This is a genomic window from Lutibacter sp. (assembly GCF_013139515.1).
Lineage (GTDB): Bacteria > Bacteroidota > Bacteroidia > Flavobacteriales > Flavobacteriaceae > Lutibacter.
On record NZ_WTAR01000040.1, the window covers coordinates 1 to 45,778 of the forward strand.

The following is a 45,778-nucleotide window of genomic DNA, read 5'->3' on the forward strand; positions in this document are numbered from 1 at the left end:
CCTTCTGAATTGGAAATAACATCAGTTGATGAGTTTGGAGATATTATGTCTTTACAACATAAAACGTACAACATAAGTGCAGTTCAGTATCATCCAGAGTCAATTTTAACACCTTTAGGTGAGCAAATTGTTCGTAATTTTATAGAAGTAAACTCCCAATCCAACCTTTCCGAAGTGAAGGAGTAATAAATTAATAAAATTTCCCCTTTGGGGAATTAAAAGGGGCTTATGAAAGCAATATTAAATAAATTATTTGAACAGCAACGATTAACAAAACAAGAGGCTAAAGAAGTATTGATTCAAATAGCAAATGAACAATACAATGCAGCTCATTTGGCTTCGTTTTTAACGGTTTTTATGATGCGTCCAATTTCAGTAGATGAGCTAGCCGGATTTAGAGAAGCATTATTAGAATTGGCAGTAAAAATTGATTTATCTGAATTTAACACTATTGATTTGTGTGGTACGGGCGGTGATGGAAAAAACACATTTAATATTTCAACATTAACATCATTTGTAGTTGCTGGTACTGGAAATAAAGTAGCTAAGCATGGTAATTATGGCGTTTCATCGGTAAGTGGTTCTTCAAATATGTTAGAGTATTTAGGGTACAAATTTACGAATGATGAAGCTGTTTTAAAGCAGCAAATAGATACCGCAAATATCTGTTTTTTACACGCGCCATTATTTCACCCAGCAATGAAATTCGTTGGGCCTGTTCGTAAAGAATTAGGCTTAAAAACATTTTTTAATATGTTGGGACCTTTGGTAAATCCTAGCAATCCACAAAATCAGTTAGTAGGAGTTTTTAATTTAGAAGTTGCCAGGATTTATAATTATTTATTGCAAGAAACTTCAAAAAGTTATGGAATTATTTATAGTTTAGATGGTTACGATGAAATTTCATTAACAAGCGCATTTAAATTATTTACCAAGGAAAATGAACAATTAATTACTCCTGAAGAATTAGGGTTGAAAAGTTTACAGCAATCTGAAATTTTCGGAGGAAATTCTGTGGCAGAATCAGCCAAAATATTTGTTTCTATATTAGATGGAAAAGGAACTGATGCACAAAATAATGCAGTATTGGCTAATGCAGCATTTGCATTAAAAATAATAGATGTAACCAAATCGTTTGAAACTGCTTTTGAAGAAGCAAAAGAATCTTTAATTAGTTTGAAGGCGAAAAAATGTTTAAGTAAATTAATAAATTTTTAATCGTCATGCTGAACTTGTTTCAGTATCACATTTAGTGAGAAAATGAAATTAAGTTATGTTTACATATTAGCGAATGAATATAGAACAACCTTTTATATTGGTATGACAGCAAACTTAAAAGAAAGAACGGATTAGTATAAAAATGGATTAGGTTCAAAGTTTACATTAAAATATAATGTGAAAGATTTAATATATTTCGAAGAATTTAGGAATATTAATTAAACAATTTTAAGAGAAAAACAATTGAAAAATTGGCATCACGATTGGAAAATAAATTTAATTAAGGAAATGAACCCTACTTTAAAAACATTACAATTTGGATGATACCCTGAAACAAGTTCAGGGTGACGAAAATTAATAAAATTTATGAATCACTGAATAAATAGAAAATGACCATTTTAGATAAAATAATAGCACATAAAAAAAAGGAAGTAGCTCAATTAAAAAGTGAGGTAGCAATTGAAAAATTGGTAAAAAGCCCTAATTTTAATCGTACACCAATTTCATTGAAAAATGCATTGACTGCTAAAGATTCAACCGGAATTATCGCAGAGTATAAAAGAAAATCTCCTTCAAAAGGAATTATCAATGATACATCTGATATTATTGAAGTTACTCAAGGATATTTAGAAGCAAATGTGGCTGCGCAATCTATTTTAACAGATACGGAATTTTTTGGTGGAAATATTGTTGATGTAATGAAGGCAAGAACAGTAAATGATACCACACCAATTTTAAGAAAAGATTTTATAGTTGATGGATTTCAAATTGTGGAAGCAAAAGCTATTGGAACTGACGCAATTTTACTAATTGCAGCTTGTTTAACCAAGCAAGAATTGAAAAATTATGGCAAATTAGCTGAAGATTTAGGCTTAGATGTTTTGTATGAAGTGCATAGTGAAGAAGAATTAGGTAAAATAGAACTTGACAATAAAATAATAGGAATAAATAATAGAAATTTAAAAACTTTTGAAGTCGATTTAGAGCATTCTATTCAGCTAGCAAGTCAAATTCCTGAGAGTTGTATTAAAGTTTCAGAGAGTGGTTTGAGCGACCCAAGAGTTATTACAGGTTTAAAAGAATATGGTTTTCAAGGGTTTTTAATTGGAGAAAATTTCATGAAAACTAATGACCCTGGATTTGCTTGTCAAGAATTTATATCTCAAATACGATAAAAAAATGAAAATTAAAGTTTGTGGAATGCGAAACTCTGAAAATGTTTCAAGCTTATTAGTCTTGAAACCAGATTTTGTAGGGTTTATATTTTACAATAAATCTAAACGTTTTGTCGCAGACTTTCCAGAAGTTGAGTTTCCTTCTGATGTTAAAAAAGTAGGTGTTTTTGTAAATGAAAGTGAAGGTGAAATTATAAAAAAAGTAAATCAATATCAATTAGATTTTGTACAACTACATGGAGATGAAACTCCACAATTTTGTGATAAATTAAAATCCAGTCAAGAAGTTAAAATTATAAAGGCTTTTTCAGTTGATGGGAAGTTTGATTTTGATGAAACCAAGGCTTTCGAAAATTATTGCAGTTATTTTTTATTCGATACAAAAGGAGTAAATTATGGAGGTAATGGGATAAAATTTAATTGGGAAATACTTCAAAATTATAAGGGGAATATTCCTTTTTTATTGAGTGGTGGTATTTCAAAAAACGATGTGCTTGAAGTTAATAAAATTAATCACTTAAATTTTATAGGTGTTGATGTTAATAGTGGTTTTGAAATAGAACCTGCTTTAAAAAATATAGAAAAACTAAAAGAATTTAAAAACAACTTAGTATGAGTTATTTTGTTGATAAAGATGGGTATTATGGGAAGTTTGGTGGTGCTTTTATACCCGAATTATTATACCCTAATGTAAAGGAATTAGAGGGTAATTATCTGAAAATTTTAGCATCGGAATCCTTTAAAAAAGAATTTAAAGATTTATTGGATAATTATGTGGGTAGGCCAACTCCATTATATTTAGCAAAACGATTATCTGAAAAATATGGAGCAACAATTTATTTAAAGCGTGAAGATTTATGCCATACAGGTGCGCATAAAGTGAATAATACGATTGGGCAAATTTTGGTTGCAAAGCACTTAGGTAAAAAGCGAATTATTGCTGAAACCGGTGCAGGGCAACATGGTGTTGCAACAGCTACAGTTTGTGCTTTAATGGATTTAGAATGCATTGTTTTTATGGGGGAAGTTGATATTAAACGTCAGGCTCCAAATGTAGCACGAATGAAAATGTTAGGTGCAAAAGTTGTTCCGGCAACAAGTGGAAGTAAAACCTTAAAAGACGCTACAAATGAAGCAATTCGTGATTGGATTGGAAACCCTGAAGATACTTATTATTTAATTGGTTCAGTGGTTGGACCGCATCCTTATCCTGATATGGTAGCGCGTTTGCAATCTATCATTAGCAAGGAAATTAAAGAACAATTATTGGTTCAAACTGGAAATGAAAATCCAGATATGATAATTGCTTGTGTTGGCGGTGGAAGTAATGCGGCAGGTGCTTTTTATCATTATTTAGATGAAGAAAGCGTTGATTTAATAGCAGTTGAAGCCGCAGGGTTAGGTGTTTATAGTGGTAAAAGTGCAGCAACATCTCAATTGGGTGAAGTTGGTGTTTTACACGGAAGTAAAACTATTTTAATGCAAGATGAATACGGACAAGTAATTGAACCTTATTCAATTTCGGCGGGGTTAGATTATCCTGGAATTGGACCGCTTCACGCTTACTTACATGAAAGCGACCGAGCAAAATTTATGAATGCCACAGATCAAGAAGCGTTAGATGCGGCTTATGAATTAACGAAAATAGAAGGAATTATTCCTGCATTGGAATCGGCACATGCATTGGCTGTTTTACCTAAAATGAAATTTGAGAAGAATCAAGTTGTTGTTATTAATTTATCGGGTAGAGGAGATAAGGATTTAGAAACTTATATAACAAATTTGAAAGATGAATAAGTTAATTAGTTTATTTAATACAAAACAGCAGAATTTATGTTCAGTTTTTTTTACTGCGGGTTTTCCTAAGTTAAATGATACTGAAATTATTATTAAAAGTTTGGAGAGCAGTGGAGTAGATTTTATTGAAGTTGGATTGCCATATTCTGATCCATTAGCTGATGGGCCAACGATACAAAATAGTAGTTCGCTAGCTTTAGCAAACGGAATAAATTTGGATATTATTTTTAATCAGTTGGATGCTATAAAAGATTCAATAAAAGTCCCACTAGTTTTAATGGGTTATTTAAATCAAGTACTAAAATATGGTGAAACTAAGTTTTGTCAAAAATGTAAAGATTGCGGAATTGAAACTGTAATTATTCCAGATTTACCAATGATTGAATATGAATCTCTTTATAAAGATTTGTTTGCTGGGTATAACATATCAAATGTGTTTTTAATTACACCTCAAACTTCAGATGAGCGTATTCGAAAAATTGATGAAATGAGTAATGCTTTTATTTATGTTGTTGCTTCATCATCAATTACAGGTGCAAAAGGGGGAATTTCAGAAAAACAAATTGCTTATTTTGAGCGAATTAAAAACATGAATTTAAAAAGCACGTTAATTGCAGGTTTTGGAATTTCAGATAAATCTACATTTAATACAGCTTGTAATTATGTAAATGGAACGATAATTGGCTCTGCATTTATTAATTATTTATCAGACAACGGAACTAATACAATTACTAAATTTGTTGGTGATATATTAGATTAAAGCTTTAAAAGTATTTCTTATACTGTAAAACTCTAAAATCAAAAGTATTGAATTTAGGGTTTTGTTGTTTTATATGTTTGTATTGTGGATTACTTCCAATAGCTCTATTCGCTGCGCCAGAAGGAGCCGTTAATGAAACTACTTTTATAATTCTTGTATTTTGAATTGAAAACTCGTGAATTCTTGGAGTTTCTAAAGAAATAGGAGTAAGGCTAATATTTTGTTCTTTCAATTGTCTTCTTAAATGATATTCTGGGCCGTTTTTACTATTTCCACCAGTTAATAAAAGTGTATGTACTGAGGGATGCTTTTTAATAAAGTACAGCATATCTCGTAAAGTAATAGCAAACATTCCTAAATCTGAAGCATCAATTTTTTCACGTTCACAAGATTCAACAATATCACAAATACCAATATTATTTTTTAGCAGAAAATTCTTTCTTTGCTTAATTGCGAAATCTGTAGTTTCAAATTTTAAGTTGAGGTTGAAAATTGTATCTAATATTTTCCATAATTGGCCATCAATGCTACCATAACAAAAATTCACATCGCCTTTTTTTAAGTTTCCTATTGAAAATCTAGGAGGAGGTAAAGTACCAACAATTAGTTTTGTTGCTTGATTAGGGATAAATGGTTGATATGGATGTTTGAAAAAAATCAAATGAAATTTAAAAATGCAGTTAATTTTTTAAATAATTTATAGACTTAGAATTGAACAGGACACTTAGCATGTGTAACATAATCTCTTAGGCTGTAAGAGATAGAAAATTCATATACACCACCAGTATTACCTATTTTACTTATGTTAAGATCATATGAATAACCAAATTTTAAATCCTTCCATTTTAAACCTACAAATGCATTTATTGAAGTTAAAAATTGTTTACTTGAATTATTTTTAAGCGGGTTAGTAACCGCTAGAACACCAAATGAAAATGTATCATCATAAACATATTGTGACCCAATATCAAGTCTACTAAAGTCACCTTGTTTCATGAAATTAGATAAAAAGTATACACTATTTTTATCAGAATATTTATAGTTAGAATAACGATACAGTGGAAACTCAATTACTGAATGAACTGAAATAAACATGTCTAATGGTGTATTTCCTTCAGAAGTTAAAGAAATATTGGGTTTGTTTAGGTGTCTTATTGTTAAACCAAACCAAGAATTTTCATTATTTAAAAGTATTGATGAACTAAAATCGACAAAGCGTTTTTTTTCTAATAAAAGTGTTGGATCAATACTTGAACTATTTATGGTTCCTGTTGAGATATTTACTTGGTCTTCTAATAAAAGATTTTGAAACGCATAATCTTTTATTCCTAAACCAACTGCAATACTAGGTCTTAGATACCATTCTCTAGATAATCTTATAGCTAAAGCGTAGTTAAGGTTTACTTGGGTAAATTTGTATTTGGTATTTGTTTCTGTATGGTTTAAAATACTTATTCCTATTCCGCTATTTATATTGTCAAACCAACCATCAACATAAGCAAATTGCGTATTTATACTAAAATCTAAGTCGGCCCATTGGGTTCTATGAACAACTCCAAATTTTGGAGTTTCTAAAGCTCCTGTAAACCCTGTATTAATTGTTTCAGGTATCATAAAATACTGAGAAAACACAGGGTCTTGAGAGTATCCATTCTTAAATGTTAATAGTATTATTAATAAAAATAATATTTTTTTTATTGGCATTTTATTTAATTAATGTTACAGCACTATTGGAAGTTATTTCTTTGCCATAGAATACTTTGGCTTTAACTTTTATTACATAGTTACCGTTTTCTGCTAATGTACCATTTATTCTTCCATCCCAACCTTTAAGTTCTGTTCCTTTTTCAAAATATATTAATGAACCCCAGGTATCATATATACTCATTTCTACATCATCCATACCTGTATAACTAGGTCTTATAGTGTCATTAATTTGATCATTATTGGGTGTAAATCCATTAGGTATAATTAAGTTGTAACCTTTAATAACTGTTATATCTTGAGTATATGTGTATGAACAACCATAATCATAATCAACTGTTTGTATAATTGTATAAGTTCCTTCTTCACTATAAGTGTGAGATGGATTTTCTTCAAAAACAATTGATGATCCATCACCAAAATCCCAACTTACAGATGTATAATCACCTGTAGAAGTATTTGTAAATTGAATTGGGTCATCTATTGATAAAATGTCATATTTATCAAGAGAGAATGAAGCATAATCAAACGAAAGTTCACCAAATTGAGAAATATTTATTTCAAATACTACTTGAGCTTCACAGCCTACAGCATCAGTTACAGTTGCCGTATAGTTTCCATTTTGACCAGATGTCATAATTTCATTATTTTTTCCTGAAACTAATCCGTCAGACCAAGTAAAAGTATATGGCGCTACACCTCCAGAAGCTATTACAGTGTTTACTTGATTTGCTTCCATAGTGGTACAATCTGAATATAAACTTGTTGTTAAAGCAATTTCTAAAACGGGTGGTCTGGTTATTGTAAATACATCACTTATTTGACAACCATTAGCATCAGTTACTTCAATATTGTAATCTCCCGGAGGAAGATTTGAAATATCTTCAGTACTAATTCCATTATCCCAAGCGTAACTATATGGTAATTTACCTCCTGTTATATGCACATTAATTGTTCCGCTGTTTGTATTATCACAATTTGTAGCATTATTAATTGTTGCACTTATTGCTAGAGGTGTTGGATCTGAAATTATAAAGGTTTGCGTAATTGGGCAAGATGTAGGTGAACTATCACTAACAATTACATTATATGTTCCTGGAGCAAGGTTTGTTACTGTTTCATTTTCTCCATCAATATCTTCATTACCATTTTCGTCAATCCAAGTAATATTTATTGGAGGCACACCACCTACAACATTTAAAGTAATTACTCCATTTCTTTCCCCAACACACGTTATGTTTGAGACTAAAGGATTGATATTGAAAATTGGTGCTTCGATAATTTCAACGGTTATAAATTTTGTACAATTATTTTCATCGGTTACTGATATTAGATAGGTTCCAGGATTCAAATTATCTTTACTTGTTACATTTTCTTTTGCTCCCCAATCAACAATATATGGAGAAACACCACCAGTAATATCTAGTTGAATAGTACCATCGTTAGCATTATAACAAGAAATATCAGTTTTTGTTGCATTGATTACTAAATCACCTGGCTGTTCAATTTCAAATGTAATAAATTGTTCACAGCCTAAATTATCATTTACTGTTAAATTATATTCACCAGCGAATAAGTTAGCTATGTTTTTTGTTGTATTACTATAACCATTTGGTCCAGTCCAGTTATATGTGTATTCAAAAACTCCTGAAGAAATTTCTTCTGGCGTACCACCAATTACATCAATATTTATTGATCCATTAGCTTCTCCATTACAAAATACATCAACTTTTGAAGTTAGATTTATTTGAACTAAATCTGGTTGTGTAATTACAAATGTTTCAGTGTTTTTACAACCGTTAGAATCTATAACAATTACTGTATAATTACCAGGTCCAATATTAATTAAATCTTCATCAATTGAGTATGGACTTCCATTTTTAGTCCAAATATACCTATATGTACCAGATCCTCCTGAAGGTGAAATTATTATATTAGCATCAAAATTTCCGTAACATAATACATCTTGTTCAACATCAATATTGATAAGAATTTCGTTAGGTTGTTCTATTAAATATTGGTATGTATTTACACATCCAATAGCATCTATAATAGTTACTTCGTATTGACCAGATTCTAAATTTGTAATAATTTCAGAAGAACTTGTAAACCCATTTGGTCCAGTCCAATTAATTTGATAGAAAGGGCTGCTAGGAAATGGGGTTCCTCCGGAAACACTTAATATAATAGTTGCATTATTAGCATTAAAGCAGCTTACATTAGAAACCCTTGCATTTGGATTTAAATCAGTTAGTGGTTGTGTAATTTCAATATCATCAATTGTTCTCAAACAACCATTAGCATCAGATGCTATAATATTGTAAGTACCAGCTAGTAAATTATCAAATATATATGTTGTGCCAGATTGAGTTTTGGTTGAACTATACAATGTACCATTATAATCTATTCCTGAAATTTCAAATGTATAATTTGCAACTGAAGGGTCTATAGTTACTTCAATTGATCCAGCAGCTTCACCAAAACAGTTAATATTAGTGTGTACTTCATTAATTGATAATGCTGCAGGTTCATTTACATTGAATGTTTCACTAATAATACACCCGTTTACATCAGTTACAGTTAAATCATATGTTCCAGCTGTTAAATCAGATTGATCTTCACTTGTAGTTAAAAGACCAGAACCATTAATAGTAGTCCAATTGTAGCTATATGGTGCTACACCACCTGTTACTGTAACGTTTATACTTGCATCATCTCCATTGTTACATTTTACATTAAATCCATTATAATTTGATAAAACACCGCTTAAAGCTAAAGAATCAATATCAATAATATTGTATGTTTCTGATATTGAACAAGTACCTGTTGCATCAATAATTGTAACGGTATAATCGCCAGGAGTTAAACTAGCAATATCTTTAGTATTTGCTGTAAAACCACTTGGGCCAGTCCAAGAATATGTATAAGTTGGTGTTCCTCCAGATACATTAATACTAATTGTACCGTCATTGTTTGAAGAACAAGTTGTATTCGTTATTGTTACTGTATCTATTTTAAATAAAGCGGCAGGCTGTGTAATATTTATGTTGTTTATAGTTTTAAAACATCCGTTAGCATCTGCAACTTCAAGAGTATAAATACCAGCTAAAAGATTATTAAATGTATATGAAATTGAGGATTGTGTACTACTTTGATTATAAGCATTTCCATTATAATCTGTACCAGTTATTGTAAATGTATAATTAGCTGTAGATTCTTGATTAATGTTTACTGAGATTGAACCAGAAGCATCACCAAAACAATTAATATTTGTTTGTGTATTTGCTATTTGTAATTCGTTAGGTTCATTTAGTGTATAAGTTTCACTTATTGAGCATCCTGCACTATCTGTAATTAATAAATCATACGTCCCAGCTGTTAAATTATTTTGATCTTCACTAGTTGCATTAAACCCAGAACCATTAACAGTTGTCCAGTTAAAAGTATAAGGAGCTAGACCACCATTTACAGTAATATCTATTGAACCATCATTTTCGTTAAAACAGCTAATTTCATAACCATTATAGTTTGATGTATTATTGGTTAAAGTTAGTAAATCAGCTTCAGTAATTGTATAGGTTTCTGTAAGTGAGCAGGTTCCTGTTGCGTCAAAAATTTCAACGGTAAAATCACCAGCTTCTAACGCTGTTATATCTTGTGTATTTGCAGTAAATCCGTTAGGACCAATCCAAGCATATGAATAACCAGGTGTTCCGCCAGAAACTTCAATATTAATATCTCCATTATTATCACCATTACAAGTAATGTTTAAAACAGTAGCAGCATCTATTTGGAATGAAGTAGCAGGTTGCGTAATAACAATTGTTGAAATTGTTTTAAAACAACCATTTGCATCAGTTACCGTAATTTCATAAGTCCCTGCATATAAACTATTAAATGTATATGATAATCCAGATTGTGTTTGCGTATTATTATAAGCATTGCCATTATAGTCTGTTCCAATAATTGAATAGGTATAATTAGCAATTGATATTTGATCAATATTTACAGTGATTGAACCAGAGGCGTTTCCAAAACAAATTATATTAAAATGAGTTTCACTTATTTGCAATTCTGTTGGTTCAGTAAGTGTATAAGTTTCATTTGTTGAACACCCATTAGTATCAGTAATAACTAAATTATATGTACCAGCAGTTAAATTTGGTTGGTCTTCATTTCCTGCAATAAGTCCAGAGCCATCAGCTGTAGCCCAATTGTAAGTATATGGAGCTGTACCACCTGTTACGGTTGTATCTATTGAGCCATCATTTTCACTATTACAGCTAATTTGATAACCATTAAAATTAGATATATTACTGTTTAAAGCTAATACATCTGGTTCTACAATTGTGTAAGTTTTAGTTAATGAACAAGTACCAGTAGTATCAAAAACTTCAACACTATAATCTCCAGCTTCTAATGTTGTGATATCTTGCGTATTTGCAGTAAATCCGTTTGGTCCAACCCAAGAATATGTATATCCAGGAGTTCCACCAGAAACTTCAATATTAATATCACCATTATTATTTCCATTACAAGTAATGTTTGAAACTAATGCTGAATCTATTAGGAATGAATCAGTAGGTTGTGCAATAATAATAGTTGAAATTGTTTTAAAACAACCATTAGCATCAGTTACAGTAACATCATAAGTTCCTGCAAATAAATTATTAAATGTATATGATGTTCCAGATTGTGTTTGACTGTCATTATATGCATTTGCATTATAATCTGTACCAGTAATTGAATACGTATAATCAGCAATTGATTCTTGATCAATATTTACTGTTATATAACCAGTATCATATCCATAACAAATAACGTTAAAATGAGTTTCACTTATTAATAATACTGAAGGTTGAGTTAGTATGTAAGTCTCATCTATTGAACATCCTGTACTGTCTGTAATTGTTACTTCGTAAGTACCAACAGTTAAATTATTTTGATCTTCGTCACTAGCGATTAAGCCTGCACCATTTAATGTAGTCCAATTATATGTATAAACACCTGAACCTCCAGTAACTGTAATGTCAATAGATCCATTGTTATCTCCGTAACAGCTAATTTCAAAACCATTATAATTAGATATATTACTATTTAAAACTAATAAGTCAGGCTCAGTAAGTGTGTAAGATTTAGTAATAGAACAGATACCTGTTGCGTCAAAAATTTCAATAGTGTAGTTACCAGGTTCTAATGAATTAATATCTTCAGTAGTAGCTGTAAAACTATTTGGTCCAGTCCAAGAGTATGTATATACAGGTGTTCCTCCTGAAACAACTATATCAATAGCTCCATCATTAAACCCATTACATGTAATATGCGTTAATGTTTCACTGTCAATTTGAAATAAAGCAGCTGGTTGTGTAATAATTATTGTTGAAATTATTTTAAAACAACCATTAGCATCAGTTACAGTAATATCATATGTTCCAGCCAATAAATCATCAAATGTATATGTTGTTGCAGATCTTGTTTTACTTTTAGTATATGTATTACCAATATAATCTACTCCTGAAATTTGATACTTGTAATTTGGAGTTGATGTTTGGTCAATACTTACTTCTATAGATCCTGTATTATCACCAAAACAACTAATATTTAAGTGAGTTTCACTTATAAGAAGTTCATTAGGTTGTGTAAGTGTGTAAGATTCAGTTATAAAACATCCCGTGCTATCAGTAATTGTTATTTCATAAGTACCTGCCGTTAAGCCAGATTGATCTTCATTTGTAGGGATTAATCCTGAACCATCTACAGTAGTCCAATTATAAGTATATATTCCTGAACCTCCACCTGCTGTAACGTCAATGGTTCCATCATTTGAACCATTACAACTAATTTCATAACCATTATAATTAGATAAGTTAGCACTTATTGTTAATGAAGGAAGTTCTGTAATCGTATATGTTTCAGTTAGTGTACAAATTCCTGTACTATCAACAATTACTACAGTATAATCTCCAGGCTCTAACCCTATAACATCTTCAGTATTCGCTGTAAAACCATTTGGTCCAGTCCAAGTAAATATATAACCTGGTGTTCCACCAGAAACTACAATATCAATAGCTCCATCATTATTTGAATTACAAGAAATATGAGTTAATGTTGAAGTATCTATTTGAAATAAAGCTGCTGGTTGTGTAATAATTATTGGGTTAATTGTTTTAAAGCAACCATTAGCATCGGTTACAGTAACATCATAATTACCAGCTAATAAGTTCTCAAATATTATAGAGGTCCCAGTTTGCATTTGGCTGTCATTAAATGGGTTTCCAATATAGTCAACACCATTTAATGTATAGGTATAATCAGCTATTGATTCTTGATCAATATTTACAGTTATAGAGCCAGAAGCATCACCAAAACATAGTATATTTACATGTGTTTCACTTATTAATAACTCATTAGGAGTTGTAAGTTCAAAATTCATTGCGAAAGTACAGCCATTATCATCAGTAATAAATACTGAATATAAGCCAACAGCTAGCCCATTAATTTCTGAAGATTCACCAGTATTAATTACTAAAGGACCGCTAAGTATTGATAAACCAGCTTCTGATGTGTCTGGGTTTGATGTATCAGAAAAATTACCTTCGTACCAAGTAACAGTATAAGGAGCAGTTGCACCAGTTGGACTTATTGATATAATACCAGTTGTGTCACCAAAACATAAAGGGTCTGTAACAATTTCATTAAACACTAATTCGTCAGGTTCAAGAAGAGCAATTGGACCAAAGCTTTTTGAACAAGAATATTCAATTGGAGTTGGACCATTTGTATTTGTTGCAAATATTTCTGAAACTATTAATTCATAACTACCTGCAGGTAAATTGTCGTAAAAAGCATTCCATCCATCTTGATTTCCGCCTAGGTCATAACTAGGTGTTATTATTGGAAAACCAGGAGGAGCAATATACTCAACACCATCAATAAATAATTGAAATGTATATGGAGGTCCCCATGAAGTATTAAAAATATTTCCAGGAAATGGTTCTGTCCATCCACCTGCAATTGTAAATGTTAATGATCCATCACTTCCACCTCTACAAGTAACACTTGTGTTTATTAGATCGTCATTTGTTATTGGTAATGGAACTAATACTTCTATATCTACAAAATTCCCACAACCATTGGCATCAATAAAATTAAATGTATAGGTGCCAGATGCCATATTTGGGATTGAAACTCCTAATCCAGCAGTTTCAAATTGGCCTATATCCTCACTATCAATAACTCCAATATTAGCAGAGTCTGTAATCCACCACTCAATAGGTGTTTTACCTCCATCAATTTGAATATCAATAATACCACTTGCAGAATCTGCACATTCAAAACCTGCAAAAGTTACAAGAGCTTGAGGGTAGTATGGTGGGAATACAGTAAAAGTACCACCTTTACTTTGTCCTAATGCATTGTAAATAATAAAAGTGTAATCAGGCCCGGGAGCTGTATCAAGTAAACCAGCGATGCTAATTTCATTAGTGTTAAATGTTTGTGGATATCCAGCTACCATTACACCACCTGCATAAACTTCAACAGTATATGGTCTTGAAATTATTACACCCCCATCAGTATGCTCATTCACCGTAATCTCATAATCCCCTGTACAAGAATTTGTATTTTGTGTTATAATTGTAAAATTTCCAATTATTTTATAATTTAAAGTAACAAATGATAAATTAGGTATATCAATATTTGTACTTGTATCAAAAATTCGAACATAAACAGCTAATGAGTAATTAGGTGTTATACTTGTATATTGAATTGTTGTACCATCAACAATACTATAGTTTGAGCCAAACAGAATTTCAAATCCCCAATTTGCAGGGATTGGACTTGTTTGTTCAAAACCATAATCTAGAGTTCCATCACTAAAATGTGCAATGTCTAAAGATATAGGTATTTGCAATCCAGCAGTATACTCATGTATATAATTTATACTTGGGTCTACACTATACACAGTATTTTGATCAGCTTTGTAGAAATTTTGCGAATAAGAATTCATCGCAGCGAAAAAAGAAACTATAACAAATACGCAATTTGCTATCTTTTTGGATAGGGGTTTCATCTTTTAGGGGTTTTAATGGAAGTAAAATGTTATGTATAAGGGGGCTATAACTTTTTACATCATGCTAATTTAAGAAAAAAAATGAATATTTAACTGCTAAACGTTAGTTATTTTTGAGCAAACTCAAAATTTAACAATTGTAGAATGATTTAAAAATTTTAAATAATCAATTATTTTAAGCGAAAACTAGTTTTAGTATACTCTTTCTCCGCCAATATACGTTTCCTCTACTTTTAAATATGGAATTTTTGACAACTCTATCTCCATAATATTCTTATCAAGAATTATAAAATCTGCAAATTTTCCAACTTCAATACTACCTTTTTCTTGTTCTTCAAAATTTGAATATGCAGCCCAAATTGTCATTCCTTTTAAAGTTTCTTCACGTGTTAATGCATTTTCCATTTGGAAGCCATTTTCAGGGTAATTATTTAAATCTTTTCTGGCAACAGCTGCATAAAAAGTTAAAAAAGGGCTTACTCTTTCTACAGGAAAATCTGTGCCTAAAGCAATTTTTCCATAGTTGGTTAATAAATCTTTGTAAGCATAGGAACTTTTAATTCGTTTTGACCCAACTCTGTCTTCTGCCCAATACATATCACTTGTTGCGTGAGTTGGTTGTACAGAAGGTAAAATATTATCGAAATATTTAAAATCTTCAGGATCTAAAATTTGTGCGTGCTCAATTCTCCACCTTCTATCTTTTTTCTCAATTAAAACTTCTTGATAAGTTTTAAGCAATAAATAATTGGCAGAATCACCAATTGCATGTGAATTCATTTGATAATCAGATGCCGCTATTTTTTTAGCAATATTCATAAATTCTTCTGGAGAAGCTAATAGTGCTCCAAAATGATTGTGTTTGTCTGAATATGATTCTTTCATTGCTGCACCACGAGAACCTAAAGCTCCATCTCCATAAACTTTTATTGAGCGAACATTTAGTCTATCTGTTTTAATAATTCCTTTATTTAGGTAATAATCTAAATTTTTAGGAGAATTAGAAACCATTGCGTAGATGCGAATTTTTAATTCGTTTGCTTGTTGTAAACTATCAATTAACTCAATCGTTTCTCTAGAAATTCCAGCGTCATTAACAGTTGTTAGACCATAGAAAAGACAAATTTTCTCAGCCTCTTTTAACGCTTTAATTTGTTCTTTTTCTGAAGGAAGTTGAATTTTAGCTTCAATTAATTCCATAGGATTATCAATGAATATTCCAGTCAGTTTTCCATTCTTTTTAAGTATTTCACCACCAGAAAAAGGTGTATCTATAGTTACACCAGCCAAGTTAATAGCGGCTTGATTTGCTAATAAAGCATGGCCGTCAATTCTTCTCACTGCAATTGGTGTATTTGGAAACAGTTGGTCTAACTTATCTTTAGAAGGAAATTCTTTTACTTCCCAATCATTTTGATCCCAACCACGACCAGTAATGTAACTTACTTTTTTTTCTTTCTGAAAATCAACAATGCGTTGTACTACTTCATCAAAACTTTTTGTACCTGTTAAATCTACTTTTTGTTGTTGCAATCCTAAACCATAAAAATGACAATGAGCATCTATAAAACCAGGTAAAATTGTTTTTCCTTTCGCATCGTTTATATATGTTGATGCATATTTTGATTGTATTTCTAAGCTAGTACCAACATCAATAATTTTACCATTTTTAATGGCAAATGCTTCAGCTTTATCAAAATTAGTATTTACAGTATAAACGTTCGCATTTATAATAAGTGTATCTGCTTTTTCTTTTATCGAACAAGAAATGGTTACCATAGTTAAGAGTAATAGCGCTATTTTTTTCATGATATGGTTTAATAAATTAGTCTAAATAAGTATCTAATAAATAAATTAAGGACGCCATTGATGCAGCTCCTAACTCAAGTTCGCGTTTGTTTACTTTATCAAAAGTATCAGTTGAAGCATGATGATAATCAAAATAACGTTGAGAATCTGGTCTATAACCAAATAATGAGATGGTTTCATTTTTTAATGGACCAATATCTGCACCGCTTCCACCAGTATTTATATCTAGCAATCCGTAAGGAGCTAGTAGCGGTTTCCAACTCATAAACAAATCGTAATTTTTTCCGCTTTCATCAAATGAAAACCCTCTAGGAGTAAACCCACCAGCATCAGATTCTAAGGCTGCAACATGAATTTCGTTATTTTTTTTAGCTTCCTCGGCGTATTTTTTTCCGCCTCGTAAACCATTTTCTTCATTCATAAATAAGACAACTCTAATAGTATGTCTTGGTTTAATATTGTTTAATTTTAATAAACGAGCTACTTCAATAGATTGAACAATTCCTGCACCATCATCATGAGCTCCATCTCCTAAATCCCAAGAGTCTAAATGCCCACCAACAGTTATGTATTTTTCAGGAGATTCACTTCCAGTAATTTCACCAATTACATTAAAAGAAGGAGCATCAGGTAAGGTTTTACAACTTTGTTTGAAATAAAATTTTAATGTTGGATTTTCTTTTAGTTTTTCACTTAATAAGTTCGCAGCTTTTGTACTTATTGCAGCAGTTGGTACTTTTTCTTCGTCTAATAAATCTCCATAACTCATAACGCCAGTATGCGGATAATCATCAATACTATTTGTCATTGAGCGAATAATTGCGCCTACTGCTCCAAATTTTCCGGTTACTTTTGCACCTGAGTATCTTTGATCAACGCAACCTCCATACGCGTGAAAAGTTCGTATTAAAGTATCATCAAACGGACGGTTAAAAAAAACTATTTTACCTCTTAATTCTTCACCTAACGCTTCAGCTTCTTCTAAACTTTTAACTTCAATTACTTCAGCAGAAATACCATTTTCTAAAGTTGCAATTGAACCACCTAAAGCACAAATAGGGACATTAATTTTAGTGTTATTTACAGTAAAATGTGCTTCTTCTTTTTCTCCACGAACCCAGTGAGGCACCATAATTGGCTGTAACCAAACCTTATCAAAATCTAATTCTTTCATTAATTTCTCTCCCCAATCAACAGCTTGTTGAGCTTCAGGAGAACCAGATAAACGACCGCCAATATTATTTGATAAAATAGCTAACCATTGATAACATTGCCCGTTTGTTAGCGCTGAGTTAAAAATATGTTTAATTGCTGTTGAGTCTTTTTTATTTACAATTGACTTAATTCTTTTAGTTGATTTAATTTCAGAACAAGAAATTAAGACACTAATTAAACTTAATGTTAAAAAGAAGTTTTTCATTTAGGGTAGTTTTTTTAAGATGGTTAAAACTACATAAAAAAGATGAAATAAATTTGATTTGTATTACAAGTCAAATTTGTAAGTAATACCTGCTAATATTTGTAATGTTTGAACTTGGTAATTTATAAAAGTGTGATATTTCTCGCCTAGAGCATTGTTGATTTTTGCAAATGCAGTTAACCTGTCAGAAAAAATATAGCCACCGTTAAGGTTTAAATCCATGTATGAATTATTTTCAACAATACTACCGTTTTCAGTAGTTAAACCAAACGGAATTACAAAATCGTTGATTTTACCATTATAAAATAATTTGGCGCCAGCAAACCAGTTTTTATTTTGATAGTCGGCTGAAATAGTTGCTTTTATTGTTGGTAAATTCCACGCTTCTAATTGATTTTCTGTTGTAAAATTTGAATAATTTAAAGTACCACTAAAATCAAATTCTTCAGAAGCATCTATTGTAATTTCGGCTAAAAAATCCAACGTTTTAATGTTATCATAAATTACTTCAAATGAGTTCCCAGCCTCATAAGCGTTATCAATCAAAATAGTTCCATCAGTTTTTGTTTGATTTTGAATAAATAATGGTTTGTTTATTTCGGATGTATGACTCACATTAAAATTGTAACCAATGTTTGAAGCCAATTTTCCTTTTGCGCCTACAAATGCTTTATATTGTTTATCAGTTTGTAATATGTTAAGTGTTGGCGAAACATATGGGTTTTTATTTGCGAAATTACTGTAGGTGTTTTGGTATAAATCACCCGTAACGCCTGCAACTAGTGTTAGAACTTCATCAATCATTTTTAGTGACGCGGTTACATTTGGGTAGGCATAGAAATTAGTTATTTTATTTTCTAAATCGTTAGTATAATAAAGTTTAGCACCTAAGTTAATTGTTAAATTTTCTCGAAGAACTTCAAAATTCGGGTTAAATCCTAAATTTAAATAACTGTATTTCAAGTCATCAGTTGTTGTATAATTTTGTTTGAATTTTCCTGAAATAACATCTATTAAAAAATCAGCATTTATAAGCTCTGTTGAAATTGGAAATTCGATTTTAGGTTTTACTAAAAGACGAATTTCGTTACTGTTATAATCATCTGAAAAATTCAAAATTTCGGCAGTTGCACCTTTAAAAAAAGAGTCTTCAAAATCAATTTTCCCACCTACATACATATTTTTATAAACTTGCTCTTCGTTTAAGGAGTTTATAAAAGCATCTTCAAAAATTAGGTCACTCGATAAACCATAATAATTAAATTGCTTGCGTTGTATACCAGCATTCACTTGCCAATTATAATCTCTATCAAATTGTTTGTAATAGCCATCAATTCTAGTGTCAGAAAAATTAGTATTTAACAATGCATCATTAATACCACCTTCAGAAGAATGGTGATTTATAAAAATGCCAAAATCGTTATATCTTGTGTCTCCAGAATGAATGTAGGCTTCAAATAGCGGACTTGTAAAGTTCCCAAACCCTGCTGAAATATAGTTTTCGAATAAACGATCTTTAGGCTCTCTAATAACACCTTTTGCTTTTCCTTTTGAAGGTGTAAATGTTGAAGCCACAGGAATTGAGAAAATACTATAAGTAACTTTTTCCTTTTCAATAGCGCTTGTGTCTTCAATAGTTGGATTTGATGTTACTTTAAAAGCATCAGAAATTTTTGGAGTGTATGGTTTTACAACACTAATTTCTTCTGTTTTTAACGTGTCTTTTTTTGTTTCTTGTGAAAAAGAAAACCCAGTTATTAATATTGTTAATGAAGTTATGATAAGCTTTCGCATATTTTTATGTTTATTCGTTTATTAGAGTAATTATTAATTCTTTACAGACTCATTTGTTTTGGCCTGTTCTGTTTTAATTCTTTTGAGCTCTTTTGTTGCTTCTTCAACAACATCATCAAATTCAGCAAAGTTTTTTAGTACACTCTCTAAAATATAAGTTGCTTGGTAAGCATCTTTTAATTCGTAATAATTGGTCGCCATTAAAATTAAACCTTTAGCTCCCCAATATTTATAGGCTGAATAATCTGCAGCAATTTTTTGAACTATTTCATTAGAAACTCTATAGCTTCCATCTTTATTTTCAAAGTAGGCATCATAGAATAAAGCTTCAGCTTTTAGTTCTCCAGAAGCAATTTTCTCGACTTCTTTATATGCTTTTCTTGCTTTATCTTTATTTTCAGTTTGTATAGCTGAACGTGCAATAATAACGTGTGCATCAGATTTTATACGTGCTTCAAGTTTTGTATTTTGTAACACCACTTCAGCATAATTTACAGCTTTACTATAATTTTTATTGGCGTAATAACCTTTCATTAAGTTAGATTGTGCAAACGTTATACTATGTGGTAAATTAGCTTCACTTTCCAAACGTTCTAATAACGGAATGGCACTGTTCCAATTATTGTTTTCTAAATGTATTTGACATAAACTTGAAAGTGCATTCTCGGTAAATTCATTTCTTTCTTGATTGATAACAAATGTGTAATTTGGAATTGCTTTTGAATGTTGGTTTTCAGAAAATAACGATTGTGCTAAATAAAAATTAGCATGTAATGTGTGCAATCCTTTAGGGAAACTTTGTAAGTATTTTGTGAAACTAACAATCGCTTTTTTATGATTGTTTTGTAAGTATTGTTTTTCAGCAGATTCATACGTGTCGTTATCTAATTCAGCATCTGTGACATTCACAAAATCAATATCTTTTACCCAAGCTGCATACTCGTCAACGCGACCTATATCTACATAAATTTGACGTGTGTTTTTAACTGCTTGTTTTGCTTCAGCAGTATTTGGAAAGCGTTTTACAATGTTTTTGTAAATTGTTAAAGCCTGTTCATTTTGGTCAGTATTGTAATAAATTAAGCCTTTTTTAAGCAACGATTTTGAAATTAACAGACTTCTTTTAAAGCTTGAAATTAGTTTGTTAAAGCTTTCTAGTGCCAACTCATTTTTATTTTTATTGAAGTAAGAATTTCCTAAAACATATAAAGCATCATCTCTATATGTAGATTTTAAATATGTGTTTAAAAATGAATTTAACTCAGCTATTTTATCATTTTCTTTGTTGATTAAACCGTAACTTATTGCTTTTTGAAATTGAGCATAATCTGCATCAATTCCATTTATTTTAATTGCTTTATCGTAATAATTTATTGCATTTGAATAACTACTGTTTGCAAAATAACTATCAGCAATTCTTAAATAACTATCGTTAATTCTTACAGCATCATTTGTATTTTTATTGGTATAATTTTTAAATTCTTGTATCGCCTTTTCGTATTCTTTTAGTTTAAAATAAGTGTACCCAACATTGTAATTTATATGTTCAAACTCATTAGTTTTTGAAGCTTCATTATTTGATGTGAAATCTTTAAAACTTGCTAAAGCATCATTAAAATTATTTAATCTGTAATTGCTTTCTCCTTTCCAAAAAGTTGCTTGAGCAGTAAAATTTGCATCTAAAGGAATTCTTAAAGAACTTTCAAAATTTTCTTTTGCACTGTCATAATTTCCTTCAGAAAATAGCTCTGCACCTCTATAAAAAGCAACCTTTTGAAACAATGTTCTTTCTTTAGCACTTTTCTTATTTTTTAAATAGCTTAAAGCACCTTCAAAATCTTTTGAAGTAATATAAGCACTGATAATCAATTCATTAATTTTACTTTTATGTTTTGAATTTGGATATAATTCAACATATTCTTGTAAAACATCAGGAACGCTTTTATAAGGGTTTCCAATTTCATAACTTAATTTGGCATAATTTAACCAAGCATCTTTTTGTATTTCAGGCTTAAACTTCATATGCGCAGCATTTCTAAATGCATTTAAAGCTTCATTTTTTTTCTCCAGGTTTAAATAACATTCAGCTAAATGATAGTAAGCGTTTTGTGCAACCGCGTTATTTCCACTAATAATTTTGTTGAAATTGTTTATAGCATTTTCAAAACCGTTTTGTTTGTAATAAGCGTAGCCCAAAAAGTAATAATCAGTATTATTCCATTTGCCTCGTTTTCCTTTGTAATTTTTTAAATGAAGAATTGCTTCCTCATATTTTTGAAGATTAAAATAACTTTCACCAACAATTTTAGAAATTTCAGAATGTTCTACACGTTTAGCTTTTTCAAGAAGAGGCAAGCCGTATTCGATAGCTTTTTCAAACTTTCCTAATTTAAAGTTCATATCAGCTAAATAGTAAGAAACATTTGTTTTAAAGTTTTTATCTTCAACCACTTCACCTAAATAGGTGTCTGCTGTTTCGTAATCATCATTTTTATAAGCAATATAACCGTAATAATATTTTGCTTGAGCACCATATTCTTGAGAGTCTAACAACAATAAAAAGTATTCTTTAGCTTTTGAATACGCTTTGTTTGCAAATAATGAATAGGCATATTTAAAGTTAAAATCTTCTTCTTTTCGTATGGTTAAATTGGTAGTATTTACTTTGGGATACCATTTTGCGGCGTATGAATATTTTCCAATTTTAAAATAATAATTAGCAACATCCATAAAAGCACTGTTTCTTTTTGTGCTTGTTGGGTATTTATCTACAAATTGTTGCATTAAATCATCAGAGTTTGGCTGTTCTAAACGTATGGCACAGTTGGCAGCATAATATTCACAATTGGCTTTTAATTCAGACGAATTGTCAAACTGAGATTTAATATTGTTAAATTTTTGTTGAGCAGCTACAAACGCTTTGTTTTGATACAATTCAATTGCGTGGTTGTATTCAGAAAGTGAATTGGTGTAAATTGCTGTTTTTTGTGCTAATAATGAAAAGGTTATAAAAAATACAATACATGGTAGAACAACTTTTTTATACTTCATTTTAATAAAAATTGAAAGATTTAATTATAAACTAATAACGCATTTTTTTACTGAAATTGCATTTGTTAGCTGTTATTTTTTTATGAATGAACTATTACAACAACTATTCCTCTTTTAATTTTTAAGAAACTATTTTATTATTAAATAGGTATAAGTTGAAACTTTAAGTTTAAATATTTAGATTTGTTAAAAATCTATTTTTCTATGTCTGAAGTAATCTTATCCTTAAATAATGCACAAATATTTCAAAGAGAAAATTTAGTGTTATCTGATGTTAATTTAACTATTAATAAAGGTGAGTTTGTGTATTTAATTGGTAAAACTGGTAGCGGAAAAAGTAGTTTAATGAAAACTTTATATGGAGATTTGCCGTTAGAACAAGGAAAAGGTAGCATTGTAGATTTCAATTTAAAAACCTTAAAAGAAAAGGAGATTCCATATTTAAGAAGAAAAATAGGAATTGTTTTTCAAGATTTTAAATTATTAAATGATAGAAGTGTTTTTGAAAATTTATTATTTGTTTTAAAAGCCACAGGTTGGAAAGATAAAGTAAAAATGAAAGCTAAAATTAACGAGGTGTTATCTAAAGTTGATATGGAAACTAAAGATTTTAAAATGCCCTTTCAATTATCAGGTGGTGAACAACAACGTATTGCAATTGCAAGAGCGTTGTTAAACGACCCTGATTTAATTTTAGCCGATGAGCCTTCTGGAAATCTTGATCCAGCAACTTCAGTAGATGTTATGAATGTTTTAAAGGAAATTCACGAAAGTGGAAAAACTATTTTAATGGCTACGCATGATTATGCCCTTATTTTAAAGTTCCCTTACCGAACTATTAAATGTGAAGGCGGTGAATTATTTGAAGTGGTGCAACAAAAAAGTATGGTCTAGTCATGATTTCGGTTTTAATTCCTGTTTATAATTATAAGATTCAATCTATAGTATTGAATTTACTTCATCAATTTAAAAATATAAATTGCAAATGGGAAATTTTACTATCAGACGACGCTTCAAATGTTGAATTCCTCATTGAAAATTTTAAATTTATCAATAAGTTAGATAACTTAAATGTAATGTTATTTCAACAAAAAATAAATTTAGGAAATGCTTCAAATAGAAATTATTTAATAGAAAAGGCTTCATATGATTGGTTGTTATTTTTAGATGCTGATGTATTGCCAGTACACAATAATTTTATCTCGGTTTTTAAAGATAAACTAGAATCAACGGATAAAGATATTATTGCAGGGAATGTAATTTATGATAATAAGAATCCATTGCCACATTTATTAAGATGGAAATATGGAAAGAAGAAAGAAGAAATAGCTTTTAATGAAAGAATAAAAAATACAATTCTAAATGTTAGAGGAGCCAATTTTGCAATACGAAAGTCGGTAGCATTAAAATTAAATTTTCCAGTATTAAAAGAAAAGTACGGTTTTGTAGATACTCGTTTTTTTCTTCAGTTTAAAACTGATCAAATTTGTATAACTGAAAATCCAGTTTATCATTTAGGAATTGAAGAAAACAAGGTCTTTTTACAAAAAACTAAAAAGGCAATTTCAAATGCATTATTTCTATTAAATACAAATGATAAATTAGCTATACAAATTTCACTTATAGCAAATTATAAAAAAATTAGACTTTTAAAACGGATTTTATCTAAAGTATATTCAATATTTCGTTTGAGCTTTGAAAAAAAAATGTGTTCAGGTAAACCATCTATTTTTACTTTTCAAGTTTATAAAATACTGTATATAAGTCATTTAGACGTTTCTAAAAATAGATATTAATTTTTCTTCTTGACTTTCCCAAACTAACTCTTTTGAAGCTTTTTCTAAATTAACATTATAAAATTTTTTCTCATTTTTTAGTACTTTATTAATGATTGTAGCAATATTTTCAGGAGTATGATTGTCTATTATTTCACCAACTCCATAAGTTTTAATTACTTTTTTAATTTCAGGTAAATATGTTGCTACAACAGGTGTTTTAGCCTGTATATAATCAAATAATTTATTAGGAAGAGAATATTTGTAACTTAAGCCTAAATCTTCCTCTAAGCTAATTCCTAAAGTTGCATTTTGAGTTATGGATAGTAACTTTTCTGGTTCAAGATTTCCTAATAAAACTACCTTATTTTCTACATTACATTGTTTAATTTGTTCTTGAATTTTAGATTTAATAGGGCCATCTCCTGCAATTTTCAACTTAACATTCTCAATTGTTTGCATAGCTTCTATTAAAGCTAATAATCCTCTCCCATTATTTAAAGCTCCCTGATAAAGAATATATTTATCTTTTGACTCTAAAGAAGAGGATTTATTAAAGTTTGGAAAATTTTTTATTACCAAAGGTTTCACATCATATTTTTTGTGAAACCAATTTGCAATTGAATCTGAAACTGTATAGAAATGTTTTTGTTTTGGGACTAGCCATTTTTCTAGAAATCGCCATATTTTTTGTGAATATCTTCCTTGTATTGAAGGTAATTCAGTAAACAATTCGTGGCTATCATAAACTAACTTCTTATCAAATAGTTTACTTATTAAATAATTTGGTAACAAAGTGTCTAAATCATTAGAAAGTAAAATGTCTTTTTTTAGAAATAAAAGTTTAAAAAATAAGCGTAAATTATATTCAGAATAAAATAAAAAACCAGAAGTAAACAAAAGTTTCATTCTGGTAGTTTTATAATTTCTGTTAATTTTTTTACTATTTTTTAGTTTTCTGCCAATTAGTAAAACATCAAAATTCATTTCAGTTAAAGTAGTACATACTTTATGAACTCGTTGATCAGTTACTAAGTCATTTGTTACAGAAACTATGATTCGTTTCAAAGCATAAATATTTTATGCAAAATAAGAAATTTATTTTTCTTTTTTAGTAAGATAATAAACGTTAAGCATTAAAATAAATCCATTAGTTATAATAATTGGCCACGAAATAGCTAATAGTATTCCATATATTACAAATAATAATGCACCAACTGAGTTAACAATTCTTAAAGTATTTACATTTTTCATCATAAATGAAATAATTAATACTACTGAGGCTAGATAACCTACCCACTCTGTATATGTAATTCCTAATATCATATGTTTAATTTTTTAAAGCCGACAAATATAGGAATAAAAGCTGCATAAACAGTAAGGTAAGTCTATAAAAAAAGAAACCTCACTCAAAGAATGAGTGAGGAAAATTGCTATGAAAAAGATGGTAAGCTATGAAACTTACCAAGGCAAAGATACAAACTTTTTTAATACGAAAACGTTTTATTTTGTTAATTTTTATTAAAAATAAGATTTATGTAACAAAAATAACATGTTTTTAAATTTTGTGAATTATTCGTAAATAATTGCTTCATAAATTAAATTATGTATAATGGTTCTAATATCTTTTTCTCCTAGTTTGTTATTACTCATAGTTGGATATACTCTATTTGATAAAAATACATATAAAATACCATTTTCAGGATCTACCCAAGTGTAGGTTCCTGTAAATCCGCTATGACCAAAACTACTATTTGAAGCTAAATCTCCAGCAGCTTTCTCTTCTGGGTTTATTTGTGGCTTGTCAAATCCAAGACCTCTTCTTACGCTATCTTTTGCATAATATCTATAGTTAAACTTATCAATAGTGTTACTTTCAAAATATCTTTTACCACCGTAATAACCTTTTTGTAAATATAGTTGCATCATTTTCGCAACATCATTTGAGTTTGCAAATAACCCTGCATTTCCATTTACACCATTCATCATTCCAGCACCCATATCATGAACTGAGCCTTGTAGGGTTTGATGTCTAAAATAACTATCAATTTCGGTTGGTACAATTTCAGTTTTTTTGAATTTCCCTAAAGGATTATATCCTAAAGTTGTAGCTCCTAATGGTTTGTAAAAATTTCGGCTATTTAAAACATCCATTTCTAAATGAAAAGTATCTTTTATATATTTTTTGAATAAGTAAAAAACCAAACCACTGTATTTATAACCATTTTCCTCTCTTTGTGGTGAGTCATAAATTTTCTTATAAATGGAATCAGTATAAACGTTTTTTAAATATAAATTTTCTGCAACTTTAATTGAAAAATCATCACTTTTAGTTGTTTTATAGAATTTTTTTAATGGTATTTTAGTAATACTATCTATAGTTTCTAAGTAATAAGGAATCCAAGGTTTTATTTTAGCAACGTGAGATAATGCTTCTTTAATAGTAATTGTATCTTTATTAGAACCTTTTAAATAAGGTAATAATTCACCAAGTGTAGAATCTAAATTAAGTAAACCCATTTCTTCACTTTTCATTATCATTGGTAAACCTCCTAATATTTTTGTGACAGATGCCAAATCATACAAATCGGTTAATTTTACTTTTTGTTTTTTGTCGTAAGTATGGTATCCAAAACTTTTATGATATATAACTTTTCCGTAACGAGCAATTAAAACTTGTCCGCCAGGAGCCATTAATGAGTCTGTTACAGAGGTTGTTACAGAATCTATTTTTTGAAGTAATTTACTACTCATATCAACTTCTTCAGGAATTGTATATGATAATCGCATTAAATTTGAAGTAGATAATCCTGTTCCTTCAGGAAATATATGTTTAATTGAAACAGGTAATTTTCCTTTTGTTTCAATCGCACCAAAAATTATTTGTGCTGAAATTTCTTGTGAAACTGTACTATTTTGATATGATACTAAAATAGCATCAATATTTTCAAATTTATTGATGTTTAACAGTGTGTATGGACTTGCAAATACATCTAATATTACACGGTTGTTTATAGATATTTTTTGAAGCTTGTTGAGCTCTTCAGCAGACATTTTAAAACTTTTCCAAGGATTGATATTTGATTTGTGGTAACCAATAATAACCGTGTTATAAGATTTTAAAGTTTGTAGTAAAACAGACAAGTTTTCTTCTTTAATAATATCAACTTGTGTATATTTTTTTAAAGTATTTGTAAAACTAAAATTATCAGAATCACCCAATTTCACATATGCTATTTTATTGTCCGTTAGTTCCTTAATAGGTAAAATATTTTTTTTATTTTGAACCAATGTTATTGCTTCTTTCATTAAAGATCTATACAGTAATTTATCTTTTATAGTAATAATATCTTCTTGAATGTTGCTTTCTATTATTGGTTTAAAATTGTTTAACCCAGCCCAATATTTTGCTTTTAATATTTTTTTAACTGAAGTGTTTAACCGCTCAAGTGTAATTTTTTTATTTTCTAACGATTTTTTAATTTTAGTTACTGCAGCTTGTACATTTTCAGGTATTAAAAGCATATCATTTCCAGCAATAAAGGCTGCTAAATCAATATCGCCAGGTTTTGCATAATTAGCAGCGCCTTTCATATTCAAAGCGTCCGTAAATATTAACCCGTTATAGCCCATTTTCTCCTTTAAAAGTTTGGTAATTACGTTGTATGAAATTGAAGTTGGAACTCCTTTTTTTGGTTCTAATGAAGGTACATTTAAATGTGCAACCATTACACTCGCTAAATTGGTTTTGAATAATTCTTTATAAGGAAATAATTCAATAGAATCTAAACGTTCTAAATTAAAATCTAAGAAAGGAAGTGTTTTGTGTGAATCGGTTGAGGTATCACCATGACCAGGAAAATGTTTAGCATTTGCAAGTACGCCAGTTCGTTGCATTCCGTTAGTAAAAGCAATCGCTTTTTCGGTTACATTGTATTTATTTTCACCAAATGATCTATTTCCAATTATTGGATTTGCCGGATTCGTATTAATATCTACAACTGGGGCAAAGTTAACGTGTATTCCAATTCTTTTGCAATGTTTACCTAATTGTTCCCCAAATTGTTCAATTAATTTATTGTTTTGAACAGCTCCTAAAGTCATATTCCAAGGATAACGGAATGAGTTTTTTAAACGCATATTTAATCCCCATTCACCATCAAAACCAATTAGTAAAGGTGTTTTTGATTTTTTTTGATAAATATTTGTTAATTCAGCTTGTTTCTCAGGTGTACCTTGCATGAAAATTAAACCACCAATGTGGTATTTTTCAATCATACTTTTAATGTAAGTTGTATGTTTTTCATCTTTATTAGAATACGCTTGAATCATAAAAAGCTGACCAATTTTTTCGTCTAAAGTTAATTGACTCATGATGTTTTCAACCCATTCTTCTTGATTCTCAACATCAGAAGTTAGTAGTGGATCAATTTGTTGTCCGTAACTTGTTGTAAGGAATAAGAATAGGCTTACAATAAATATGTTTTTCATTTTAATTATTTTTTTATTTAACTTCAAGCTATAAAAGCGCTTCTCTTAATATGGTGACAGGATGTTTAGAATTCCTATTTGTACCGTCTTTTATTTGATGTCTGCAACTTGTTCCTGAAGCTGAAATAATAGTGTTATTATCAGTGTTTCTAATTTTAGGAAACAACGTGTCTTCACCAATTTGCATACTTATTTTGTAATGTTCTTTTTCGTAACCAAATGAACCAGCCATCCCGCAGCATCCAGAATTTATGATGGTTACTTTGTAATTTTTAGGAATAGATAACATTTGAAATATAGATTCTATGTTACTCAAAGATTTTTGCTGGCAGTGTCCATGAATTTTTAGTATTTTTTTTTGAAGTGTAAAACTTTTTGAAGTAATATGCTTCTTTTCGAATTCTTGCTTTATAAACTCTTCAATAGTAAAGCTGTTTTTCGCAATTTCTTTTGCCGCTTCTTTATCGTCAGCCAATCTTAAATATTCATCTCTAAATGTTAAAATTGCAGAAGGTTCAATACCAACCAAAGGAGTTTTTTTAGAAATAAGGTTTTTAAAAAAGCTCACATTAAAATCTGTTTTTTCTTTTGCTTTATCTAAAATTCCTTTTGAAATAAAACTTCTTCCACTTTCTTCGTGTTGTGTAATGTTTACTTTGTAGCCTAATTTGGTTAATAATTCAATAGTGTTAATACCAATGTTAGCATCATAATAATTGGTAAACTCATCAACAAAAAGGTATAGTTCTCCAAATTTTGAAGGCTGATTTATAAGTCTTTTTTGATGTTTTTTATACCAATTATAAACGGTTGTTTTTACTAATTTAGGAATGCTTCTTTTAGTTGCAATCCCCATAATTTTTTTTGTAAGTTTTGTGTTTAAAATTAAATTAGTGAAAGTAGGAGTTAGGCTACCTAATTTATTCCATTTTACATTATTTGCGAACATTTTAGTTCTAAAAGGAATGCCATTTTCTTTATAATATTGATGTAAAAATTCAGCCTTTAAAGCGGCAATATCAACATTGCTTGGGCATTCGCTTGCGCAAGCTTTGCAACTTAAACACAAATCAAAAACATCATATAATTCTTTGTGATTAAACTTATTTTGTTCTTCTGAATTTGTTAAAAATTCACGTAAAACATTTGCTCTTGCTCTTGTAGTGTCTTTTTCATTCCTAGTTGCTCTGTAACTTGGACACATAGTTCCACCAGCCTCAGGTAGTTTTCTACAATCTCCAGAACCATTACATTTTTCGGCAGCTCTTAAAATTCCTAAACTATCTGAAAAATCTTGGATAGTTTCAATTTCAGGTTCAATTCTATCAATTTTATAACGAAGGTCTTCATCCATAGCAAATGGATCAATAATTTTACCTTTATTAAAAATGTTATTTGGGTCAAAAGTTTGTTTAATACGTTTTAAAAGTTCATAATTTTTGTTACCAATCATTAAAGGAATAAATTCAGCTCTTACAATTCCATCACCATGTTCACCACTAAATGAACCACCATATTTTTTTACAAGTTTGGCTGTTTTTGTTGTTATTTCTCTAAATAAAATAACATCTTCTTGTTTTTTTAAATTTAAAATTGGTCGTAAATGAATTTCTCCGGCACCAGCATGTGCATAATACACCGCTTCTTGACCATACTCCTCCATCATTTTAGTGAATTCAGTAATATAATTTGGTAAATCTTTCACTTCAACGGCTGTATCTTCAATACAAGCAACGGCTTTATTGTCGCCAACAATATTTCCTAATAATCCTAAACCTGCTTTGCGTAAATTTAAGGCTTTATCAATGTTTTTTTTCAATAATTTTGGAAATGCGTATCCTAAATTATGTGCTTTTAAATCAGTTATTAAATCATCTGCTAATTTGTTAGATTCTTTATCAGAATTTGTACAAATTTCAAGCATTAAAATAGCTTTAGGTTCACCTTCAACAAAAAATCTATTTTTTAATTGTTCTCTATTGTTTTTAGTACAATCTAAAATGGTTTTATCCATTAACTCACAAGTATATAAATTATGGTTCATTGCGGTTACAACAGCTTCCATACTTTCTTTAATACTGTTAAAATGTGCAGCAACCATAATGTTTTTAGAAGATGGTAATGTGTCTAATTGTAATGTTATTTCAGTTATAAAAGCTAATGTGCCTTCACTTCCGGTTAATAGTTTTGCAATATTTATGGTAGTTTTTTCTCCGCCAAAGACTTCAAATTTTAATAACTCATCTACAGCATAACCATTGTTTCTTCTGTGAATATTTGTTTTTGGAAATTCTTTAATTATTTCTTGTTGATTTTCTTCAGCAGAAAGTTCATTAAAGATAGTTTTGTAGATAGAATTTTCTAATAAATTTCCTTGTCTTTTTTGATTGAATTCAATAGTAGTTATTTCATTAAAAATGGCTTTAGAACCATCACTTAAAATGGTTTTTAGTTCAATAACTTTATCACGGGTTACACCATATTTGATGGAAGTTGTACCTGATGAATTATTACCAACCATTCCGCCAATCATACATCTATTACTTGTTGAAGTGTTTGGTCCAAAAAACAAACCAAAAGGCTTTAAATAGTCATTTAATTCATCTCTAATAATTCCTGGCTGAACAGTAACGGTTTTTTTATGTTCATCAAAAGCTAAAATTTTAGTGAAGTATTTTGAAATATCTACCACCAATCCATCTCCAACACATTGCCCGGCTAATGATGTTCCAGCAGCTCGTGGAATTAGTGTTGTCTTATTTTCTGTAGCAAATTGGATAAGAGTTTTTAAATCTTGATTGTTTTTTGGATAAATAACGCCTAAAGGAAGTTTTCTGTAAACGGAAGCATCAGTAGCATATATACTTTTGTGTAAGTTGTCTAAATGTAGTTCACCCGACAGTAAAATTGCTAATTTGTTAAGATTTTCAGTTATAGAACTCATTAAAAATTTATTTATGATGCTGTAAATATAATACCGCTGCTATGATTTTTACTTGCACCAGTAACACTTTTTAGGCAATTATTTTTACCTTCATCTTTTAAATAACCTAAAAACGCAAAAACCAATGCTTCTTTATAATTTATAATTGTGTTATTAGGCACTATAAGTTTTGTTTTTGTATACCACTGAATTCTATTCATGAGAAAGGTGTTAAACGCACCTCCACCAGTTATTAGGATTGTTTTAGATTCGTTTGAATCAACTTTTCTTGTAATTTGTATTGCAATGTGTTCAACAAAAGTTCTTAAAATATCTTTTATGTCAAGTTTGTAATTATCAATAATTGGAAAAATTATTTCTACAATAAATTCGTAGCCTAATGATTTTGGTTTTACCTTATTATAAAATGATAATGAATTTAACTCATTTAATAAATCTTCATGAATTAAACCTGTTGAAGCAATAGTTCCTTTATCATCATATTCAATATTTAATGAAGTAACATAATGGTTTAAAACAATATTTACCGGGCAAATATCATAAGCAATTCGTTGGTTATTTTCACTCATTGAGATATTTGAAAAACCGCCCAAGTTTAAGCAATAATCATATTTAGAAAATAAAAGTTCATCTCCAATAGGTACTAATGGTGCGCCTTGACCGCCCAGCGAAATATCTTGTGTTCTAAAATCGCAAATGGTTTTAATACCTGTAATTGAAGTAATAGATGGTCCGTTTCCAATTTGCAATGTGTATTTTTTTTTAGGGTTGTGGTAAATTGTATGTCCGTGAGAAGCAATAAAATTAATAGTTGAAATGTTATTCTCGTTTATGAATTTTTGAATTGTTTCACCTAAAAATAATCCATAATCTGCGTCAAGTTTTGTGAGTTCTTCACCAGATAAATAAAATCCATTTTTTAAGGCTAATTTCCATTCATTATTATATGAAATTGTTGTAGCATTTAAAATTTCAAAATTATAATTGTTGGTGTTGGTAATTTTTACATAAGTAATATCAATCCCATCAAGTGAAGTGCCGCTCATTACCCCAATTATATATTTTGTTGAATTTTTCATTAACTAAAATTAATTTTTAAAATTGTCTAACACATTTTTTACATTTTTATGCTTTTCTAAAAGGACTAATGCTAATTCTTTTTCAATACCAAGTTCGTCCATCAACATTTTTACACCACGCTTAACTAATTTGTTATTGTTTAGCTGCATGTTAATCATTTTATTGCCTTTAACTCTTCCTAATTTAATCATTACAGAAGTAGAAATCATGTTTAAGGCCAATTTTTGAGCTGTTCCGGCTTTCATTCTTGTGCTTCCGGTCACAAATTCAGGACCAACAATTAATTCAATTGATATGTCTGCCACTTCAGATAAAGGGCTATTTTCATTACAAACAATACATCCTGTTGCTATGTTGTGTTTATTGGCTTCTTTAAGTGCTCCAATTACATAAGGAGTTGTTCCTGAGGCAGCAATACCAACTAAAACATCTTTATCAGAAATATTATATGTATTTAAATCGTCCCAAGCTAAATTAACATCGTCTTCTGCATTTTCAACGGCTTTTCTAAGTGCTGAATCACCACCAGCAATTAAACCAATAACCCAATTATCTGGAACGCCAAAAGTTGGTGGGCATTCGGAAGCGTCCAAAACACCTAATCTCCCGCTAGTTCCAGCACCAATATAAAATAATCGCCCGGCTTTATTCATCTTTTGATAAATAACATCAACCAATGCCTCAATAGAAGGAATCATTTTTTCTATAGCATTTGGAACTGTTTTATCTTCAGCATTTATATTTGTGAGTAGTTCTAATGTACTCATTTTTTCAAGGTGATTATAATTTGAAGGTTGTTCAGTTGTTGGTTTGTTTTTCATATTGTGTTTAGGGTTGTTAACTAAAATATGGTGAATGGTACTTTTTGAAATTCAAATTTAAAATATTTTAGGACCTAAATTGGTAATATTTTAATAAACTGAAAATAATTGACTAACAATTTTGATTTGAAGGAGTAATTTAGACTTTAGAGTACTTTTTTAACTAAATTTAAACTCTAAAGTAACTATAATGAAAATAAAAAAAACCTTTATCTTATTCTTAATTGTTTCACTAAGCTCTTTTGCACAAGAAGATGAAAAAATTTGGCAGGCTGAAATTGATGCGTTTGATCTTTTAGATAATAATGAACCAATGCAAAAAGGAATTCTTTTCACAGGAAGTTCATCAATAAGACTTTGGAAAAATCCAGAAAAAGATTTTAATAATCCTAAAATTTTGAACAGAGGTTTTGGTGGTTCTCAAATTATTGATTTAATTGAAAATTTTGATCAAATAATTTTAAAATATAACCCCCAAAAAGTAGTTATTTATTCTGGTGATAATGATGTTCAAACCGGTAAATCTGCAGAGATAGTCTTTGGAGATTTTTGTGCTTTGTACGGTATGATTAAGGCAAAGTTACCAAATGCAAAGGTGTATTTTATTGCTATTAAACCAAGTTTAAATCGTTGGAGTAAAGTATTGGAAATGAAAAAAGCCAACACAATGATTAATGAATATTTAAATTCAAAACAAAACGCAATTTTTGTAGATGTTTTTTCACCTATGATTGGTGAAAATGGAATGCCTTCAGAAAAATGGTTTATTGAAGACGGATTACATATGACAGCAGATGGTTATAAACTTTGGACAGAAATTTTAGCTCCCTACTTATTGGAATAGAAATTTTAATATCCATTAAAGTTAGATTAAGTTTTGGATTCTCTCTACCTGTTTCTATGGTGTCTTTTTTATTAGCTAGAACAATAATCTCTTTGAAAACACCTTCTAAGAAGATTTCAAAAGTTTCGAGCTAACATAATCATCTTCTAGGATAAGCAAATTCAATTTATTTGTTTTTTAATTCAATTCTTTCAAGAAACCATTCCAGTTCATCATTCGGTTTTTTGTTAGCGAGAAATAATGTGTTATTCCATTTGTCAATTGAAAAGATAATTCCTTTATTCTTCTTTTTCAATTCGGTTGAGTATGTTGTTTTTCCAGAGCCTGTATTTCCAACTATTAGGTGAATCATTTGGTTGTCTTATATGTTTGGTTAATGGATTATAGTTATGGTTTTATTGTGACAAATCCGCTAGGGTTTTCAAGCTGTTAGATTAGGTTAAATTTATAAAATGTTAGTAGGGTTATTACTATATGTAGCAATGAATTATACACGTCTTAAGTTTACAATTCACTAATTTTAATTATAAATCATCCGTAAAACAGGAGGTATTTTGGCTACAATAAATAGGCTTGTCGTTTGTTTTTTTAATATAATCACAAATATTATATGGTGTTATTTGCATGCTTATCTATAAATTTACATCCGAATTTATTATTTTTTATACTTAAAATAATGTTTGAATAATTTAACAACTCCAAACTAAAATTAAGGTATTTACATTATTTCTTTCTTTTAAATAAAATTGTATCTGATTTTATAGCTTTATTATCTACACTATACCAGGTTTCACATCCTTTTAGCTCAAACCCATTTCCAATTGCTTCAATAAGCATTGTTCCAATGCCAATCTGCCTTCTATCTGTATTTTTTGAAATTAAAAGAGCAAAACGATCCTCTATAGAGCCATTTACTTTGAACGTTTTTATTTCATTTTGATCAGATCCATTTTGAGTAATACTTATAGTCCATAATCCATATAACTTATCAGCTTCTTGTCTTAAATTTAGTAAACTATATTCTTTAGAATTATCAAATTCCTGTTTTGTTTCCCAAACACCAGATACATCTATTCCAATATATTTAATATTTCTATACCATGGAATTAACCAGTCTGCAAACATTTTAGAAATAAGATAGAGTAGTGCTGTAGTTAAAATACCAGTAAGAATACCAATAATAATGTTGCTTGTTAAGGAATCTAATTGTATAATAAGTTCATTCATAACTAATGTTTTATATAATTTGAGATAGATTAGATAATAATATTAAAATAGAGCTCATGCTTAAAGTGATACTATAAATTAATAAGATGGTTTGAAAATGTCGAAAGTAAAATTTATAAATAGCTCTGTGACCTGGAATCCAAAGAATAAGCATAGAAATGAGACCAAAAACAAAAGTGTAAGATGCGTAATTTACAAACTCCTTTGTTGCTGGTTGACTTTTGATTGTATAAATTAAAGCTGCAATAGCTAAAACAGCAGTTGCAGCAGTAAATACATTTGCCAATCTTGCATTAATAGGATTGAATAGCTCTTCTTCTTCAGCTACTGGACCAACATACCAATGCAATAAGTTTAATAGCATATTACCAAACAGGTACACTAAATTAACTATAAATGGCAACCAAAGTATTTTATAATCTTCCTTCATTAATTGGTAGCCATTTAGCTCATACCAAAAGTAAAACCAAAAAACGATAGCCAATAAATATAATAAAAAGAAGTATACTTTTTTAGATTTTAGATTCTCCATAATACTTATTAATTAAAGACTTTATATCCTATCTTTTTAGGATTGATAGTAACTATTTTAGTTGAATCAAATTCCAGCACATCTTCTAAATTCAAGGTGTTCATAATAGCTTTAGTACGTTTGCTTTTAGGTAAATTAGCCATTCTTAATTCTTGATTTCTTATAGATTTTTCAACTATTTTACGCATAGAACGAGCGTTTCCAAAAAATTTATTTCGTTGTTTGTATAAATGAGTTATATATTTTTTTAAATGTTGTTCAGCTTTCTTTTCAACTTTTAAGTTTTTTCCAGAAAACATGTTTTTTGATATTTCCCACAATTCACTTTCAGTAAAATCAATAAAATGAAATGTTTTATCAAAGCGAGATTTCATTCCTGGATTGGTTTCCAAAAAATGCTTCATATTATCAGTATATCCAGCAACAATAACGCTAAATTTCCCTCTATGATCTTCCATTTCTTTTATAAGTGCTGCAATAGCTTTTTTCCCAAAATTATTACCTCCATTTTTGGAAGCACCTTCAGTTATAGCATAGGCTTCATCAATAAATAAAACGCCTCCCATTGCACTTTTAATTAATTCTTTAGTTTTAATAGAAGTTTGCCCTACATAACCAGCAATTAAGCTACTACCATCGACTTCAACTACATGGCCTCTTTCTAATAAGCCTAAAGCTTTATAAACTTTTCCAATAATTCTGGCAACAGTTGTTTTACCAGTTCCTGGATTTCCTAAAAATACGTTATGCATTGAAAATGCTTTTAAAACATCACGGTCAATTTCTCTGTAATATTTAGTTAAACGGATAAGCTCTTGTACTTCTTGTTTAATTTCAGAAAGGCCTATTAATCCACTTAATTCACTTAAAGCTTCTTTTAGTAATGCTGTGTCAACATCTAATTTCAATCTTTCAGTTAAGTTATTTTCAACTAAATCTTCAACATCTTGTTCTTGAATGTTCGTAAGAAGTTCTTTTGTTATATTTTCTTGATCGTACTCTCTCACTAAACGGATACCTAAATTCATTTTGGCTTCATCAATAATAGAATGAACATAGCGTGCATTTCCAAAAGTCTTATCACGTTTTCTAAAAGCAGAAGTAACTATTTTCTTTATTTTAACTGTTGCTTTTTTTGAAAGTTTAACAGTTTTCTTTTTTGAAGCGTATTTAGCAATATCAACTAATTCAGTTGGAGTAAAGTCTTTAAAATGATAATAATTTGTGAAACGCGATTTTAAACCTGGATTAGAGTTGATGAAACTTTCCATTTCCTTTGGATATCCTGCAACCATAATTGCAATATCTCCTGGGCCATCACTCATTTCAGTAATTAATGCTGCAATTGCTTCTGGGCCAAAATCGTTTGTTGCTCCTTCCTTAAATAGTATATAGGCTTCATCAATAAATAGTATACCTCCTCTTGCTTTTTCTATAAGTTTTTTTGTGTTTTCTCCAGTTTGCCTTACATAACCTGAAATTAAATCATTGCTTTCTACAGAAAGAACATGTCCTTTGGATAGTAGACCCATTGAATGATAAATTTGCCCCAATAGTTTTACTACAGTTGTTTTTCCAGTTCCTGGGTTTCCTGTAAACACACTGTGTAATTTTATTTCGCCATTTTCTTCAATCCCTTTTTGTTTTCGGATTTGTAAATAGGTTGTATAGTCTATATATTCTCTAATTTTTTGTTTGATATTTGTAAGACCAATTAGTTGGTCTAATTCGCCAAGTAATTCATGAATAGGTTTGTTCTCTATAGGTTGTGTATAATTTAAATCAGTTTCAGGTTCTTCAACTACTGGCTCTATAGAAGCTTCATTTGCTGGTAATTCATCAGCAACATTTAATTCTTCTGGATCAAAATCCTCTTCTAAAACAGCACCATAGTCGGCAACTCTTACTAACAAATCATCACCAATACTAAAAGGAATGATAGACACAACAGTATCCATAAAAACAACCTCTACGCGATAATTATCTTTAAGCCACATACTTGTATCTTTACTTCCCCAGCCAGCTATAATACTATAAGATTCTCCAACTCCATTTTTAGGAGTAACGTAACTAATATTGTCTGAAACACCTATTAACAGGCCAGAATCATCATAATAATTAAATATTAATTCGCATAACCATTCTTCTTCTACATTATTAATAAACTCAAATTCAGTCATAATATAACGCGTGTGCTTATACACAAACTGCTTAAAATACAAACGGTTCTCTAAATTTTGTTCTTCACCACCAGTTTCATAAGTTTTTAAAGTAACTACTTTAAAATAAGGGTTATTTGTTGGTGTTACAATTCCAACGTTTTCTATATGAAATTTTGTAGACTCTATATATTCATTATCAATATAAACTTCCCATAGATAATCACCTTTTTCCCAATAACCTCCAGGCTCATCTGCACCCCAACCATAATCACAAATAACTGTATTAATGTCTTTTGTTATAGTATATTCTTTGGTGTTTACACAATGCTCATTCGTTTTTTTATCACCATTAAGACTAAAAGCTTTAAATGTGATTGTTGTTTTCCAATCTTTTTCATCAAAAAATTTGTTGTAAAACTCTATAGCAACACCTAAATAGTTAATTTCGTTTTTATCAAATACTTTTCTGTAACGCCTAGTATTATTGATAGTTCTGTCCCAAGCATATGTTTTTAGACTAATAATTTTGTAATGCTTGTCGTCTTTTTGATTAAACCACATAAAAATATTTTTAGAATAATTAATAGTAATGGGGTAGGTTTAGCCTAAAAGTAAATTATAAAATACAAGAATCTGCTGATAAAAATCAGTTAACATAATTTACATCTATTCCAAATAATGTTATTATTTAGACTTTATCTAAATTATTCCTTTAAAAAAATACAGTTGTTTTATTAATTACCTTTGAGTAATACGTTAAGAAGATGTTCTTTAAAACTTAAAAAAATTGTTATTAATATTTACCTTAGAATCTATTTATGATGACTATCCTAAAATCAATTGCTGAAGTAATTTTACCATTATTTGCTGTATTTGCTGCTATTTGGGCTTTTTTCAAACTATTTTACAGGTTCAAATCCAAGTTTTTATTCATTACAAATTGTCAATTATTACACAGAAATATTTGGAATGATATTAGTAAGCATTATAAAATAAAGCAAAATGGAGCAATGGACCATGCTTTTAGACCTTTGGTATTATTGCCTAGTAGTTTAAAAAAATATTCCAATATTAAGAATGGAAAAAAGGCAGTACTTGAAAGTATTAATCCAACTAGAGAAACTAAATTGAAAATTGTTGCAGAAGTATATTGGATTCCTGAAGATATGGAACCATGGAACAATATTATTCATCCGGTATTTTCACTCGTTTTAAGACGCTATTTTGGGATTGAAATGCCAATGTATCAAGATGAGAAAGAAGAAGATATTAAGGAAGGTTGGAAACTCATAAAGCATCATGCAAAACATTTATTCGCATTAAATAGAACTTCAGATAAAAATCATTTGCAATGGTTAATGAGCGATCAATATACCTATCGATTTTTTAATGCATCAGTAGGTGAGATAGGTTCTTATGACGGAAAAGCTGGGCCAGATAGTTTTATAGAATATTGTGGATTATCAATTGTGCTTCGTAATCATTCCATGATTCATATTGAGAAAGATTAAATTGACAAGAAATGGATTCTGCAATAAATAATATTGAACCGTTTTTTACAATCTCAGATTTTCGGTATTAATCTTTGTTATTTTATTGGGGTGAACGATGACTATTTGGTCAAATAAAGTCTACTATAAAAATAAAAAAAGAGAAGACCAACATGGAAATATTAGGCTCGACCTTACCAATGTTTATAAATTCTGATTTAACATTACTTTCTATGGTTTTTATTGAAATTTATGTAAGGATATGTGTTTTTTTATTAACAAGAAACCTATAGGATTCTCTTGTTTATCAACAACTCTATATAAATATCTCCACTCAATATAAAATAAGTCAGCATTTTTTTAAAACTTACTAAGTTATAAATATTTGTTAAATTTTAAGCTTACTCAAAATTACATCCCTGTATATTAATATCTTGTGAAAGATATTTTTTTAATTAATTTTAACCAAACTCTTATGAAAAATATACTTTATTCTCTTGTGTGCTTTATTGCAATTAGCACAAGTTTATATTCACAAAACAACCCTTTAATAAATACTCCTTCGCTTAGCCCAAATGGAAAAATAATTGCTTTTAATTATCAAGGCGATATATGGACTGCTTCAATTACTGGAGATAATTTAAAAAGGCTAACAATTCATGAAGCTTATGACACCAACCCCATTTGGAATTTAGATGGAAAAACAATTGCTTTCCAAAGTGACCGATATGGAAATACGGATATATTTACAATTCCTTCAACTGGTGGAATTCCAACTAGAATAACATATCATTCAACAAACGATAGAATAACGGATTTTACAAGTGACAATGATATTATTTTTGAAACTTCAAGAAACTTTGTTCAAATAGAACGAGAACCAGAAATTCATTCTGTGAATGCAAATGGAGGAACTCCTTTTAGACTATTAAATTCTGTTGGTTTTGATGCCAAACTTTCTCCAAATAAAAAACTTATTGCCTTTACTCGTGGTTCTTGTAGAATTGAAAGAGAAGCATATAAAGGACCTGCTAATAGGGATATTTGGTTATATGATATTACAAATGATAAATTTAAGCAACTAACAACTTTTAATGGGCAAGATTTAGCACCTCAATGGGCTGATAATAATACTATTTATTTTCAATCTGCAAGAAGTGGAAAATACAATGTTCATAAATTAAGTATTGATGAAAATGGCACTAAAAGTGGGGTGATATCACAAATTTCTTCATTAAAAACTATGGGAATATTTTCTTTTAACCTTAGTAAAAATGGTGAAGATATTGTACTTGTTTCAGGTGATAAAGTTTCATTAATAAATACCACTACTAAAAGAAGTGACCCTATTAATATTATAATTAATAGCGATTATAGATTTGACCCTGTTGAAAGAAAATCTTTTACAAGCAATGCCTCAGAAATTGAAGTATCACCTAACGGAAAGTATAGTGCTCTTGTAATTAGAGGTGAAGTTTTTATTACTGAAAATGACACTGAAAAAAGTAGAACTGTAAATGTTTCTAATTCAGCGTATAAAGATGCTGATGTACTTTGGTTAACTAACGAAACCCTACTTTTTGTTTCAGATAGGAATGGGCCAAACAATCTTTTTACAGTTTCTTCTAATGATTCAACTAACAAAAATTTATTTACTTCTTTAAAGCATAAAATTTCTCAAGTAACCAATAATAAAGAAGGAAATACCAATCCTAGATTATCACCAAATAAAAAACAACTTGCATATTTAAATGGAAATGGAAAACTAATTGTAGCTTCTATTTCAGAAAATGGAAAAATTAGTGATAAAAAAGCACTATTAAATGGTTGGGATACACCTTCAGGAGTTGCATGGTCTCCAGATTCTAAATGGATAACATATAGTTTAAGTGACTTATATTTTAATGAAGAAATTTACATTCATAAAGTTGATAATAGTCAAAAACCTGTAAATATTTCTATGCATCCAAAATCTGATTCAGGAGCTATTTGGAGTAAAGATGGCTCAAAAATAGCATTTTCTTCAAATAGAAATAATGGAGATCACGATATTTGGTTTGTTTGGTTACGTAAAAAAGATTGGGAAAAAACACAACAAGATTGGGATGAAGATAGTAAAGATACAACCCCTAAAAAAGATGAAAAATCTGAGGAGGAAAAGACTGAAAAAGAAGTAAAAGATATTGTTATTGATTTTGAAAACATCTATGAACGTCAACAACAAGTAACTTCATATACTGGTGGTGAATATTTGGATGCTATTTCTAAAGATGGTGAAATTTTTTACTATACAACTGGAAATAGTGGACGTGGAAATCCAGATGTAAATTCAGATTTACATCAAATAAATTGGGATGGTAAAGAGAAAAAGCAATTAACCAAAGGGAGCTCTAGACCAAGAAATATTTTATTAAATAAAAAAGAAGATTACATTTATTTTATTAGCAAAGGTAAAACTTCTCGCATAAAATTAGCTGGGGATAAAAAAGAAAGCTTGCCTTTTAAAGCAAACATGAAAATTGATTATACTGAAGAGGCCAATCAAATTTTTGAAGAAGCTTGGGGAATTATTAAAGATCGTTTTTACGATCCAAATTATCATGGGCAAAATTGGAATGAGCTGAAAAAAACGTATAAACCATTAGCTTTAAAAGCTTCAACTAGAGCAGATTTTAAAGTTATTTTCAATAAAATGCTTGGACAAATTAATGCAAGTCATATGGGAATGTATAGAGGTGAAGAACGAAAAAATGTTCAAAATGAAAGTACTGGAATATTGGGGACTGAATTGAAAACTACACCAAATGGAAAGCTTCAAGTTTCTTACATTGTGCCTAATTCAGCTGCAGATAGAGAAATTAGTAAGTTTAATATTGGAGATATTATAAATAGTGTTAACGGAGAGAACGTTTCAGCTTCTGAAAATATTTACCAGTATTTAACGGCAACCAATAATGAAAAAATTATTTTAGGAATAACTTCAAGTGGAAAAGAAAAAGAGGTTGTAATAAGACCTAAATCTAGTGCTAGAACTGACAATTATAATGCTTGGGTGAAAGAACGGAAACGTTTAACTGAAAAATATTCAGAAGGAAAATTAGGTTATATACATATTCAAGGAATGAATTGGACTAGTTTTGAGCGTTTTGAACGTGAATTAACTGCTGCAGGTTTCGGTAAAGAAGGTATTGTTATTGATGTTCGCTATAACGGCGGTGGTTGGACTACTGATTATTTAATGGCTGTATTAAATGTAAAACAACACGCGTATACAGTTCCAAGAGGAGCTGCTAAAGATTTAGCAAAAGAACACAAGCAATTTAAAAATTATTACCCTTTTAGCGAGCGCTTGCCTTTGGCTGCTTGGACAAAACCATCAATAGCGCTGTGTAATCAAAATAGTTACTCAAATGCTGAAATTTTTTCACATGCATATAAAGAGCTAAACTTAGGAAAGTTGGTTGGAACACCTACATTTGGTGCAGTAATTTCTACCGGAGGTCATACTTTAATTGATGGTTCTTATGTAAGAATCCCTTTTAGAGGTTGGTATGTGAAATCTTCAGAAAAAAATATGGATTTCACTCCTGCAATGCCAGATATTATAATAGATAATAACCCTGATGACAGAGTAAAAGGTACTGATTCTCAATTAAAAAAGGCTGTTGAAGAATTATTAAAAGAATTATAGCAATGTGAAAAGGCGGGATTTCTCACATTTAGATTAATTACCCTCAAAGATTTTTTAAAAACTACCTACATTTGAAACAAGAAAAAGATATAATTCTTGGGAAATTGTATTAAAACCTCACAAATTTGTGAGGTTTTTTTAGGGAATTAATTTTAATAGTGGAGACGCCGGGAATCGAACCCGGGTCCAAACAAGCAACCAAAATACTTTCTACATGCTTATTTTTCGTTTGGTTTTAGACCTTAAGCTGACCGAAAACAGCCCACTTAAAGCTTAGTTTCTTTAGTTTCAAAATACTACCGAAACAATAGTATTTCTATGTTAACTTTTACGATGCCCTTAAATTGATCGCCGTTAACCAAGGCTATCAGTGGGCATTCAGCTTGCACACCTAGTGTGCCGAGGCTCATCCTACTATAATTCGGATTAAGCAGCTAAAGCGTAGTTATCTTCGCCGTTTAAAATGTTGAAATTGAGATTTACGAGTGCTATTTCATTACTCGACATGCTTATATATTAATTGACCTTGCAGTCAAAACCAGTCGTCCCCAAAATTTCAAAGATCTGTACCTTTTAAAAGAAAGCAAATTTAAACAAAATATGTCACATAGTTTATTTGTGAGTTCTTTTAATTCCTAATATATTAGTGCAAAATTTATACCAGTTATTTATGAAGATAGGAATTATTAGAGAACGTAAAAACCCACCAGATAGAAGAGTCGTATTATCTCCAAAAAAATGTAAAGATTTATTGAATGAATTTTCAGAGCTATCTATAAAGGTAGAAAGTTCTAAAGATAGATTTTTTACAGATGAAGATTACAAAAATGAAGGAATTGAGGTAGTTAGTAATGTTTCTGATTGTGATGTTTTATTAGGTGTAAAAGAAGTTCCTATCAACAGTTTAATTCCAAATAAAAAATACTTTTTTTTCTCACACACTATAAAAAAACAATCTTATAATAGAGAACTGCTGAATGCAATTTTATTGAAAAACATTGAATTACATGATCACGAAACTATTACTAATAAAAATGAAGTTAGAGTTGTAGCTTTTGGAAGATATGCTGGTATTGTTGGTGCTTATAACGGTTTTAGAACTTACGGTTTAAAGTATAATATTTTCAATTTGCCAAAGGCAGAAGAGCTTCACGATCAATTAATGCTAATTCATGAATTGCAAAAATTAAAGCTTTCTGCAATAAAAGTAGTATTGACAGGGAAAGGGCGTGTGAGTAATGGAGCTAAAGAAATGTTAGACGGTATGGGAATGAAAGAAGTTTCAGTTGATGAATTTTTAACTCAAACTTTTACTGAAGCGGTGTATGTTCAAATAGATGTGCTAGACTATAACAAAAGAAAAGATGGACAAATAATTAATGAGTTTGATTTTTTTAAAAAACCTAAAGAATATAATGGTGATTTTATGCGTTTTGCCAAAGTGGCTGACATGTATATTGCTTGTCATTTTTACGGTGTTGGTTCTCCATATATTTTTACACGTGAAGATGCTAAGTCTGAAAGTTTTAATATAAAAGTTGTTGCTGATATTAGTTGTGATATTGATGGGCCAGTGGCTTCAACAATTAGACCTTCAACAATAGCTGAGCCTAATTATGGTTACAATCCAATAACTGAACAAGAAACAGATTTTAAGAACGAAAATGCAATAGCTGTAATGGCGGTTGACAATTTACCTTGTGAACTTCCTAAAGACGCTTCTGAAGGGTTTGGTGAAAGTTTTGCCAATCATGTAATTCCTTCATTTTTTAATAATGATGCAGAAGGTGTTTTGCATAGATCAAAAATGACAGAAAACGGAAAGTTAACTGAACGATATAGTTATTTGCAAGATTTTGTTGATGGAAAATAACCAACAACATTTATTAGAAAAATTGGCAAATACTAAAATGCCTTACGGA

28 protein-coding genes, 1 other RNA gene and 1 pseudogene are annotated in these 45,778 nt (G+C 29.7%); 12 read left to right on the top strand and 18 right to left on the bottom strand.

Annotation, left to right across the window (positions count from 1 at the left end; genetic code table 11):
• The 6 genes and pseudogenes from GQ540_RS04900 to trpA all read left to right on the top strand — a co-directional run.
• Positions 1-186, top strand: a pseudogene (locus tag GQ540_RS04900) (hypothetical protein); the annotation flags it as partial.
• 42 nt (positions 187-228) lie between these two features.
• Positions 229-1,218: an anthranilate phosphoribosyltransferase gene (trpD, locus tag GQ540_RS04905; protein WP_291798184.1), complete on the top strand. Its 990-nt coding sequence runs from the start codon at positions 229-231 to the stop codon at positions 1,216-1,218.
• Between the two features lie 389 nt (positions 1,219-1,607).
• Complete coding sequence (gene trpC / locus GQ540_RS04915; protein ID WP_291798186.1) at positions 1,608-2,393, top strand: indole-3-glycerol phosphate synthase TrpC; 786 nt, start codon at positions 1,608-1,610, stop codon at positions 2,391-2,393.
• A gap of 4 nt (positions 2,394-2,397) precedes the next feature.
• Entirely contained in the window at positions 2,398-3,009 is a 612-nt protein-coding gene (locus GQ540_RS04920) for a phosphoribosylanthranilate isomerase (RefSeq protein ID WP_291798189.1), read from the top strand.
• On the top strand, positions 3,006-4,190 hold the full coding sequence (gene trpB / locus GQ540_RS04925) for a tryptophan synthase subunit beta (RefSeq protein WP_291798192.1): 1,185 nt from the start codon (positions 3,006-3,008) through the stop codon (positions 4,188-4,190). The genes GQ540_RS04920 and trpB overlap by 4 nt, the downstream gene beginning before the upstream one ends.
• Entirely contained in the window at positions 4,183-4,950 is a 768-nt protein-coding gene (trpA, locus tag GQ540_RS04930; RefSeq protein WP_291798194.1) for a tryptophan synthase subunit alpha, read from the top strand. Before trpB ends, trpA begins: the two co-directional genes overlap by 8 nt.
• A gap of 4 nt (positions 4,951-4,954) precedes the next feature.
• On the opposite strand, the gene GQ540_RS04935 is transcribed toward trpA, so the two are convergent.
• From GQ540_RS04935 to GQ540_RS04965, 7 genes are all read right to left on the bottom strand, one after another.
• The gene (locus GQ540_RS04935; protein WP_291798196.1) at positions 4,955-5,611 is read right to left on the bottom strand and encodes a uracil-DNA glycosylase family protein; all 657 of its coding nucleotides are present in this window, start codon (positions 5,609-5,611) and stop codon (positions 4,955-4,957) included.
• 44 nt (positions 5,612-5,655) lie between these two features.
• Positions 5,656-6,654 (bottom strand): PorP/SprF family type IX secretion system membrane protein, encoded by a 999-nt coding sequence (locus GQ540_RS04940; RefSeq protein ID WP_291798199.1) that lies wholly within the window; start codon positions 6,652-6,654, stop codon positions 5,656-5,658.
• Between the two features lies 1 nt (position 6,655).
• Entirely contained in the window at positions 6,656-14,725 is an 8,070-nt protein-coding gene (locus tag GQ540_RS04945; protein WP_291798202.1) for a PKD domain-containing protein, read from the bottom strand.
• Positions 14,726-14,917: 192 nt separating this feature from the next.
• Positions 14,918-16,534: an amidohydrolase gene (locus GQ540_RS04950; RefSeq protein ID WP_291798205.1), complete on the bottom strand. Its 1,617-nt coding sequence runs from the start codon at positions 16,532-16,534 to the stop codon at positions 14,918-14,920.
• A 16-nt stretch (positions 16,535-16,550) separates the two neighbouring features.
• A complete protein-coding gene (locus GQ540_RS04955) occupies positions 16,551-17,954 on the bottom strand; it encodes a M20/M25/M40 family metallo-hydrolase (protein WP_291798208.1) in 1,404 nt (467 codons plus the stop codon).
• Positions 17,955-18,017: 63 nt separating this feature from the next.
• Positions 18,018-19,748 carry a TonB-dependent receptor gene (locus GQ540_RS04960; RefSeq protein ID WP_291798211.1) on the bottom strand — a complete coding sequence of 577 codons (1,731 nt, stop codon included), beginning with the start codon at positions 19,746-19,748 and terminating at the stop codon, positions 18,018-18,020.
• A 33-nt stretch (positions 19,749-19,781) separates the two neighbouring features.
• The gene (locus tag GQ540_RS04965; protein WP_291798213.1) at positions 19,782-22,799 is read right to left on the bottom strand and encodes a tetratricopeptide repeat protein; all 3,018 of its coding nucleotides are present in this window, start codon (positions 22,797-22,799) and stop codon (positions 19,782-19,784) included.
• A gap of 204 nt (positions 22,800-23,003) precedes the next feature.
• Between GQ540_RS04965 and GQ540_RS04970 the strand changes: the two genes are divergently transcribed.
• Positions 23,004-23,693 (top strand): cell division ATP-binding protein FtsE, encoded by a 690-nt coding sequence (locus GQ540_RS04970; protein WP_291798216.1) that lies wholly within the window; start codon positions 23,004-23,006, stop codon positions 23,691-23,693.
• A 2-nt stretch (positions 23,694-23,695) separates the two neighbouring features.
• Positions 23,696-24,595, top strand: coding sequence for a glycosyltransferase family 2 protein (locus GQ540_RS04975; protein WP_291798219.1), 900 nt, complete (start codon positions 23,696-23,698; stop codon positions 24,593-24,595).
• Here GQ540_RS04975 and GQ540_RS04980 read toward each other — a convergent pair.
• From GQ540_RS04980 to murQ, 6 genes are all read right to left on the bottom strand, one after another.
• Positions 24,569-25,642: a glycosyltransferase gene (locus tag GQ540_RS04980; RefSeq protein WP_291798223.1), complete on the bottom strand. Its 1,074-nt coding sequence runs from the start codon at positions 25,640-25,642 to the stop codon at positions 24,569-24,571. The two genes, GQ540_RS04975 and GQ540_RS04980, sit on opposite strands and share 27 nt — an antisense overlap.
• Before the next feature lie 30 nt (positions 25,643-25,672).
• A complete protein-coding gene (locus tag GQ540_RS04985) occupies positions 25,673-25,900 on the bottom strand; it encodes a uroporphyrinogen decarboxylase (protein ID WP_291798226.1) in 228 nt (75 codons plus the stop codon).
• Positions 25,901-26,146: 246 nt separating this feature from the next.
• Complete coding sequence (locus GQ540_RS04990) at positions 26,147-29,065, bottom strand: glycoside hydrolase family 3 N-terminal domain-containing protein (protein WP_291798229.1); 2,919 nt, start codon at positions 29,063-29,065, stop codon at positions 26,147-26,149.
• 28 nt (positions 29,066-29,093) lie between these two features.
• Positions 29,094-32,009, bottom strand: a complete 2,916-nt coding sequence (locus GQ540_RS04995) for an FAD-binding and (Fe-S)-binding domain-containing protein (RefSeq protein ID WP_291798232.1) — start codon at positions 32,007-32,009, stop codon at positions 29,094-29,096.
• Positions 32,010-32,020: 11 nt separating this feature from the next.
• On the bottom strand, positions 32,021-33,088 hold the full coding sequence (locus GQ540_RS05000; RefSeq protein WP_291798234.1) for an anhydro-N-acetylmuramic acid kinase: 1,068 nt from the start codon (positions 33,086-33,088) through the stop codon (positions 32,021-32,023).
• A gap of 9 nt (positions 33,089-33,097) precedes the next feature.
• A complete protein-coding gene (murQ, locus tag GQ540_RS05005; RefSeq protein ID WP_291798237.1) occupies positions 33,098-33,910 on the bottom strand; it encodes an N-acetylmuramic acid 6-phosphate etherase in 813 nt (270 codons plus the stop codon).
• A gap of 190 nt (positions 33,911-34,100) precedes the next feature.
• On the opposite strand from murQ, the gene GQ540_RS05010 reads away from it, so the two are divergent.
• Positions 34,101-34,754, top strand: coding sequence for a GDSL-type esterase/lipase family protein (locus tag GQ540_RS05010; RefSeq protein ID WP_291798240.1), 654 nt, complete (start codon positions 34,101-34,103; stop codon positions 34,752-34,754).
• Positions 34,755-34,920: 166 nt separating this feature from the next.
• On the opposite strand, the gene GQ540_RS05015 is transcribed toward GQ540_RS05010, so the two are convergent.
• From GQ540_RS05015 to GQ540_RS05030, 4 genes are all read right to left on the bottom strand, one after another.
• The gene (locus GQ540_RS05015; RefSeq protein WP_291798243.1) at positions 34,921-35,106 is read right to left on the bottom strand and encodes a hypothetical protein; all 186 of its coding nucleotides are present in this window, start codon (positions 35,104-35,106) and stop codon (positions 34,921-34,923) included.
• Between the two features lie 371 nt (positions 35,107-35,477).
• Complete coding sequence (locus GQ540_RS05020; RefSeq protein WP_291798245.1) at positions 35,478-35,981, bottom strand: hypothetical protein; 504 nt, start codon at positions 35,979-35,981, stop codon at positions 35,478-35,480.
• A gap of 10 nt (positions 35,982-35,991) precedes the next feature.
• Entirely contained in the window at positions 35,992-36,513 is a 522-nt protein-coding gene (locus GQ540_RS05025) for a hypothetical protein (RefSeq protein ID WP_291798248.1), read from the bottom strand.
• 8 nt (positions 36,514-36,521) lie between these two features.
• Positions 36,522-39,236: an AAA family ATPase gene (locus tag GQ540_RS05030; RefSeq protein ID WP_291798251.1), complete on the bottom strand. Its 2,715-nt coding sequence runs from the start codon at positions 39,234-39,236 to the stop codon at positions 36,522-36,524.
• A 257-nt stretch (positions 39,237-39,493) separates the two neighbouring features.
• On the opposite strand from GQ540_RS05030, the gene GQ540_RS05035 reads away from it, so the two are divergent.
• Both GQ540_RS05035 and GQ540_RS05040 read left to right on the top strand, forming a co-directional pair.
• Positions 39,494-40,186, top strand: a complete 693-nt coding sequence (locus GQ540_RS05035; RefSeq protein WP_291798254.1) for a hypothetical protein — start codon at positions 39,494-39,496, stop codon at positions 40,184-40,186.
• 454 nt (positions 40,187-40,640) lie between these two features.
• Positions 40,641-43,856, top strand: coding sequence for a S41 family peptidase (locus tag GQ540_RS05040; protein ID WP_291798257.1), 3,216 nt, complete (start codon positions 40,641-40,643; stop codon positions 43,854-43,856).
• Positions 43,857-44,012: 156 nt separating this feature from the next.
• On the opposite strand, the gene ssrA is transcribed toward GQ540_RS05040, so the two are convergent.
• Positions 44,013-44,406: a transfer-messenger RNA gene (gene ssrA / locus GQ540_RS05045) on the bottom strand.
• 120 nt (positions 44,407-44,526) lie between these two features.
• Between ssrA and GQ540_RS05050 the strand changes: the two genes are divergently transcribed.
• On the top strand, positions 44,527-45,729 hold the full coding sequence (locus GQ540_RS05050; RefSeq protein ID WP_291798260.1) for an NAD(P)-dependent oxidoreductase: 1,203 nt from the start codon (positions 44,527-44,529) through the stop codon (positions 45,727-45,729).
• Positions 45,730-45,778 lie beyond the last annotated feature (49 nt).

Bases quoted from the DNA above. Each gene is read 5' to 3' on its own strand.
- trpD (WP_291798184.1), top strand. From the start codon at position 229: ATGAAAGCAATATTAAATAAATTATTTGAACAGCAACGATTAACAAAA.
- trpC (WP_291798186.1), top strand. From the start codon at position 1,608: ATGACCATTTTAGATAAAATAATAGCACATAAAAAAAAGGAAGTAGCT.
- GQ540_RS04920 (WP_291798189.1), top strand. From the start codon at position 2,398: ATGAAAATTAAAGTTTGTGGAATGCGAAACTCTGAAAATGTTTCAAGC.
- trpB (WP_291798192.1), top strand. From the start codon at position 3,006: ATGAGTTATTTTGTTGATAAAGATGGGTATTATGGGAAGTTTGGTGGT.
- trpA (WP_291798194.1), top strand. From the start codon at position 4,183: ATGAATAAGTTAATTAGTTTATTTAATACAAAACAGCAGAATTTATGT.
- GQ540_RS04940 (WP_291798199.1), bottom strand. From the start codon at position 6,654: ATGCCAATAAAAAAAATATTATTTTTATTAATAATACTATTAACATTT.
- GQ540_RS04945 (WP_291798202.1), bottom strand. From the start codon at position 14,725: ATGAAACCCCTATCCAAAAAGATAGCAAATTGCGTATTTGTTATAGTT.
- GQ540_RS04950 (WP_291798205.1), bottom strand. From the start codon at position 16,534: ATGAAAAAAATAGCGCTATTACTCTTAACTATGGTAACCATTTCTTGT.
- GQ540_RS04955 (WP_291798208.1), bottom strand. From the start codon at position 17,954: ATGAAAAACTTCTTTTTAACATTAAGTTTAATTAGTGTCTTAATTTCT.
- GQ540_RS04960 (WP_291798211.1), bottom strand. From the start codon at position 19,748: ATGCGAAAGCTTATCATAACTTCATTAACAATATTAATAACTGGGTTT.
- GQ540_RS04965 (WP_291798213.1), bottom strand. From the start codon at position 22,799: ATGAAGTATAAAAAAGTTGTTCTACCATGTATTGTATTTTTTATAACC.
- GQ540_RS04970 (WP_291798216.1), top strand. From the start codon at position 23,004: ATGTCTGAAGTAATCTTATCCTTAAATAATGCACAAATATTTCAAAGA.
- GQ540_RS04975 (WP_291798219.1), top strand. From the start codon at position 23,696: ATGATTTCGGTTTTAATTCCTGTTTATAATTATAAGATTCAATCTATA.
- GQ540_RS04985 (WP_291798226.1), bottom strand. From the start codon at position 25,900: ATGATATTAGGAATTACATATACAGAGTGGGTAGGTTATCTAGCCTCA.
- GQ540_RS04990 (WP_291798229.1), bottom strand. From the start codon at position 29,065: ATGAAAAACATATTTATTGTAAGCCTATTCTTATTCCTTACAACAAGT.
- GQ540_RS04995 (WP_291798232.1), bottom strand. From the start codon at position 32,009: ATGAGTTCTATAACTGAAAATCTTAACAAATTAGCAATTTTACTGTCG.
- GQ540_RS05000 (WP_291798234.1), bottom strand. From the start codon at position 33,088: ATGAAAAATTCAACAAAATATATAATTGGGGTAATGAGCGGCACTTCA.
- murQ (WP_291798237.1), bottom strand. From the start codon at position 33,910: ATGAAAAACAAACCAACAACTGAACAACCTTCAAATTATAATCACCTT.
- GQ540_RS05010 (WP_291798240.1), top strand. From the start codon at position 34,101: ATGAAAATAAAAAAAACCTTTATCTTATTCTTAATTGTTTCACTAAGC.
- GQ540_RS05015 (WP_291798243.1), bottom strand. From the start codon at position 35,106: ATGATTCACCTAATAGTTGGAAATACAGGCTCTGGAAAAACAACATAC.
- GQ540_RS05020 (WP_291798245.1), bottom strand. From the start codon at position 35,981: ATGAATGAACTTATTATACAATTAGATTCCTTAACAAGCAACATTATT.
- GQ540_RS05025 (WP_291798248.1), bottom strand. From the start codon at position 36,513: ATGGAGAATCTAAAATCTAAAAAAGTATACTTCTTTTTATTATATTTA.
- GQ540_RS05030 (WP_291798251.1), bottom strand. From the start codon at position 39,236: ATGTGGTTTAATCAAAAAGACGACAAGCATTACAAAATTATTAGTCTA.
- GQ540_RS05035 (WP_291798254.1), top strand. From the start codon at position 39,494: ATGATGACTATCCTAAAATCAATTGCTGAAGTAATTTTACCATTATTT.
- GQ540_RS05040 (WP_291798257.1), top strand. From the start codon at position 40,641: ATGAAAAATATACTTTATTCTCTTGTGTGCTTTATTGCAATTAGCACA.
- GQ540_RS05050 (WP_291798260.1), top strand. From the start codon at position 44,527: ATGAAGATAGGAATTATTAGAGAACGTAAAAACCCACCAGATAGAAGA.